This is a genomic window from Janibacter hoylei PVAS-1 (assembly GCF_000297495.1).
Taxonomy (GTDB): domain Bacteria; phylum Actinomycetota; class Actinomycetes; order Actinomycetales; family Dermatophilaceae; genus Janibacter; species Janibacter hoylei.
In genome coordinates, this window is the sequence record NZ_ALWX01000025.1 from 1 (window position 1) to 46,915 (window position 46,915).

Genomic DNA, 46,915 nt, shown 5'->3' on the forward strand with positions numbered 1-46,915 from the left:
CAGCACCGCCCCCCGCTCCTGCCGCCGCACCGGACCCTGCGCTGGTGCCGGCACCAGCGGTGCCAGCGCTGCCGGTGCCGCTGGCGGCGGCCGGTGCCGGGGTGCGCGGCGACGGGCTGCCGCCTGGTCCGCCGCCGGACACCTTTCCGCCTCCCGGGTCGCCGCCCTGGGGGTCATCGAGAACCTTCTTCGGCTCGCCGCCGCCGGGGGTCTTGGAGGGCAGCGGGAGGGGACGGTTGAGGGCGTTCTTGGCTTCCTGCTCGGTGCCCATCTGCTGGTAGAGGTCGAAGCCGATGAACGACACGAACCGGTAGGCCATGTACGGGGCGAAGGCCGCGATTCCCATCAGCACGATCCCGGTGATCGGCTCGGTGACCGCGGTGATGTCCGCCTCGATGGGGGTGGCGATCTGGGTGATCGCCAGCAGGAAGATCACCACGAGCACGAGCTTGGACACGATCAGAGCGATCACGAACGCGGCCCACTTGCCGATCCACCCCTTGGTGGCATCCCACGAGGCGCCGGCGAACGCGATCGGCGCGAGCACGACCCCGACCAGCAGCAGCGCCTTGCGGATCAGCAGCGAGAACCAGACGATGAAGACCGCGGCGATCATCAGCCCGGCCAGGAAGATCGTGACGATCGCGCCGACACCGGGAGCGGCGATGTTGATGCCGGTCAGTCCGGCGGCGAGCAGGATGATCTTGTCGCCCATCGTCTCGGTGGTCTCCCCGGATGCCTGGATGATGCCGATGCAGAGCTGGTCCACGATCTCCAGCGCGAGCGCGGTCAGCGTGACCACGACGAACGCGCCGAGCACCGACTTCGCCGCTCCGAGCGCGGCACGAGACAGTGCGGTCGGGTCGCGCTTGATGAGCCCGGTGATGAGTTGCAGGCAGAAGAAGATCAGCACCAGGAACACGCCGATGCCGAAGATCAGGTTGTAGACGTTGGTGAACCCATCGGTTTGGACGTCGACCAGGGTGGTCGTGTCGAACACCGCCCACATCGCCTCGATCAGCCAGCCGGCCGCGCCGCCCATCGCCTGGGCGAGCCAGTCGAACGGGGCAGCCACGACCGTCGCGGCAGCTTCCCCGGCCACATCGCACACCGACGAGATGACCGGCACATCGCAGACACCCATCGTGAATCTCCTGTCGTGTCGGGGCCGGCCTCAGACGGCCTGGCCGACGTCCCAGAAGAAGTTGACGAGCGTCACTGCGGCGCCGCAGATCACCGCGGCGCCGCAGGAGATCAGCACGCCGAGCTTCCCTCGCCCGGACAGGTGCGGGTTGGAGCTGTTGGCGCCGTAGGCCCACACGATCGCGGACACGATCAGCGCCAGGACGGACAGGATGAGGCCGACCGTCATCACGGCGCCGACGATGGCGCGGAGCTGTTCGATGCCGGGCAGGCCGGAGCTGTTGGGGTCGATGTCGATCACGGCGGTTACTCCCTCGCTGAGCGGATGGCTGGTTCAGCGGCGAGGTGAGCCAGTTGCCCCCTGAGGGCCGCGTCTGCCTGCGCGCGGGGGTCAGAGCTGGCGGCCGAGGACGATCAGCCAGTTCACCCACGCCACCCCAGCACCGGCGAGCACGGCGGCACCGGCCCCGACGAGCACCCCGACCCGGCCCTTGGAGGCCAGCGAGTGGTTGCCGTGCGACGCGCCCAGCGCCCAGCAGATCGCCGAGACGACGATCATCAGCACCGCGACGACGAGCACGATCGTGAGCAGCGCACCGATCACCTGTTCCAGGTCACCGATCCCGGCCAGGCCGTCGAAGTCGGGGAACACGTCCATCACGCACCGGCCTTGACGGTGACGTGGAGGTGGTCGAAGTGTCCGCCGGTCACGTCACCGGGGTCGTGGCTTCCGCCGCCGTCGTAGTCGCGCCAGCCTTCCCCATCGCGGGCGACCGACCAGATGCGGCCCTGCCAGATCAGGTACTCCACGCCCAGGGTCTCGGCGTGGTCTTTCATCCAGTTCGTCACCCGCCATCCGTCCTCGAGTTGCGCGGGTGTGGGATAGGTCCCGATGCGGTTGCCGAAGGTGATGTCGCAGGCGCGTCCCAGCGGGTGCTCGGAGGTGGTGCCGGGCCGGGGCGAGTAGCAGGCCCAGCCGGTGTCGGGGAACCCTGCGCGGGCTTGGGCCACGAGGTGCGCCATCCGGGCGGTGATCTGCCCGTCGCGGGTGGGGTCGTCCACTAGCCGGTCGGGGTCGCCGTCGACCGGGGCGGGTTCGCCCGCGGTGCCGCCGGGGGTGTCGCAGCCGGCGGGGGTGCCGACGGCGGCTTCGGGCAGGTCGGCGGCGTTGTGCGCGTTGAGCCACGCGGCGGCGTCGACGGCCTCGCCGTGGGTGCCGCCGGGGCGGACCTCGAAGTGCAGATGCGGTCCGGTGGAGTTGCCGGAGCTGCCGACATCGCCGATGTGCTGCCCGGCGACCACCCGGTCACCGGCTGAGGCGTGGAGGCCGGATTCCCACATGTGGGCGTAGGCGGTCGCCACCGTCTGGCCGTCGATCTGATGCTCGATGACGATCAGCCCGCCGTAGCCGCCGGAGAACTCCGCGACGGTCACGGTGCCGTCCGCGGCGGCGAGGATCGGGGTGCCGTCGGGGGCGGCGAGGTCGGTGCCGGTGTGGAACGACGACTCTCCGGTGATCGGGTGGACTCGTGGCCCGAACTCGCTGGTGAGCACCCAGGTTCCCTCCGGCAGCGGGAACACCACCCGCGCGGACTGTGCCACCGGACCCGCCGCGACCGCGGACCTCGCCGGACCGGCCGAGCCGGATGCGTCGGTTCCGTCGCTGGCGGCGCCGGTGAGGGCATCAAGGATCGCGTCGGCGACTGGCTGGTAGTTGCGGTAGCGGTCCGGGTAGGCGCTGACTTCGACGGCTTGGGCGGCTTCGCCGGGGTCCATCTGCTGCCAGCCCGGGATGTCCAGCAGCCCCCGCGGGCTCGGGTAGTTCGGGCCGTCCGGTCCGCCGAAGAACGCCCGCGCCTGGTAGTTCGGGTCCATCAGCTCCGCGACGGTGCCCCACCCGGATTGCGGTCGCATCTGGAACAGGCCGAGCGAGTCGTGATCCGAGCCGTTGCCGTCGTTGGGGTAGTTCCCGCTGTCGGGGTAGGCGCCGGTGTTCGCCAACTGCCGCAGCGTGCTCTCGGCCAGCGCGGCCATCAGCGCGATCGTGATGCCGGGCCGGCCGACGCCCTCGATCCCGCCGCCGATCGTGATGATGGTGGCCGCGTGCGTGAGCTGCTGCCGGTTCAGGGTGAACGTCTCACCGTTCGCGGTCGTGACCGTCAGCGACTCCGGGACCGTCCCGACGGTCACCGATCCGCCGGGAGTCGCGCAGTTCGCGGCGGCGGGATTCATCAGCACGCCGATGCCGACCAGCCCCAGCATGGGGCCGAGCAGCAGCAGCGCGAGGATGGCGGCGGTGAGCTTCTTCAACACGGCAGGACCCGGTGGCTATCGGAGCGGGTTGTCGAGCTGGGACAGGCGCAGCAGATGACACAGGCCGGTGCGGAACTGCGGCGCCGGCGGCGGGCAGGCCAGGAACACCGTGAACGACACCGACTGCTCAGCCGTGACCGGTTCGCCGTTCCAGACGCCCGCGCGGTGGCGGGTGCCCTCGATCGTGACCGCGGTGGCACCAGGCGCGAGCTGGCCGGGCTGGGCTTGCTCGACCGCCTGATCCCATGCCTCCGGTACGAACGAGCGGTCGATGACCAGGCGCTGGGTGGTGGCGTACTGGCGCAGCTCGATCCACGTCTCACGGGAGGGCAGGTAGGCGGCGATGTCCGAGCCGAGTCCGGCCTGCTCGGTGCCGGAGGGGTCGCCGACCTCCAAGATTCCGGCGGAGTAGTCCAGCGGCATCAGCCCGGAGCCGGTGTCCCACCCGAACAGCGCTTCCGCGACGTTGCGGGCGAACTGATCCGGGTCGTGCGAGGGCAACACTCGCGGTGGCCCCGGCGCCGCCGGGCCGGTCTCGTCGAGCGCGGTGACGGTCGGCGCCGGTGCGGGTGCGCCGTCACGGGGTGGTCGTGGGCCGGTGAGGAGCCCGTAGACGCCGACACCGACGAGGAGCAGCAGGGCGAGCCCGGCGGCGATCACGGCGATCAGCCGGCCACGGGACCAGGATGCGAGATTCGTCTTCATACCCGCCAGGTGCGCCCGCCCGTGACACACCGGGACCCGGAGTAGTTCAGAGTGCGCGTAGCAGCGGCTGGTCGGGCTGGGTCGCGGTGCGGGCGGTGCGGAGCCGGTCAGCGAAGGCCATCGTGCCTTCGACGGCGGCGAAGAACACCTCGATCTGCTCGTCGGTCAGGTCCGTCGCCAGTTCGTCCACGTCGTAGTGCGTCCACCACGCGTCCAGCCCGCCCCAGGTCAGCACGAACGCGCGCACCGAGAACCGTGCCGGACCCGCGTCCCCGTCAGCGGGTCGCGCCTCGGATACGGCCCGTTTCGGAGCCTTGCCGCGCCGGGTGGTATGGACGCGGGCGAGTGCTTCGTCGGCCAGCTCGTGCAGCCGCCGGTCCCGCTCAGCGCCGGTGTCGGAGTGTGCGTCCCGGAGACGCTGGAGGATCGGGATGACCGGCGCGCCGGCCTCGATCCGCGCCAGCCCGTCGCGGGCCTGGCCGCGCAGCGCCTCAGAGACGGAAGGGTCGTCGGTCAGGCGTTGCAGGAACCCGATCTGCTCCAGCCGCGTGTAGGACAACGAGCCGGTCACCATCCGCGCTGCTTGCGCGCGGGCATCGCCGAGCGGGCCGGGGGCTGGTGGTCCCGCCGAATCGGCGGGACCATGCTTCCCGGGCTCGTGGCCGTCCTGGAACTGGGTGGCCGCCTTCCTGCGGGCGGCGTCCTCGGCGATGAGTTCCTTGATCTCCCGGTACAGCCCGGCCGCCTCGATCGGGGTGAGGGACTTGTGGAGCTGGTTGTCGTCCTGTTCAGCGAGCAGATGACCGAGCCGGTCCGAGATGCCCGAGCGCACCCACACGCTGACGCGGCGGTGCCCGAGCTGCTTGATCGCCGCGAGCCGCCGCGCCCCCGCACACCAGCGTCCCGTCCGGGGTGATCGTCGGCGGCTGCAACAGGTCCTCCCGCTCGATCGACGCCGCCAGAGCGTCGAGGTCGCCCAGGTCGGTGCGGTGCCGGCGACCGACGGTGATGGAGTCCACCGTCCGCTCCAGCTCGATCCGCCCGTCCGGGGTACTCATCTGGCACCTCGCGACGTGTCGGTGCCGCGCGCGTTCGTGCCGGGTGCCGCCAGCGACAGGGTGAGCACGAGGTCGTCGTCGCGCAAAAGCACCGGGAGCGTCTCACCGATCAGCAGCCGCAGCAGGATGCCCCGTCCGGCGCCGGTCGTCGCGAGTTCCGCCGCGGGGCTGCCCAGCAGCGCACGCAGCAGCACCGCCCAGGTCCGGCCCGGCATGTCGAGCAACGCGCGGGCGTGCTTGTCACGCCGCAGCGTCTCGTAGGCGGTGTGCCGGTTCCCGACCCGGGTCAGCGTCCCGCAGACATGCTCCACCGCCGCCCGCGCGGTCCCCGCAGGCCAGCCCAGCAGCACCAGCAGCGTGATCGCATCCTCGACCGCCGCGGTCGCCGACGTCGGTTCCGACCCGTCCCGCCCTGCCTCGTCACCGTGTTCCTCGCCGTGCCCGGTGGTGTCGTGCGGGTCGGTGATCTGGAAGGCGGGGTGGTAGTCGTCCAGCGGGTTCTCCCGGTCGGAGAGCCGTTCGGGGTCGTGGAACACCGAGTAGCGGGGCCGGCGCGCCTGGTGGGTCGAGCACAGCAGCCCTTGGCCGCGTTCCTCGGCGATGCAGGTGATCCGCACCGCGTGAGTGACCACCGCCCACGGGTCATCGGCGGTGCGGGCGGCCTTGCTGCGCATCACGTCGAACGCCGCTGACGCGGCCTCCCACGGGTCGAGCCGGTGCTTGTGCGCCAGGGCCGCGTACTTCTCGGCCGCGAACGCCATCAGCTCACCCGCCACGGGGTCCTGCTCCCACGCGCCACGACCCGCGGCGTGGAGCCGGTGCAGCAGCGCGCGCAGCCCCTCGCTGCTGCGGTAATCCTCCGCCCGTTCGCCGCTGTTCGTCGTGCCGGTGGTCTTGGTGTCGTCGGTCATGGTTGGGGCACCTCCTGGCGGGCAGGTGCGCCCGCAGGTCCCTGCGGGTCTGACCTCCGCCAGCCAGGCGTCCACCACTGATCACCGCTCCCGGCTACCGCATCCCGACCCCGGAGCGGACCTGGGCTCGGTCGGTGCCGCCGCGACGCCCGAACGCCGACACCGGCGGCAGATGCCGGGCACGTTCGCTCGCCCTCTGCGCGCCCTTCTCGATCGGGGCGCGCAGACGGCGGCTCCCCGCGGCGGCGAGGTCGATGCCGCCGCGCGACAGCGCCCCGCCGGCGCGGGCGAACAGGTCGGTCGGGCGCACCCAGTCCACGCCCCGGCCCCGTACCTGCGCCAGCTTCTCCTTCGCGGCCCGGCGGGATGCGGCGTCCCTGATCGCGTCCGGCGTCCTCGTCGCCTCCGCATCCTCGGTCGGCGCGGTCGGTGTTCGTGGGGCGTCGTCCGGCACGCGATGCCGTCGGTACTGCTCGGCCGGGTTCGTCTGGTCCTGGTCACTCATGGCGTGACTCCTTCCCTTATGGGCTCGGACCCGGGCGGGCCGGCCTCATGGCTGTGGTGAGCGTCGGGACGCTCGGGGCGGGGCAGCCACCGGCCGACTGTCGAGGGATGCACCCCCAGGTGTCGGGCGATGGCCTTGTTCGACCACTCCCGCTCCCGTAGCTGCGCCGCCTGCGCCCGACGATCCGAACCAGCGTCCTCACCCGCCTCGAAGGGGCCGGGCGTGGCAGGCGGGGGTGCGGGTCGTTCGGGCTCGATGCCTGCCACGGTGACCGTGGCGGGCGGCACCTCACCCGCTGTCTCTGGCGGTTCGGCGGGACGGGCGGCAGCGCGGGTCAGAACGACGGTCAGATGGGTGATCGCCAGCAGCACCACGGGCGGCACCGCGGCGACTGCAGCCGCGAGCGGGCCTGGCACGTCGGCGTCCGCGGCGACGACCGCATGCAGGGAGTTCGCCGTCACCGACACCGCCGCGCCGCCGATCAGCAGCGTCCACGGATACCAGGCCGCCTTCTCACCGGCGAGCGCGACCACGGCGACCGTGGACACCACGATCACGCCATCGACGATCAGCGGCCACGCCCACGCTTGCCCCGCCCCTATCCCGGAGCGGCGGGCCAGGTCAGCCAGCGCGGTGAAGGACAGCCAGAACGCTCCGGTGGCGATGAACACCGTCCCAGCAACGGAAGTGACCACGGCCCAGCTCCGCCCCCGGCACCCTGTTCATCCCAGGCCCCTCACCGCGCCCGCCCACGACCCGGGGTCGCGTCGAGCGAACCCACCCGCCGGCGTGCTCGCTGAGGCGGAGCGTTCTCGGCGGGCGGCTCCCGCGTTGACGCTGCGGTAGGCGCTGTAGACGGTGCGGGTGATCTCCCGCTCGGCGAAGTCGGGCTGCTCGGCACGCACCAGCGCATCCAGGGCATCGGAGACCGGCACGTTCCCCTCAGCCAGGCGGCACGCGGCCCAGAACAGCTTGTAGTTCCGATCGCCCTTGATCTGCCGGGACAGCCACGCCGCCAGCCGGTCCGCGTTCTCCCGCCCCGACGCCTGCCCGCCTTCCCGCCCCGGGCGACGTGGCGGTGGCGGATCGAGGAAGTCACGTAGCCGCACCGCATCCACCGGCGCGACCGCACCGGCGGCCACTTGCTCGACCCGGTACGAGACCGAAGTAGCCTCCAGTCGCAGCGTCGAGGGGGGCGCGATGACGTAGCCTCCGTCCCCGCGGCAATCCACGCCGGCCTTGCCGACCGCCCACGACCGCTGCACCCGGGCCGGGACGGCCGGGAAGTAGGCATGCCGACCCCCGGTGGGCGTGGTCACCGTCGCCAGCGGCGCCGGGATCAGACCCGCGCGAGCCGCCCGCGCATATGCCGCGTACCCGTCGACGCCGTGCACGTCCACGTCGATCACGACCAGACCCGAGACGGCGCCGGTCGGGATGCCGATGTTCGCGCTCGGCTGCCACCGCCACCACTGCGCGACCTGGTGCGGGTCGGTTGTCGCGCGCCGGAAACCGGACGCGACGATCGGGGTCTTCTCGCCCGGCACGCACGGGAACACGGCCACCCCGGCCCGTGCCAGCTCGCGTGCTGCAACCGGCAACGGCAGACCGTCGAGCCGGTCGAACACGGCGGCGAACGCCGAGGGGGCGACCATCACAGCCCCCGCTCCGGCACCGCCTGCACCGTCCGCGGCTCACGCACCGGCAACGGCTCGGCCCCCGGTCCCGCCTCCGGCGCCCGCGCAGGTCCAGACTGTTCGACTTCGGGTCGGTCGAGTCGCAGTGAGGTCGGGTTGCCGTTGCCGAGCTGGATCGTGTCGAGCTGGCCCAGGACCTCGGTCGCGGTGCGGCGGACCTTCTCGCCGGTGTCGCGGATGACCTGCACCGGGTCCGTGCCGTCGACGTTCGCGGCCCACCCAGCGACGTAGGGGATCGTGTAGTCGCTGGTGTCCATGCCATGCGCTGCGGCGATCATCAGCGCCACCGACTCGGCCTCGACCTCACCGATCCCGCGATGCTGGCGCGCGTCCTGCTGGTTCGGCCCATGCAGACGCACATGGCCCAGTTCGTGCGCGAGGGTCTTCACCTGCGCGGCCGGATCCATGTCGGTCCGCACCAGGACCTGGCGGGTCTCGTAGTCGGTCATGCCGTTCGCGCCGCGGATCGCGTCGGCGTCGGGTATCCGCAGCACCTCGAATCCCAGCGACTCGACCTGCCCGGCCAGCCCCTCCCACAGCCCGGCGGGCGCCTCGCCTCTCAGCAGCTTCGGGCTTGGCAGTTCCGGCAGGTCGGCACCGTGGGTCCGGGACACATCCCACACATGAGCGGGGACGACGCTGACGATCCGCCGTTGCACGACCTCACCCGGGCGCGGCTTCTCGCCCTTCGTCAGGCGTCGCCACGAGGCCGGGTCCTTCGGCGTGGCCGTGGCGAAACGCACTCGGACCGGGGCGCGAATCTCATAGCCGCCGCCGGCCTCGGCCCAGCGGCCCATCTTCTTCCAGTCCTGGAACCCGGCCACCCATGTCGGCGTCGGGGATGGCACCCGGCCCTGCTCGTAGGCTTCCAGGTGCTGAGCCCAGATCAGCAGCGTGTTGTTGAATGAGCGCGATCGGAACCGCGCGGCGAACTCCATCGCCCGCCGCCAGTCCTCACCTGAGACCAGCTCCTCGACCGAGCGCACGATGCGTTCTTCGAGAGCTTCGAGCTTCGCTTCCCGCGTCTCGCTCCTCATCGCCATCGCAGGACCTCCCTCCGCCGTGGCCGCCCCGAGTGGGAGCAGCCGTTGCGACCACGAGGTACGCCGGGCGGATCAGGAAGACAAGGCGGACGACGGAAACGAGACTGGCGACCGCCAGGCTCCGCGATGAACCCGACGAGTCCCTACCGGACTACCGGAACCCCCGAAAGCCGTGGGGCCGCGGCCCGCGATCCTGCGGATATGACCCGGCTCGATGCGCGTTTCACCCGGACGACGGGGTGGCACGCGAGCGGGCGATCGCCCGGTAGCGGCTCGGCGTCACACCGACGCTACGACGGAACTGACGCGCCGCGAAATCAGGATCACTCCACCCCACCTCACGAGCAACCACCGCGATCGGCGTGTCCGTCGTGCGTAGAAGACCCGCCATCCGCTCCGCCCGCAACATCGTCAGATACGCGATCGGCGACTTCCCGTACGCCTCCACGAACACACGACCAAGCTGCGACTTCGACAGATGCACCTCGCGCGCCAGGTCCGTCACCGACCACCGACGCACCGGGTCCGACCGCAGCAGCTCGGCGACCCTCCGCGCCTCGGCCCGCAACGGCGCGAATCCCCGTCGCCTGGGCGGAGCAGGCCACGTCGTCGCGCGCTGCGTGGAGGACTCGCGCACCGGTGTCGTCGTGACGAACGGAGTCAGGACGTGAGCGATCGAGAACCACAACGCCTGCACCCGATGAAAGTTCGCGACCGGGCGATCCTCAACACTCAGCGCGACCAGCTCGTCCAGCCACGGCATCAACATCCCCGCCCGGTCCTCACCAAGTCGGAGAACCTGGGCTGGCTCGGCATAAGTCGTCGCAAAGAAGTCCTGTGCTTCAAGTCGATCTTGCAGAAAGCCGACGTACTGCCAGAACACCTGGTCCACCAGGTAATCGGTGTTCGCGAAGACGGTGGTCGTCGTGACGTGGCCTTCTGGCTCACTCCCGCACAGGACGTTCGCGCCGAGCACGACAACATCGCCAATACAGACGGGTCGCTGTCCGAACTCACTGAACAGCACCGCGGACCCAGAGCGGACGATGACAATCTTGATGCAGTCATATGCCACCGGACCGATCGGACGATGCTCGGTACGGGTCAATGCCGTGATGGGTGAGCGCAGGCCTTGTTCGTCTGCCTCGAATCCCAACATGTTCTTGACCCGGACAGTCGCGTCTCAGCGTTCGTCCAGTGAGCGTTCCATCTCGCTTTCGCGCATCCGTCCCGCCAGCAGAGCGATCAGCGCAAGGGCGGGTGGCGCGATGCCGGCGATGATGAAGATCACGGGGATAGGCACGAGCAGTGAGAGCGGGCCTGCGATGGCGATCGAGACCGGCATGAAGGCGATCGAGACGAAGAAGTCGAGGCTCGCGACTCGGCCGATCATGTCGAGCGGCACCAGACGTTGCAGCAGGGTTCCCCAGATGACGACACCGGCTCCGGTCGCCGCGCCGACGATGAACAGTGCTGAGAGCATCAGAATCAGGTTGTCGGCGACGCCGATGACCGCAAGGGGGAGGGTTCCGCCGCCCCAGCAGGCGATCATGAATGTGAGGTAGCGGCGCGGCAGTTTCAGAGATGACACAACGAGTGAGCCGATCGCCCCGCCGATGCCGAATGCGGCAAGGAGGAAACCGAACGTCGATTCGGCGTCCTCGAACCTGTCGCGGGTGATGAACGGCAGCAGCACTTCGATCGGTCCCTGGATGATGAGGGCGAGAGAGGAGCCGAAGATCAGAGTCCAGAGCAACCAGCGAGTGCGAGCCACATAGTTCACGCCTGCTCGAAGGTCGCCCCACACGCTCGTGCGCTGCTCCGGAGAAGTGACCGTGATCAGTTCGTCGCGCCGACTGAGGAACAGAGTGAGGATGAACGCGATCGCGTACGACGCTGCGACGATCACGGCCCCGATGGCGGGAAAGAACATGCCGACGAAGATTCCGCCGAGGGCGGGACCCAGACCCTGCCCCATTGAGGGTCGGAGAGCGCCTTCGAGCCCGTTCGCGGCGAGGAGCTGCTCAGGCGGAAGCACCTGGGGCAGATACGCGCTGTAGGCGGGGTAGAAGAACGCGCTTCCTGCGCCCATCGCGAAGGAGGCGACGCCGACGTGCCACAGTTCGATCGTCCCGGTGAGGGACAGCACTGCCACCACGGTCATCACGGCCGCGGTGCATCCCTGCACGGTGATGATGATGCGGCGTTTGGAGAACCGATCGGCGACAACGCCACCCAGGATCGAGAAGGCGAACAAGCCCAAGCTCATCCCTGTCGCGACCGCTGAGAGCGCGAGCGGGCTGTCATCGAGCGCGAGGACTTGGAAGACCATCACGATGGTCCACATCCCGGTGCCGAAGACCTCGATGCCGACTGCGGCGAACAGGAGCCGATAGTCCCGCGAAGCCAGTGGCCGCAGGGCACGTATCCGGTTGAGGTTCTTCTCGCTCATACCAGCGCCTCGCCTTCGATCATCGAAGTCAGTTCGAGGCTCGGCCATTCGTAAACGTCACGGAGCAGCTGCCGGTCGTGCGTTGACAGGACGACCGCCGCTGCAGTCGCTCCGAGCGCGTCGGTGAGTTCGTCAACGAGCGCGATTGAAAGGTGGTTGGTGGGTTCGTCCAGGAGGAGCACATGCGGGCGCATCGCGAGCACGAGTGCCAGATCGAGCCGGCGCTGCTGCCCCATCGAGAGCTCGCCCACTCGTTTGCCCGCCTCGCGCGGGCGAAGGAGACCAAGCTGAGAGAGGCCGATCGCATCCGATTCCCGCAAGGTGCCTTCGGACACGAGCGCGCCGACGTGCGTGGCGTACACCTCGCTCGCTCTCCGATCAGGCGGCAGGGTCGTCTCCTGATGGAGAAAGCCGAGGCGCGTGCTCCGAGGCATCCGAACCGCTCCGGTGTCCGGCGATAGCTCACCACCGACCACGCCCAGCAGTGTGGACTTGCCGGCACCGTTCGGGCCGGTCACAACGAGACGGCCGCGGTGGGAGAGTGAGAACGACACTGGCTGGCTCAACCGCCCGGCGACGCTGACGTGATCGACGCTGAGGAGAACCGCGCCAGTTCGTGTGGGGAGTTCGGGGAACCGGAAGAGCTGAGGCGGTTCCGGCACGGTGACGGCGTGGGCTTCGAGTGCTTCCTGGCGTCGGTGAACGTTCTGCACAAGCCCGCCGGCCCGGGTGGCGCGCCCATGCTTGTTGGTGCCCTTCTCTGGTCTCCACCCCGAGACGAGTCGGTTCTGCGCTGCGCTGAGACTGTCCTGTAGCCGAGCATGCTCGGCCTGCTGGCGGTCATAGTCCTGTTCCCAGCGTTCCCGCTCGGCCAGACGTCCCTCCCGGTAGCCGGCATAGCCGTTCCCGTACACGCGCGGCCGATCGTCCGGCGTCGGGTCCAGGTCGACGATGGTCTCCGCGATGTCGGACAGCAGCGCGCGATCGTGGCTGACGACGACAACACCCCCGCTCCGCGCTCGGAGCTGCGCGGTCAGGAACTCGAGCCCGCTTCGGTCGAGGTGGTTGGTGGGCTCATCAAGCAGGAGGAAGTCGTGATCGGCGCCCAGGAGGCACGCCAGCCGTACCCGATAACGCTGTCCCACCGAGAGGTCTGTGAGAAGCCTGGTCGAGTCCGTCTCCGCGTCGAGTGCTTCGAGCGCGATCTGCACGCGCCGTTCGGCATCCCACGCATCGAGCGCTTCGGCATGTTCCAACGCGGCCGCGTACTGCTCCTCCGTCCGGTCCTTGTTGTCCGCGAGAGCGAGAGCGGCCGCGTCGAGCGCCGCCAACGCGGCCAGTGGTTCGGCGATCGCCTCTGCGACCGCCTGCCCAACAGTTCGACTGTCAGCGGCGGTCATCTCTTGCTCGGCCACAGCGATCGTGCCGATGCGCTGGACTGTTCCGCTGTCCGGGACCAGGACGCCAGCGAGAACCTGCAGGAGGGTCGATTTCCCTCGCCCGTTCTCTCCCACGATCGCGACACGCGATGAGGAAGTGAGGGTGAGGTCTACATGATGGAGAACGGGTGTGGCTCCGCGCATCAAAGACACGTCGGAAGTGATGAGTTGCGCGCGATGGCGCGCCGGATGACGGTTCGTCGGGGTAAGCATTGAAGTCCTTCGAGACGACGCACCACCAGCCACAGACAGGCAGATAGGTACGCAAATGACGGCGACCCAGGAAGGGTCAGAAACGAGCGGCCGCCGCAGTCTCGGATTACTCAACGAGCGCGGTGGGCCTACTCAGCCGTCACAGGAAGTACAAATGCATACGACCACCCTACCGCACGAAGCCGACGTGCCCTCCGCCTAGCTACGCGATCGCTAGAAGGGCGCGGAGCGCGTGCGCTGCTTGGGCGGGTACGACTCCGTTGCCGAGTGCGGTGAGCTGTTCTGGCGGGGTGAGTCCGAGGTTGGGATCGGTCACCCATCCGTCCGGTAGGCCCATCAGCCATTCCACGAAGCGCGGCGCGGGCCGGCACTGCCCCTCGTCCGTTACGAGGGCTGGTGAGGGGGCGCCTCGTCCGGTGAGGTGTTCCCATCGTCGGATTGCCAGGGCGTAACGTCCCCAGCGTCGAAGAGCTGCCCGATCAGCGGCCACAGAAGCTCCGGATCCCGATGCGGCCGCGAACCGTCCGGCCCGTTCAGCGCCAGGTCGATGACCTGATGGGACAGGGCGATCGTGCCGCGCCGCGCGCGTACTCGTTCCAGGCTCTCCCCGCCGCGGGCGGCGTCGGAGGCCAGCGGCGTGCGGAACAGCGCGGCGGGCGAGGATGAAGATGCGAAAGCGGGTGTGGGGTGCGCCGATGTCGGAAGCGGGTAGGCCGAGCCAGCGCGCGTCGTACCCGAGGTCGGCCAGATCGCCGAGTACGGCGCCAAGAGCCCGTAGAGGTCGAGCTGGCTGGTCTCCCAGATGCCACGGGTCGGATTCCACACCGCGAACGGCCGCCCCCCTCGATTGCGGTTGCGGGCTCGGGGGTTGCAGAGGCGGGGTTGCGTCCATCAGGGTCCTCTCCTTCCGGTGTCGGGCGCGTCGCGGTAGCCGAAAGCAGCCCGCGCACGTTCTCGGCGACGACCCACTCCGGTTGCAGCACGTCGATCGCCTCGGCCATGCGCGCCCACAACCCCGAGCGGGTGCCAGGGTGCAGGCCGGCCATGCGTCCCACGGTGGACACGTCCTGGCAGGGGAACCCACCGCAGATCACATCGACGGGCTCGACCGCGTTCCAGTCGATCGTCGTGATGTCGCCCAGGTTCGGCACGCCCGGCCAGTGATAGGCGAACACCCGCGCCGGCGCCGGGCTCAACTCTGAGAACCACACCGTCTCGCCGTCGAACACTTCCTCGACGGCAAGGTCGAGTCCGCCGTAGCCAGAGAACAGTGACCCGATCCGTAGACGACGGCCCTGGGTCTCGTCGTTCGGCAGGCGCATGAGGACTCCGGCAGATCGGTGATCCCCGGCCGAGTCCGATCGTGAACTCGATGCCGGGCTGGTTACCCGCCAAGTGCTCGCCGCACCTCCCGTCTCCAACTCGAACGACCTTGCGACGGCCTGCCGCCGCCCTTGGCTCGCCCCGTCTCTGAGCTGCCACACGTCTTTCAGACGAGGCGCGAGGGTCCCGAGTCGCATCTGATGCGACCGGGCTTGCGGGATCACCTGCTCTCCGAGCGGTTAGCGGAAGGGGCAGCCGAGGTGACGGTTTCGATGCGTGTGATGAGCGCGGGCGATGGGTACAAGTACCTACTGAAGTCCATCGCCGCGGGCGATGGCGACCGCTCGCTGTCCACGCCGCTGACTCGGTATTACGCAGAGGCAGGAACGCCGCCCGGCTTCTGGATGGGCTCGGGACTTGGCCGGCTCGGGCACGGCGAGCTGGTCGAGGGAGCCCAGGTCGCAGAAGCCCAGCTCGCGCTGTTGATCGGGATGGGCCATGACCCGATCACGGGCGATCCGCTGGGCCGCGCCTACCAGCAGTTCGCGTCGGTCGCGGAGCGGATCACGCAGCGCGTCGACGCCCTCGACCCCGAACTGGGGCCGGCCGCTCGAGCTCAACAAGTAGCCGCGATCGAAGCGGAGGAGGCTGAGCGCGGAACCCGCCGCGCCGTGGCGGGCTATGACTTCACCGTCTCCGTGCCGAAATCCGTCTCCACGATCTGGGCGGTTGCAGACGCGGGCACCCAAGCCTTGATCGCAGACGCCCACCATGCGGCGGTTGCAGAGCTGGTTGCGTTCCTCGAACGAGAGGTTGCGACAACCCGAGTCGGTGCAACCGGCCCGGACGGCGCGGTTGCGCACGTCGATGTCGCCGGCGTCGTGGCGGCGGCGTTCGATCACTACGACAGCCGCGCGGGCGACCCGCAGTTGCACACGCATGTCGTCATCAGCAACAAGGTTCTGACCGTGCAGGACGGGCGCTGGCGAACCCTCGCTGGCCGGCCGATGCACTCGGTCGTCGTAGCCGTCTCCGAGCTCTACAACGCCGCTCTGGCGGACCAGCTCACCCGCGTCCTCGGCGTGGAGTGGGAGGCGCGAGAGCGGGGCCGGGACCGGAACCCGGCATGGGAAATCGAGGGCGTGCCCGACGAGCTGGTGACTGAGTTCTCCACCCGGTCGCGACACATCAAGGCCGAGAAGGATCGCCTGATCGCTGAGTACGTCGCCAGGCACGGGCGCCAGCCTTCGGCGCGGACGGTGCTGAAACTCCGGGCACAGGCGACGCTCGCTACCCGGCCGGAGAAGCAGGTTCGGTCGCTGGCCGACCTCACCCGCGAGTGGCGGCAGCGCGCCAGCCGAGTGCTCGGGAAGGACGCGAACGGCTGGGCTCGCACCCTCACCGTGACGAACGCGCGGGCGCCGCGGGTGTTGCGTGCCGACGATGTGCCGCTGGACGTGGTGCGTGAGGTCGGGCAGACCGTGATGGAGACGGTCGGTGAGAAGCGTTCGACCTGGACCCGCTGGAACCTGCATGCCGAGGCATCCCGGCAGTTGATGGGGTGGCGGTTCGTCACCATGCAGGATCGGGAGGCGATCACTGGCCTGGTGGTCGACGCGGCCGAGCACGCTTCGCTGCGGTTGACGCCGCCGGAGCTGGCGTCGAGTCCGTTGCAGTTCCGCCGCGTGGACGGCACCTCCCGGTTCCGGCCGCACTCCTCGACGCTGTTCTCATCCGAAGTCCTGCTGGCCGCCGAAGACCGGCTCCTGGCCCGAGCGTCCACCACCACGGGGCCGGTCGTGGCGTTGGAGACGGTCGAGAGGATCGCCCGAAAGCCCGACGCACGCGGGCGGGTGCTCGGCGAGGATCAGGCCGCGGCCCTGGCAGCTATCGCAGTCTCCGGTCGGATCGTGGACGTGCTGGTCGGCCCGGCCGGTGCCGGGAAGACCACGGCCATGAACGGGCTCCGCAGGGCGTGGGAGAAGGAACACGGCAACGGGTCGGTGATCGGACTCGCGCCCTCTGCTGTGGCGGCGCAGGTCCTCGCCGATGACCTCGGCATCGCGACGGAGAACACCGCGAAGTGGTGGCAGAACCATCTCATGCACGGGACCACGTTCGCGGCTGGGCAGCTCATCATCATCGACGAGGCGAGTCTGGCCGGCACCATGTCGCTGGATCGGCTCACCCACGAGGCTGAGCAGGCGGGCGCGAAAGTCCTCCTGGTCGGTGACTGGGGCCAGCTCCAATCACCGGGCGCCGGCGGGAGCTTCGCGATGCTCGTGCACGCCCGTGAGGATGCCCCCGAGCTGACCGATCTGCACCGCTTCACCCACGAGTGGGAGAAGACCACCTCGCTCCAGCTCCGCCACGGCCGCGCCGAGGCGATCGACACCCTGATCGAGCACGGCCGGATCACCGGCGGCGACGAGGAAGCGATGATCGACGCCGCCTATCGCGCGTGGCGGGCTGATGTTGCCGCTGGGCGTGCGTCGATCCTCGTGACCGAGACGCACGCGACCGTCACCGAGCTGAACGCCAGGGCGCGGGCGGATCGGATCATCGACGGCGCCGTGAACCCGACCCGCGAACTCGCCCTGCACGACGGTACCGCGGTCTCGGACGGTGATCTGGTCATCACCCGCGAGAACGACCGGCGGCTCCGCAACGGCCGAACGTGGGTCCGCAACGGCTCCAGATGGATCGTCACCGGGGTCCGTGAGGACGGGTCGGTCAGCATCCGCCCTGCCGGGCGCAGGTTCGGCGGCGGGATCGTGCTGCCGGCCGACTATGTGGCCGAGCACCTGGACCTCGGTTATGCGATCACCGCGCACCGTGCCCAAGGCGTGACCACCGACACCGCGCACGCGGTCGTCACCGCCACCACGACGCGGGAGAACTGCTACGTCTCCATGACCCGCGGCGCCACCAACAACCACGCCTACGTCGCCGTCGACCGTGAGGACGCCGAGCACGCGGTGCCGCGTCCCGGCGACAACCCGAACGTCACCGCCCGCTCGATCCTCTACGGCGTGTTGCAGCACATCGGCGCGGAGCTGTCGGCGCACGAGACGATCGCCGCCGAGCAAGACCGCTGGGGCTCGATCGCGCAGCTCGCAGCCGAGTACGACACGATCGCGCAAGCCGCGCAGCACGACCGCTGGGCCACCTTCCTGCAAGCCTCCGGCCTCACTGTCGAGCAGGTCGAAGACGTGCTCGCCTCCGACGCCTACGGTGCTCTGTCGGCCGAGCTGCGCCACGCCGAGGCCAACCACCACGACCTCGACGTGCTGCTGCCCAAGCTGGTGGCCGCGCGGGGCCTGCGCGATGCCGACGACATCGCCTCCGTCCTTCACGCCCGCGTCGCTCGTGCCACCGTCCGGCCTGCCGGATCGGGACGCACACGCAAGCCCCCGCGGTTGATCGTCGGGCTCATCCCGCACGCCGGCGGGCAGATGGCCGAGGACATGCGCCAAGCCCTGGACGAGCGCCGCGAGCTGATCGAGGCCCGCGCCGACGCCATACTCCGTACCGCGCTCACCGAGAAGGAACCGTGGACGGCCAGCCTCGGCCAGGCACCGAAGGACAAGAAGCAGCAGGCGGCATGGTGGCGCGCCGCCCGCACCATCGCCGCATACCGAGACCGCTACGGCATCACCGACGACCGCACCCCGTTCGGCCCCGACCCGGAGAGCACCAGCCAGAAGATTGACGCGATCCGCGCCCGCGCCGCCCTGAACCGCGCCCGCGCCGCCACGATCGAGGGCACCACGACGGAGCAGATACGGCCTGTGGCTGTCGGGCGGCGGACGCCGAGTCTGTGAATGAGCACCTGTGGCCGCACGTCACCCGACTACCAATCGAGCAGACTTAGCATGTTCGATGCTCCGGTACTGATTTGGCGTGACGCCGATACCGCGGCGAAACTGTCGCGCAGCGAAGTCTGAATCACGCCAGCCGACTTCGCGAGCAATAGCGGAAAGTGGCCGGTCGGTAGTGCGGAGAAGATGAGCCATCCGTTCTGTGCGGAGCATTGTTAGGTAAGCGATGGGCGACTTGCCGTACGCTTCCACAAACACCCGCCCCATCTGCGACTTAGACAAATGGACTTCATCGGCAAGGTCCGACACCGACCAACGGCGCTCAATGTCCGCGCGCAGCAGTTCCGCGGCTCTCCGCGCCTCCATGCGCAGCGGGGTGAACCGGCGATGCCGAGGCAACGTGGGCCACGTTGTCGCTTGCTGCGTTGAGGATGTTCGGATCGGAGAGGTCTTGATGAAGGGGGCGATGACGTGCGTGATCGAGAACCAGAGCGCCTGCATTCGGTAGAAGTTCTCCACTGGCCGGCCTTCGATACTTAGCGCGACCAGTTCGTCCAGCCACGGCGTTAACGACTCCGCCCGATCCTCGCCGAGTCGAAGAATCTGGGCGGGCTCAACATAGGTGGCGGCGTAAAAAACCTGCGCATCGAGACGATCTTGCAGCATCCCGACGTACTGCCAGAACACTTGATCGACCACATAGTCGGTGTCGGCATAGATTGTCGTCATCGTGATACGGCCTTCGGGCTCACCACCGCACAGCGTGTTCGGACCGAGCAGGATCACGTCACCGGCATTGACTAGTTGCTTCCCGAACTCACCGACCAAGACCGCGCCGCCGTCACGGACGATCGTTATGGTCACACAGTCATAGGCCGACGGTACGACGGCAGCACGGAGCACTCTGGTTCGAGCAATGACCGGCTCGAACCAGAGTGCTCCACTGCGACGGGGAGACATCACGCTGTCGAATCCCAGTGATGCGTGTCGTCCGACGACCCACCGTCCTAGTTGACACGCTCCCGATGCGCCCTCGTGCGGTACCACCACAGAAGCAGAGCGAGGCCGACGAATATGGCACTGGTCAGAGCGATGCCGCGTGTTCCGGCGAGGTTGAGGGCGAGACCGCCAGCAATGGGGCCGATGATCGCCCCGATGTTGAGTGCCGCAGTAGAGAACGACCCAGACATCGTTGGGGCTGCTTCCGCCTCGGCCATGATCCGGGCGATCAGCGCGCTGCCGACGGTGAAGGAAAGAGCGCCTTGTGTGAAGGCTAGAACCCACAGCAGAGCGGGGCTCGTCGGTGCCAGGGCGAGAGTCGCCCAGCCGACAAGCAGGAGCGGACTCGCTATCGCGATCAGCGGGCGCCAGTGACGGTCTCCGAGCTGGCCGGCCAAGGTGACACCAGCAAAGGCGCCGATGCCGAACAATGCCAGGAGCGCCGGCACCGCCCGGTCACCGATGCCACCCGGTCCAGCGGCGATCACAGCCAAGTAGGTGAACGTGCAGAACGTCGCTCCGTTGACCAAGATCGCCAGGACCACGACGACTTGTAGCGGGCGCCGACGCAAGACCGAGAGCTCTGCACCCAACGTTGTCGGTGCGGTGGCTACTGCAGTCGGGTCAGGCCGGGTCGGCGTCGCCGTGACCACCGCGATAAGTGCGGGTACGCAGATGATAGCGATGGCCCACAGGGTCGTGCGCCATCCCAATGCCTCACCGACAAGAGCCCCGAGAGGAACACCGGCGATCAGCGCGAGCGTGGTGCCAGCGAGGATCACAGCCAGGGCGCGTGCGCGCCGGTGGGCGGGAACGATCTGGCCGACCGTCGACAAAGCGACGGCAAGGAACCCGGCGTTCGCCAACGCAGCGACAAACCGGGTCAGGATGAGAATGACGAACGACCCAGTGACGGCACCGACGACATGTGCGACCACGAAGACGGCGAGGAACCCGGTCATGGTCCACCGCGGCGATAGCTCCGGCCGCTAGCGGCCATCACCGGCGCGCCGATGACCATTCCGACCGCGAACGCGGAGGTCAGGAGACCGGCCTGACTCAGTGAGACGCCAAGCTCGGTGGCGATAGCCGGTAGCAGGCCAGCCAAGACGAACTCGGAAGTTCCTTGAGCGAAGACGGCGAGGGCAAGTAGATACAGCAAGAAGGGCATGAGAGTGCTTTCCGAAACATGAGACGAATACGGGTGCGAAAGGCACGGCCGGTGTTTCGGATGCACGGGCTCAACGGACGCGACGACTCAGGGCGCGCGTGCGACGAGGCTGGTGGGGAAGAACGTCAGCATCCAGGGCTACCGGCGTGCCGGCAGCCCTGCTCTGTCTGACTCAGGTGACCCCATAGCCCCAAGACTATCTCAGAAGCAGAGCGGAGCACCCGCGCGGCGTTCTCGGCGCGGGCACCTCGAACTCAGAGAGAGCGTCCGGGCGTGCTCCGTGACGGCCGCCGGTGCCCGAACTCGCGTCCGATCTCGGGTCGGGTCATGGCCCGACCTGGGCTCGGGTCGGCGTCGAGAAGGTCGATCACGTCGCTGGGCTGCGTGACGAGCGAGGCGAATCCTTGCTTGATGAGTACGTTCGGTCCGGCGCTCGCGACGCTGGTCAGCGGACCAGGCACGGCGCCGACGCCCCGGCCGAGGTCGCGTGCGTCGATGACCGTGGTCATCGACCCGGATCGAGGCCCGGCCTCGGGGATCACGGTCGCACCCGACAGTGCCGCCAACAGGCGACTACGGGCGAGGAACCTGTGCTTTGTCGGCGCAGAGCCGGGTGGCAGTTCGCTGACCAGCAGCCCGATATCCCCGATCCGGTTCAGCAGCTCGGAATGTCCGGCCAGGTAGGGACGATCCAGCCCACCGGCCAGGACCGCGATCGTCTGACCGCCCGCGGCCAGCGCGCTCTTGTGCGCGGCCCCTTCGATCCCGTAAGCGCCACCGGCGACGATGACCCGTTCCTCATCGGCCAGGCCCATCGCCAGCTCGCCCGTGACGTGCTCGCCGTATTGGGTTGAGGCACGAGAGCCGGTGATCGTGGCTCGATCGCTCAGTGGCGTCATCAGGAACGAGACCGCCCCGCGCATCCACAGCAGGTACGGAGCACGATCGCCCAAGTCGTTCAGGCCGGCGGGCCACTCCTTGTCGGCAGGAATGAGCGTGCCGAACCCGTGCCGCTCCGCCTGCGCCAGTTGATCCAGCAGGCCGGGCGTGATCCGTTCGGTAAGCCGCTCGCGCCACATCAGCGCCTCGGCGCGAGCGAGACAGGGCACGTCGTCGTCGGCCTGGATCAGGCGCAGCGTCTCGACGCCGCCGTGATGGGCGAGGACAATGCCGGTGGCTGGGTCGTTCGGCTCGGCGATCATCGACAGCACGGCTCGCGCCTGCCGCTCGTCCTGTACCTGCTCGGCCATCGTCGCCATGATCGGTGTCCTCTCGCTCCAAGGTCACCGACGAGGTACACGCTCTTGCGCTCAGCGAGGGGTTCCCTCCGTCACACGTCAGTCGTAGACTGTGAGATGAGGCAGGTTCAGCAAACTACGCGGGTCCTTCGGGACGGCCCCTCGCGGGCACTCGGTTCATAGCCGCCTCCACGACGGAACACGTCGCGCTATGACGAGGAAAGAGGCCCGCAATGATTCGCCAATCCATGAACCTGAGCGAACGAGGCTACGGCGTCTTCCAGTACGCGCCCACGAACCTGCTGCTCGGCGCCATCCGCTACCGCCGTCGAGGCTTGAAGTGGGGCATCCCCGCCATGCTGCTCCTGGGCGGCGGTTACTACTACGCCACAGCGATCTGCCACACGATCATCCTGCGGGAAGGCCCCGGTCCTCTCTACCTGCTGGTCCTGCTGTTCGCGTGGAACGCCCTCAAGTTCTTCTGGATCGGGCCGGTCAGCCTCGTCCAGCTCGTGCTCGTCCAAGCACAGGAACGGAGGGTCCGACGAGTCGCCGACGTGGGGGAGGGCGAGGGCAGCCGACAGATGTCGGAGGCACCCGGCATCCTGTGACGTGGGCTTGGGGTTCGCCCGCCTGTCGTCGCGGTGGCAAGGGCAGCGCCCCGGTAGCCTAGAGGCAAGGCCTACCTGTCGGAGGTGAAGCAAGCAGAAGGAGGAGGTGCGATGGTGGCGCGGTCCAAGGATCGACCGACTGCGGAGCAGATCGAGCTTGCCGAAGCGCAGATCGTTGAGCAGTCCAAACGAATCGACTTCTTCCTCACGGAGTATTCCGTCGAGCTGCTGGCCCAGAAGGTCCGCGACGGCGAATATGTCGTGCCCGCGTATCAGCGCGAGTTCACCTGGGAGGAGCGTCGTAAGTCTCGGTTCATTGAGTCATTGATTATGGGTCTTCCGATTCCGTTCATCTTCTTCTGGGAGATGCCGGACGGGCGGCTGGAAATCGTTGACGGCTCGCAGAGACTGCGCACTATCGAAGAGTTCATTTACGGCGGATTCCAGCTTGGCGAACTTGATCCTCTGACACATCTGTCGGGATTCCGTTTCGATGACCTCCCCGAGTCGAGGCAGCGAAAGATCAAGAACCGATCAGTTCGCGGCATCGTTCTGAATGAGCATGCCGATGAGGCGGCGCGGCTCGACATGTTTGAGCGCATCAACACGGGCAGCAAGATCGCCAACAATGCAGAGATTCGTCGTGGCGCTCTCGCTGGGCCGTTCCTGGACGTTGTAACTGAACTTGCTAACGTGCCGCTCCTTGCCCAGCTCGCGCCGATGCCAGCGAAGGCCAAGAGAGAGCGTGGCTACGAGGAACTCGTCACGCGACTCTTCGCTTACGGAGACGGTCTTGACGGCTATCGAGACCGGCCTTCCGACTTCCTCTTCACTTACTCAAAGAAGATGAATCAAGAGTTCGCTTCAAACCCGGACCTGGCGGACGCATATCGCCAGCGGTTCAATGCTGTTCTTGATTTTGTGTCACGCAATTTCCCGTTCGGATTCCGTAAAGCCGAGAAGAGCACGGCCACGCCGCGGACGCGATTCGAGTCGATTGCTATCGGCGTTGACCGGGCACTGGCTGAGATGCCGGAGCTTGCCGACCGCCCGGCCGACCAGATTGATGTCGCCTCCTGGATTGGTCTGCCGGAGTTCCAGAAGATCACGAGTTCGGACGGTGCGAATGCGATCGCTCGCCTTCGCGGACGTATTGATTTCGTGAAGCACAAGCTGGTGGGGCATGGCGACGATTGATCTTGCTCCGTTTTTTGAGGAGAGGTACGAAGAAATAGAGGCGTACCTCTCTTTTCTGCAGAACGTCGAGGATGCCGCCCGCGAGGGCACACCCCGCCTGCGTGGAACCGACGCTCCGATCACCACTGAGCAGAAGAAGATTCTCAACTCAAGTCTCTACCTACAGCTCTACAACCTCGTAGAAGCCACCGTGCTCCGATGCTTGGAAGCGGTTGTCGCCGCCGTCGAGGAAGCGGAACGGCGTCCGAGCGAGCTAAGCATTGGTCTCCGAACTGAGTGGGTGCGTTCGATCGCGCGCACTCATAGCGATCTGGGGCCGGACAAACGTCTGCAAGCGGCACTTGATCTGTGCGAGCAGTTGTTGCAGCAGATGCCTGTCAAAGGGTTCAAGATCGAACCTGGTGGGGGCGGAAACTGGGACGACTCTTCGATTGAGAAGATATGTGAACGAGTTGGCTGTGGCCTGACGCTCTCACCTGATGTCCTCGAAGCGGCAAAGCGTCACATTCGAGATGACATGGGCGCCCTCAAACTAGTTAAGAACCGTCGCAACGGACTTGCTCATGGGTCGCTGTCATTCGTTGACTGCAGCGATGGCGTGACGGTAGCGGAGCTCAAGGTCCTCGCTACTGCGGTCGGAGACTATCTGAGAGAAGCAGTTGGATGTTTCGTGAGCTTTATCCAGGTCGAGATTGCGAAGAGCAAAGAGCAGATGGAGACGGAAGGAGTGGTCGCTTGATGAGTGAGGGCGAGAACGCTCCGACGATTCGTGCCGTCGATCTGTTCTGCGGAGTTGGCGGCCTGACATACGGCCTCGTCCAGGCAGGTATCGAAGTTGTTGCGGGCATCGATATCGACCCGGCGTGCAAGTATCCCTACGAGGCCAATAACAAGGCCAAGTTCATTGAACGTGATGTCAATGAACTTTCGGCGTCTGACGTTGCAGCCATGATTGGCGGTGCCGACATCAGCATGATCGCTGGATGCGCCCCATGCCAGCCGTTTTCAACGTACAGCCGGTCGGGCAGGAGCAAGAAGCGCGGAGACGACTGGCAACTTGTTGAGACGTTCGGCAAGCTCGTGAAGGAAGTCCAGCCCGATCTGGTCACGATGGAGAATGTTCCTCAGTTACTCGACCATCCCGTCTTCGATCAGTTCTTGGAGAACTTGGATGGCTATTCAGTTGAGTGGTCTGTCGTTCAAGCGGTCCGGGTGGGCATCCCGCAGACACGCAAGCGCCTGGTTCTCATCGCCTCCAAGCTGGGCGCTGACGGCCTCACGCTGGCGCAAGACACCGAGCGTGTGAGGACCGTGCGGGAGGCCATCGGTCGCCTCCGTCCGATCGAGGCTGGTGAGTCAGACCCGAAAGACCGTCTGCATGTCGCGTCACGATTGAGTAAAACCAACCTTGAACGGATACGCCACTCGAAGCCGGGCGGTACATGGCGCGACTGGCCCGATGCGCTCCAGGCCGCCTGTCATCGGAAGAGCACGGGCGCCACGTATCCGAGTGTGTATGGCCGGATGTCGTGGGACGACGCGAGTCCGACGATCACTACCCAGTGCTTCGGGTACGGGAACGGGCGGTTCGGTCACCCCGAGCAGGATCGGGCCATCTCCTTGCGGGAAGCTGCGATCTTGCAGACCTTCCCACCCAAGTACAAGTTCGTACCTCCGGGCGAGCCCGTCCGCTTCAGCGTGCTGGGACGCCTCATCGGCAACGCCGTACCAGTGCGCCTCGGCGAGGTTGTTGGCCAGACGATCGTCGCGCACGCTTCGCGGTTCCGGCCGCCGGAGAGCCGAGTTGGGGCTGAGCGAGGGACGCCAGGACAAGAGCCACGCGGCGATCATCTCGCTCGGTCGTAGGGGGACCAGAAGGGGACCAGAAGGGGACCAGAATCATGCAAACCATGCATCCCGTGACGTGTTCTGCATGATCTGACCCCGGAATCACGCGGAATCCGGCTTGGTCGGAGCCGTTTGGACGCCTGGGGGTCAAGGGGTCGCAGGTTCAAATCCTGTCAGCCCGACCGTGTGATGTCTCAGGACATCGTCATAGCCGGACCTACGTTTCGTAGGTCCGGCTCTTACCTTTTCGGCGGGTGTGCGGGTCCCGTCAGCCCGGAGCTGAGTGCCGGTGCCCGGTGGCGTTGCGGTCGCCTGGTCCCCCTTCTCCGGGCAACCAGGTGGCACCAACGCCGCCGGGCGACATGGCCCGATCGCAACCGTGGGCGGCCGAGTGCCAGTCGGCTCAGGGCACGAGGTAGTCGCTGTCGAGTGCGTCGGTGATGGCCATCATCCCGGGCGCGTGCCCGATGGCGAAGGGGGGACGAGACTCCATGATCGCTGCCTGCGGGGTCACCCCGCAGGCCCAGAAGACCGGGACCTCGCCCTCGTGCACCGGCACCGGGTCACCGAAGTCGGGCGCCGCCAGGTCACGGATTCCCAGGGCGGCCGGGTCGCCGATGTGGACCGGGGCACCGTGCACCGCCGGGTAGCGCGAGGTCACCCGCACGGCGGTGGCCACCTGCTCGGCGGGCATCGGTCGCATCGACACCACGAGCGGGCCGCCGATCGATCCGGCCGAGCGGCACGGACGGTTGGTGCGGTACATCGGCACATTGTTGCCGGTCTCGATGTGCCGCACCGGCGCACCGGCCTCGAGCAGGGCCGCCTCGAAGGTGAAGCTGCACCCGATGAGGAAGGCGACGAGGTCCTCGCGCCACAGGTCGCGCACGTCGGTCACCTCGTCGACGAGCTCGCCGTGCTCGTACACGCGGTAGCCCGGCAGGTCGGTGCGCAGGTCGCCGTCGAAGATCTCGCAGGCCACCTCGCCCGGCTCGGTGACGTCGAGGACGGGGCAGGGCTTGGGGTTGCGCTGGGCGAAGAGGAGCACGTCGTAGGCCTGCTCGCGGGGGACCGCGATGAGGTTGGCCTGAGTCCAGCCGGCGCTCCAGCCGGAGGTTGGGACGGACAGCCCTGCGCGAAACCGGGCGCGGGCCTCCTCGGGGATCAGGGTTGCCGGGTCGAGGTCAGCCATGGTGGGTGCTCCCTTCGAGGACGAAGCGCATGTGCTGCCCGGGTTGTGCCTGCGCGGCACGCCCGATGTCGGCGGTGACGACGACCCCGATGACGGGATAGCCGCCCGTCACCGGGTGGTCGGCGAGGAAGAGGGTCGGCTGACCGGTGGGCGGCACCTGCAGGGCGCCGGGCACCATCCCTTCGCTCTTGAGCTCGCCCTCACGGGCCCGCTCCAGCCGCGGTCCGGACAGTCGCATGCCGACGCGGTCGCTCTCGGAGGTGACCTCGTAGGTGCCGCCGAGTAGGGCCTCCACGGCGCCGGGGGCGAACCAGTCGTCGCGGGGTCCGCGCACGATCCGCAGCCGCACCTCGCCGGTGGTCGGTGCCGCGACGGGCGCCACGTCGACGAGCGGCACGCCGGAGGGTGCCCCTCCCACGGGCAGCACGGTGCCGGGCGAGGGCACGGCCGGGCCCAGCCCGGCGAGGGTGTCGGTGGATCGTGAGCGCAGCACCGGCTCCACGTCGATGCCACCGCGCACGGCGACGTAGCTGCGCAGGCCGGCTGTCGCCGCCCCCAGCCGAAGGGAGGCCCCGTCCGGGAGCCAGGTCACGGCTGCGTGTCCGACGGGCCGCCCGTCGATGGTCATGGGCGTCGTGGCACCGGTGACGACGACCCACATGCCCCCGCGCGCCCGCACCTCCAGCCCGCCGAAGGTCACCTCGAGGGCGGCCGTCGCCTCCGGGTTGCCCAGCAACCGGTTGGCGAGGCGCAGCGAGCCCGGGTCCGCGGCCCCGGAGCGGCCCACGCCGAGCCCGGCGAGCCCGACCCGGCCCAGGTCCTGGACTGTCGTCTGCGGCCCGGTCGCGACGACCTCCAGCGCCCGCGGGGCGCTCACGACGTCACCTCGACGTAGCGCACGGTGGTGCCGGGCACGAGCAGCGCGGGCGGCTCGCGCCCGATGTCCCACACCTCGAGTGACGTGCGACCGATGAGCTGCCAGCCCCCCGGGGACTCCCGGGGGTAGACGCTGGCGAACTCGCCGGCGATGGCCACCGAGCCCGCCGGGACCCGGGTGCGCGGGTTGTCGCGGCGGGGGACCCGCAGCCGATCGTCGCCGCCGACCATGTAGCCGAAGCCCGGCGCGAAGCCGCAGAAGGCGACCGTCCACGGCGTTGCAGTGTGCGCCTCGACGACGCCTCGCTCACCCAGCCCGGTCAGGCGACCGACGTCGGCCAGGTCCTCCCCGTCGTAGACGACAGGGATCTCGACCTCACCGGCGGCGGCCCGGCCGTGGGTGCCCACGGTCAGGGTGGACACGGTGCGGGACAGACGCTCGACGGCGGTACGGGCCGGGTCGAGCGTCAGCAGGAGGGTCGCGGCGGCCGGCACCATGTCGACGACCCCGTCGGGCAGGTCCTCGTCGAGCTGGGCGTAGAGCGAGAGGACCTCCTCGAGGTCACCGAGCTCGACGAGCAGCGCGGTGTCGCCGGCGGGCAGCAGCTTCATGCGGCCTCCCCGACGAAGGGGGTGAGCCGCACCCCGGCCTCCTCGAGACCGGCACGCACGCGCCGGGCGATCTCGACGGCACCGGGGCTGTCGCCGTGCACGCACAGCGACCCGGCCGGGGCCGGGACCACCGTCCCGTCGACGGCGACGACCTCTCCCTTCGTCGCGATGCGGACGCACCGCTGCGCGATCTCGTCGGGGTCATGGAGCACGGCGTCGGCCTCGCGTCGCGAGACGAGGGTGCCCTCGGGGGTGTAGGCCCGGTCGGCGAAGGCCTCGCCGACGGTCGTCAGACCGGCCTCGCCGGCGAGCCGCAACCAGGCCGAGCCGGGCAGGCCGAGGACCGGCAGCGTCGGGTCGTACTGCACGACGGCCGCAACGACCGCGGCGGCCTGCTCCTCGTGGTGGACGATGGCGTTGTAGAGCGCGCCGTGGGGCTTGACGTAGCGCACCCGCGTCCCGGCGACCTTGGCGAAGGCCTCGAGCGCGCCGATCTGGTAGAGCACGTCATCGGTCAGCTCGGCCGGCGCGATGTCGATGAAGCGCCGGCCGAAGCCGGCCAGGTCGCGGTAGCCGACCTGGGCCCCGATCGCGACGCCCCGCGCCGCCGCACCCTCGCAGCTGTGCCGCAGGGCCGTGGGGTCGCCCGCGTGGAAGCCGCACGCGACGTTGGCGCTCGTCACGACGTCGAGCATCGCGTCGTCGTCGCCGAGGGTCCAGCTGCCGAAGCTCTCGCCGAGGTCGGCATTGAGGTCGATCTGCATCATCTGCTCCTGTCGTCGTACGTCTCGGCCGGTGTTGCGGCTCACTGCTCCCAGAGGTCGAGGATCCCGCTGAAGGACTCGTAGCCGAGGTAGATCGTCAGCAGCCACACGGCGAGCCCGACGTAGGCCAGGACCTTGGGGTAGCGGTAACCGCCGAGCAGGTCGCGGCGCATGAGCGCCACCCAGATGAGGATGCCGAAGCCGAAGGGGAGGATCAGGCCGTTGAGCGCACCGGCGAGGACGAGCAGCGTCGCCGGGGTCTGCCCGAGGGAGAGGTAGATGGCTGCCGAAAAGACGATGAAGCCGATGACGACCCACTGCGCGTGCCGCTTGATCGTCTCGCTGAAGGTCGTCAGGAAGCTGACCGAGGTGTACGAGGCGCCGATGACGCTCGTGATGCTCGCCGCCCAGAGGATGACGCCGAAGATGTGCAGCCCGACCGTGCCGAGCGCCGACTCGAAGGCCACAGCGGGCGGGTTGTCGACGCCGACGAGGTTGACCCCACCGACGACCACGCCGAGGATCGCGAGGAAGAGCAGCGCCCGCATGACACCGGTGACGAGGATGCCGGTGATCGATCCGCGGCTGATCTCGGCGACGCGCTCGGGGCCGGTGATGCCGGAGTCGACGATGCGGTGCGCGCCGGCGTAGGTGATGTAGCCGCCGACGGTGCCACCGATGAGGGTGGTGATGATGAGGAACTCGACCTTGTCGGGCATGACGGTCTGCTTGAGCGCCTCGCCGTAGGGCGGCTCGGTCGCGACGGCCGCATAGGCGACCATCGCGATCATCAGCACACCGAGGACGACGACGATCCGGTCCATGGCCACCCCGGCGCGCTTGCTGACGAAGATACCGATGGCGACGAGCGCGGAGATCGCACCGCCGATCTTGGCGTCGACGCCGAGCATGGCGTTGGCACCCAGTCCGGTGCCGCCGATGTTGCCGATGTTGAAGACGAGCCCGCCGAAGACGACGAGTCCGGCGAGCACGTAGCCGAAGCCGGGGATGACCTTGTTGGCGAGGTCCTGGGCGCGCAGACCGGAGACGCCGATGACGCGCCAGACGTTCAGCTGCACGGCGATGTCGACGATGATCGAGATGACGATCGCGAAGGCGAAGGCGGCGCCGAGCTGGGCGGTGAAGACGGTGGTCTGGGTGATGAAGCCCGGGCCGATCGCGCTCGTGGCCATGAGGAACATCGCCCCGAGGAGCGCGCCCTTCGTGGCCGTCGCGGCCGTGCCGGGCGGTGGCACGACCGATCCGTCGCCGCGGGTGTCGGGGCTGGGAGCCTGCGTCATCGGGGTTCTCCTCGTCGCTCACGGGACCACCTCGGTGTGCTCCCGATGACCCAAAGTAGCGATTGTTCAACAATCCGGCAATACCCTCGTCGGCTACAGTCGCGGCGTACCGGTGACGAAGGGGTGGACGGGATGACGCAGGACTGGCTCGCAGCACTCGAGGCCGAGCGGGGGTCGATGGGCCGCGCGAGCGCCAGCGAAAAGGTGGCGGATGCGCTGCGCACCCGGATCATCGAGGGCGACCTGCCGCCGGGGACCCGCCTGTCCGAGGAACGCATCGGGGGGCGCGCTCGGCGTCTCCCGCAACACCCTGCGCGAGGCCTTCCACCTGCTCGGGCACGAGCGTCTCGTCGTCCACGAGTTCAACCGCGGCGTCTTCGTCCGCACGCTCGGGGCCGACGACGTGCGCGACCTGTACGCCTTCCGGCGGATCCTCGAGACGGCGGCGGTGCGCCGGCTCGCCGCGACCGGAGGCGACCTGTCCGGCGTCCGGGCGGCCGTCGACGAAGGGAGACGCGCCGCCGCGGCCGAAGACTGGCGTGGCCTCGGCTCGGCCAACATGCACTTCCACCGGGAGCTGACCCTCCTGGCCGGCAGCCGCCGCCTCGACGACGCAATGCGACAGGTGCTCGCGGAGATGCGCCTCGTCTTCAGCACGATGGACGACCCGCGCACCTTCCACGAGCCCTACCTCGCGCACAACACGGTGATCGTCGACCACCTCGAGGCCGGGCGCCACGATGCGGCGGAGCAGGCCCTGGGCGAGTACCTCGACCAGGCCGAGGCCCAGCTGCTCAGCGCGCTGAGGGCCTCGGCCTGATCCAGCTCGTCAGCTGGCGGTGGCCCCCGCTGCGTGCGCGGCGCGACTGCGGACGGCGAGGAAACCACCACCGACGACCGCCGAGACGAGCGAACCCAGCAGCACGCCGATCTTGACGTGCTCGTCGGCGACGCTGGCCGTGCCGTAGGCGAGCTCGCCGACGAGGAGCGAGACGGTGAAGCCCACGCCGGCGACGAAACCCATGCCGATGATGTCCGGCCAGCGCAGGCTCTCGTCGAGCTCGAAGGCCGGCAGGCGACTCAGCGCGAAGGACGTCAGAGTGATGCCGACCGGCTTGCCGATGACGAGGCCCGCGATGATCCCGAGGGTGATCGGGTCCTGCAGGGCCGTGCGGAAGCCCTCGAGCCCGCCGACGGTGACGCCGGCCGAGAAGAAGGCGAAGACCGGCACGGCGACGAGGGTCGTGAAGACCCCCCACTGGTCGGCCAAGTAGGCCGTCAGACCGTCGTAGACCGGGGTCCCGTCCTCGTCGGTCGAGCTCTGCACCCGAGCCCGCTGGGTGGCGACGACGGGTACGGTGAAACCGAGCAGCACGCCGGCGACCGTGGCGTGGATCCCCGATGCGTGCACGAGCGCCCAGGTCAGCACGCCGAGCGGCGCGAGCAGCCACCACGTGATGACGCCGCGCTGCACGAGCACCGCGAAGACCGCGAGGGGCACGAGGGCGAGCAGCAGCCACTGCAGGTGCAGGCCCTGCGTGTAGACCACGGCGATGATCGTGATGGCGATGAGGTCGTCGACGATCGCGAGGGTGAGCAGGAAGACACGTAGCGCCGGGGGCAGGTAGCGCCCGACCACGGCCAGGACCGCGACCGCGAAGGCGATGTCGGTCGCGGTCGGGATGGCCCACCCGCGCATCGCGCCCTCCGAGTCGGACGAGACCGCGATGCCGGCGAAGATCAGGGCCGGCACGGCGACACCGCCGAAGGCAGCGGCGATGGGCAGGGCCGCCTGCCGCGGGTCGCGCAGCTTGCCCGCGACGAACTCCTCCTTGAGCTCCAGCCCGACGACGAAGAAGAAGATCGCGAGCAACCCGTCGGCGGCCCACTCGCCGATCGTCAGGTCGAGGTGCAGGGCGTGGGGGCCGATGGTGAAGTCACGGACCGAGGTGTAGAGGTCGGTGGCGGGGGAGTTGGCCAGGAGCAGGGCCACGACGGTGGCGACGAGCAGGAGGGCGCCGCCGACGGCATCGCTCTGGGCGGTGGCGTGCACGCCGCGCCACAGCTCGTGGGGAGCCAGACGGCTCGTGGATCGGGGGGACTGGGACATGGGTGGGACCTGTCTGGTGGAGGAGAGGTGGGCTGCCTGTCGGCGCCCGTCGTCGCAGGGCGCCTCAGCCGCTCGGCGGAGGGCAGCCAGCGATCTCCCCGTGCGCATTGGTGCCCCACGTGCTGATCCAGCCGTTGGTCCCGGGGTGACGCACCGTGCGCATGTGCGCACGCATCCGGGCCGCCTGGGCCAGCAGGCGGGGGTGCGCAGCGTCGCGTGACTCGGGACCGTTCACGGGGTGAGTCTAGAGAGCGACGAAGGGAGGTGAGCGGCGGACTCGCCGCGGTCACCTCCCTTCGTGCTCGTGCCTCCGGTCAGCGACCGCAGGCGTCCAGCGCCGCGGACTCCTCGGCGATCGCCTCGGAGCCGTAGTCCTCCGGCTCCGACTCCGGGATGTCGCGCCCGTGCAGCGAGGCACCGGCGGTCTCCTTGAAGAAGAGCATCGCGATCATGCCGATGACGCAGGCGCCCATCATGTAGGCCGCCGGGAACTCGAGGAAGCCGGTGCCCTCGACGGCGGCCTCGTTGACCGAGGCCGCCGTGCCACCGAAGGCGGCCGTGAAGACGTTGTAGGTCACGGCGAAGCCGGCGAAGCGCACGTGCGCGGGGAACATCGCGGGGAAGGTCGCCGAGATCGTCGACAGCTGGGGGATGTACAGCAGACCCAGCACCGCGAAGCCGACCATCGCCCCGACGAAGCCGGTGCCCATGAGGAAGTACATCGGCAGCGCGAAGACGAAGAGGCCGATGAGCGAGAACCACCACATGGGGCGGCGTCCGACGATGTCGGAGAAGTGCCCGGCGAGGGGGATGAGCATCATCATCAGCACCTCGCCGACGATGATGACGACGAGCGACTCGGTCTCACCCATGCCGATCTTCGTGCCGAGGTAGGTCGGCATGTACGTCAGCAGGGTGTAGTTGACGACGTTGAGCGGGATGACCAGGCCGGCCATCGTCAGCATCGGCTTCCAGTACTCGACCATGAGGTCGCGCAGACCCTTGGTCGCGGAGTCCTCGCTCTCGCCGGCCTCGTCGAGCTCCTCGTAGACCGGGGTCTCGTCGAGCTTGGAGCGCAGGTAGAGGCCGATGGCACCGAGCGGGCCGGCGACGAAGAAGGGCAGACGCCAGCCCCAGTCCTCCATGGCGGCCTCACCGAGGACGAGCTGGAGGACGAGCACGATGCCGGCACCGAGGGCGAAGCCACCGAGCGTGCCGAACTCGAGGAAGCTGCCGTAGAGGCCGCGTCGCTTGTCCGGGGCGTACTCGGCCATGAAGGTCGCGGCGCCGCCGTACTCACCACCGGTCGAGAAGCCCTGGATCAGGCGCAGGATGATCAGCAGGATCGGCGCGCCGATGCCGATCGTCTCGTAGGTGGGCAGCAGACCGATGCAGAAGGTCGCGGCCGACATCATGATGATCGTCATCGCGAGGACGCCCTTGCGACCGAGCCGGTCGCCGAGCGGGCCCCAGAAGAAGCCGCCGAAGGGACGGGCGATGAAGGAGACGGCCAGCGTGGCGAGGGTCAGCAGCGTCTCGTGCTCGCCGGGGAAGAAGTGGTGCCCGATGTACGTCGCGACGACGGCGTAGGCGCCGTAGTCGTACCACTCGGTGGCATTGCCCATCGCGGAGGCGGCGACGGCCTTGCGGATCGTGGGACGGTCGGGCAGGTCCTCGAAGGCCACGCCCTCCGCGCCTTCGGACGCGGGGTCACCCGCGGTGTTCTGCGTGCTCATGGATCTCCTAGGGTTTGATCTTTTCCGCGCAGGCGCGGCTTGGCACGTTGCTCGACGTTACGGAGATCCACTTCCTGCCGCCATCCGAAACGCCGTGACCAGCGGGTGGAAGCGGTGTCTCAGGTTCCGGATTGCGGGTCCTTGCGACGCCACCTGAAGACCCGGCGGTGGATCGCGATCGGCGCGACGAGCGCGGTCGTCGTGGCGGTCGCGAGGAGGACGAGCACGAGGTAGAGGCCGCGCTGGAAGGAGTCCCGGCACCCGGCGAGTGCAGGATCCTCGAAGAAGGCCCTCCTGCAGGTCGACGGCGCGCACGGCCGTGCGCTCGAGGGGTGCCTGCCACGGAGCGTGGTCGGCGTGCGGTCCGGCTGTAGAGTCGTCCATGCTGCCCATCTACCCCATCGCAGGTGGATCATGCCGCCCGGTGCATGTCACGCGGGGCGGGGGTAGGAGCGTCTGACGTGACCACGAGAGGAGCACACCATGCCCGAGCGGACACCAGGCCCGAGCGTCAAGGACGACGAGCTCTACGAGGAGCTGCGCGACGACGGAGCGAGCAAGGAGAAGGCCGCCAGGATCGCCAACGCCGCGGCCAACAGCTCACGCTCCGAGGTCGGGCGCCGCGGCGGAGAGTCCGGGTCGTACGACGACTGGAGCGTCGACGAGCTGCGCGAGCGCGCCAGAGAGCTCGAGATCGAGGGGCGGTCGTCGATGGACAAGGCCGAACTCATCAACGCTCTGCGTCACCACTGATCCCGTCCTCGTCGGGAGAGCGCGAAGGGGGGGCGGACCGCACCGGGTCCGCCCCCCTTCGCCCGGCCGTTGCCGGGGGGAGTGCTCAGTCCTCGGTGAGGACCGGGTACACGCCGTTTTCGTCGTGGACCTCACGACCGGTGACCGGCGGGTTGAAGACGCACGCGCAGTGGATGTCCTCCTCGACGGTCACGGTGTGCTTGTCCGCGTCGTCGAGCATGTACATGACACCCGGCTCGAGGATGTACTCCTCGCCGGTGTCGCGGTCGAGGAGCGTGCCCTTGCCCTGGTAGACGTAGACCGCCTCGACGTGGTTGGCGTACCAGAACTCCGAGGACGTCCCGGCCTTGAGGATCGTGATGTGGAAGCTGAAGCCGACCTTGTCCTTGGCCAGCACCATCCGGCGGCTCTGCCAGTTGCCGTGAGTGACGTCGTACTCGGTCCCGTCCAGATCGTTGACGTTGAGGACCTTCATGCGGATCTCCTTGTCTCGTGGTGCAGTTCGGTGGGGCGAAGGGGGGTCAGGCGCCGGTGCGAGCCGGCGCGCCGAGGACCTCGCGGGCCGCGTCCTCGAGCTGGTCGAGACCCGCAGCCATCTCCTCCTCGGTGATGGTCAGCGGTGGCATGACCTTGACGACCTCGCTGGACGGACCGGAGGTCTCGACGAGCAGCTTGTGGGCGAAGGCCGCCTTGGCGATCTTCTCGGCGACCTCCTTGTCGGCGAAGGCGACACCGGAGAGGAGGCCGCGACCACGCAGCTCGCTGCCCTCGGCAAGGCCCGCGAGGACCTCGAGGCGCTCGCGCAGCTGGGCCGTGCGCTCGGCGACGTTGCGCTGCAGCGTGTCGTCGGTCCAGTAGGTGCGCAGCGCCGTGGTCGCGGTGACGAAGGCCGGGTTGTGGCCGCGGAAGGTGCCGTTGTGCTCGCCGGGCTCCCAGTCGTCGACCTCGGGCTTCATGAGCGTGAGCGCCATCGGCAGGCCGTAGCCGGAGATCGACTTGCTCAGCGTGATGATGTCGGGGTCGAGGCCGAAGGGCTCGAAGGAGAAGAAGGTGCCGGTACGGCCGCAGCCGGCCTGGACGTCGTCGATGATGAGCAGGACGCCGTGCTCCTTGCACAGGCCCTCGAGCTCCTTGAGCCACTCGCCCCGGGCCGCGTTGAGGCCGCCCTCGCCCTGGACGGTCTCGACGATGACCGCGGCGGGCAGGTTGTGACCAGAGCCGCTGTCGGCCCAGATGCGCTTGAGCCAGGCGAAGTCGGAGGTCTCGCCGACGATGTAGTCGTCGTAGGGGGCCGAGGTCGCGTGGTAGAGCGGCGTGCCGGCACCGGCCCGCTTGAAGGCATTGCCCGTCACGGCGAGCGAACCGAGCGTCATGCCGTGGAAGGCATTGGTGAAGGAGACGATCTCCTCGCGCCCGGTCACCTTGCGCGCGGTCTTCAGCGCCGTCTCGACGGCATTGGTGCCGGTCGGGCCGGGGAACTGGATCTTGTGGGTCATGCCGCGCGGCTCGAGGATGACCTCGGTGAAGGTCTCGAGGAAGTCGCGCTTGGCCTTGGTGTGCATGTCCATCGAGTGCGTCACGCCGTCACGGGTGACGTAGTCGAGGAGAGCCTGCTTGAGCACATCGTTGTTGTGCCCGTAGTTGAGTGCGCCTGCACCAGAGAAGAAGTCGGTGTAGACCTCGCCGTCCTCGGTGGTCTGGTGCACGCCCTTGGCCGTGTCGAAGACGACCGGCCAGTTGCGGCAGTAGGAGCGCACCTCGGACTCGCGCTGGGTGAAGATCTCGGTGGCGGGGTTGGTCATGTCAGGGATCCTTCCTCGAAGGGAGTGTGTGGGGAGCTGTCGTGGCGGCCGGGTCAGAACGGTCCGATGCGGTGCAGCACCTCCGGGTCGTGCCCTTCGTCGGGGAAGTGGGCCTTCACGAAGAGGTCGGTCTCCTCGTGCTGTGCGTCACGAATGCGGGCGAAGCGGGCGAAGAGAGCCCGGGAGGCCGCGTTGTCGTCCGTGATGGTCGTCTCGAGCATCGTCACGTCGGGGACCTGCTCGGCCAGGTGGTCGAGCATGCGGCCGGCCAGCCCGTGGCCTCGCTGGTCGGCGTCGACGGCGACCTGCCAGACCATGAGCGTCTCGGGGGAGTCGGGCCGGACGTAGCCGCTGACGAAGCCGACGACGGCACCGTCGCGCTCGGCGACGACGCTGGTCGCGGCGAAGTCGCGGGCCCACAGCAGGTAGGCGTACGACGAATTGAGGTCGAGCGTCTGCGAGTCACGGGCGACGCGCCACATGGCACCACCGTCCTCGACGGTCGGCCGTCGCAGGACGAAGGGGGAGTCGGTCGAGTGCGGGTCTGGGTCAGCGGTCACCTGTTGCAACCTAACGTGACCAGCCCACAGATCAAGTCAGCATGCCCCAAGGTGGGCGAATTCGCTTGTGCCACAAGAGGGTTCGTCGATTCGTGATCCCGACCACCCGGGACGAAGGGGGGAGTGGCCCCCGTCACCCGGTGGCCGCGGCGACCCGATCGACGGCCTCGGTGAGCAGCTCGGGAGAGGTCGCGAAGTTCAGCCGGGCGTGGCCCTCGCCGGCTCCGAAGGGGAGGCCCGACATGAGGGCGACCTTCGCCGTCGTCGCCAGGTGACGCGCCGGGTCCGGCCCGAGGTCGAGGGCCCGCAGGTCGAGCCAGGCGAGGTAGGTCGCCTCGACGGGTCGCCAAGTGGCTGCCGGCAGGCGCTCGGCGAGGAGGCGGGCGAGCAGGGCCCGGTTGGCATCGAGGTCGGCGATGAGGTCCGCGAGCCAGTCGCGGTCCTGCTCGAGGGCGACGGTGTGCAGGCGCACGGCCAGGTGGCTCGTGCCGTAGGGCAGCCCGTCCGGCAGGGCGGCGACGACGTCCCCGGCGGCGGACCCACTGACGATGCCGGCCGCCTTGACCCCGGGGAGATTCCACCCCTTCGCCGCGGAGAAGACGGCGAGCCACGACTGGGTCTCGGGCAGGGCCAGCGCAGGAGTCCAGGTCGCCCCCGGCAGGACGAGCGGAGCGTGCACCTCGTCGCACACGACTCCCACGCCGTGCCGGTCGGCGACCTGGGCCACCGCGCGGAGCTCATCCGGCGTCGGGACCGTGCCGGTGGGGTTGTGGGGGTTGGCGAGGAGGAGCGCGCCCCGCCCTTCGCGCCCCATCGCCTCGTCGAGCGCTGCAGGGTCGAGCCGGCCCGTCGGGCCGAGGGGCACGGTCACGAGGCGACGCTGCGACTCGAGCACGGTCGAGTGGAAGGGCGGGTATACGGGGACGGTGATGTACACGGGGTCGCCCGGTCTCGTCAGCGCGCACATGGCCGCCCGCATGCCTGTCATGACGTCGGCGACCGGGCGGGTCAGCGCCGGGTCGACCGCGGCCCCGTGCTCGGCGTAGAAGGCGGCGACCGCCTCCATGTACGCGGCGTTGACGGGGTAACCGGTGTCACCGTCACGGGCGATCCGGCTCAGCTCCTCGACGACCGCGGGGGAGGGCATGACATCCATCTCGGCGATCCACAGCGGCAGCACGTCGGGGGGCGTACTGCCGCCACTTGATACTCGTGCGCCGGCGCAGGGTGGTCTCGTCGAGGGTGAGCAGGCGTGGTCCCATGCCTCCACTCTGGCACCCGGTGCACCGCCTACGCTGGACCGGAGGCCCGTGGCCGTCGACATGATCGGAAGGAGTGACACGTGCGCCCAGACCTACCCGACGAGGCACCGGAGACGCGGGTGGACTCCGACGACCTCGGCGAGGGCGAGGACGAGTACGCCGACGCATCCGGTGTCGCTCACCCGCCGCCACGCCGAGACGCCTCCATGACCCTGCTCACGTCGATGCTCGAGCGTCCACTCGACCCCGGGTACCAGGCCGCCGCCGACCGACGGGTCGCACGTGGGCTGCCGGCGAGCGCCGGGAGCAGGCGGTGGGTGCTCTTCAGCTGGCTCCTCGTCATCGGTCTGGTCGTCGGCATCAGCACGGCCGAGCTGCGCGGGCGCGACGGGGCACGCGCTGCTGCACGGGCGGACCTGATCCGCCAGATCGAGGACCGTCAGGCCAGCGTCGAGACCCGCGACACCCGTGCGCGAGCCCTCCAGCAGGAGGTCGACACGGCGACGGCCCAGCTCGACCCGGACCTCGTCGGGACCCAGCGCGAGGAGCTCGACGCCCTGCGGGTGGAGAGCGGCCTGGCCGCGGTGCAGGGGCCCGGTCTGCGGATCACCCTCGACGACGCCCCCGGCGCCCAGCGCAGCGCTGACGGCGACCCGCGGACGGGTACCGATGCCGAAGGGAGGGTCCAGTCCCGCGACATGCAGATCATCACCAACGGTCTCTGGGCCTCGGGGGCGGAGGCGATCACCGTCAACGGGCAGCGACTGACCTCCAGGACGGCCATCCGGTTCGCCGGCGAGGCGATCCTCGTCAACTTCCGACCGCTGACGCGGCCGTACACCATCGAGGCGATCGGCGACCCCACGCAGATGCAGACCCGCTTCGCCGAGGGCAGCGCCGGCTCGTACCTCACCGGCCTGCGCAACAACTACGGCATCCAGACCTCGCTGACCGCGCAGCAGGAGCTGGACCTGCCGAGCGCCGTCAACGTCAGCACCCGGCTGGCCGACGTCATCCCGCGCGGTGGCACGGTGCCCGAGGAGACCCCACTGAAGAAGGAGACCAAGTGATCCCCGCCCTAGGACTCGTGGCCGGGATCATCCTCGGTCTCGTCCTGCAGCCCGACGTGCCGATCTGGATGCAGCCCTATCTCCCGATCGCCGTCATCGCTGCGCTCGATGCCGTCTTCGGTGCCGTCCGGGCCACGCTCGACGGGATCTTCGACGACAAGGTCTTCGTCATCAGCTTCCTGTCCAATGTCGTCGTGGCCGCCTTCATCGTCTTCCTCGGTGACCAGCTGGGCGTCGGGTCGCAGCTGTCGACCGGCGTGGTCGTCGTCCTCGGTGTCCGGATCTTCTCCAACGTCGCCTCCATCCGGCGACACCTCTTCAAGGCATGACGGGCTCGCGGGACGAGGCCGACGAGTCGGCCCCGGAGCAGCTGTCGGTGAGCGCGTGGCGGCGGGTCTACCTCATGGCGCGGCCCCGAGCGACCCGGGCCAATGCCTTCGCCCTCCTGCTCGCCTGCCTGCTGGGATTCGCCATCGCCACGCAGGTCCGCCAGACGCAGGCCCAGGGGTTGGAGGACCTGCGCCAGGACGAGCTCGTGCGCATCCTCGACGACGTGACCCAGAACGGCGCACGGCTCGACGACGAGATCGCCGAGCTCGAGGCGACCCGTGACGGCTTGGCCGACAGCGACGCCACCTCGCCGGAGGCGATCGCCGCGGCACAGGAGCGTGCCGACACGCTCGGGATCCTTGCGGGCACCGAGCGCGCCACGGGTCCGGGGATCCGTCTGCACATCGAGGACGGCGACGGGCAGGTCGACGCGGCGGTCCTGCTCGACACCATCCAGGAGCTACGCGATGCCGGCGCCGAGGCCATGCAGATCGGTGGCGTGCGCATCGTCGCCAGCACCTGGTTCAGGGACGCCGACGGTGGCGTCGAGGTCGACGGCACCACCGTGACCGGCCCCTTCGACATCATCGTCATCGGGGACCCGCAGACGATGAGCTCGGCGATGGAGATCCCGGGCGGCGTCTCGGAGTCGGTCCGCAGCAAGGGCGGCGACGTGACGATCACCGAGTACCAGTCGATCAACGTCGAGGCGTTGCACACCGATTCGTCACCTCGTTACGCTCAGCCCGTCCCGGAGCCGACCGACGGCTCGAACTGATCCGGGCTCGATGAGGAGAGAGATGAGCGACGCGACCTACCCCGAGGACCTGAGGTACACGAGCGACCACGAGTGGGTGCGCGACGCGGGGGAGGGCACGGTCCGGGTAGGCATCACCCACTACGCCCAGGAGGCACTGGGTGACGTCGTCTACGTGAGCCTCCCGGCGGTCGGCGACACGATCGAGCCCGGCGACTCCTGCGGTGAGGTCGAGTCGACGAAGTCGGTGAGCGACCTGTACGCACCGCTCGGCGGCACGGTGACGGCCGTCAACGAGGCGCTCGACGCGACGCCCGAGCTGGTCAACTCCGACCCCTACGAGCAGGGGTGGATGTACGAGCTCAAGCTCGCCGAGGGTGCGGACACCTCCGGTCTGCTCGACGCGGCCGGCTACCGGGCCGAGATCGGCTGACGTCTTTTGCACGACCGTGACCGGCCCGATGTCGGGCCGGTCACGTACGCTTGATCACGCACACGACAGGAGGAGCGCTGGATGAGCGGCAACGAGGCCAACAGGCCCGCACGGCAGGACCCGGCGACGCAGCAGTTCACGGGCGTCGACAGCGGACTGCCGGCGGAAATCCCCGACTCCGACTACCACCTCACGCGTGAGGAGCAGGCGACCGTCGACGCCCTGCACCCGGGCACCGCGCTCCTGATCGTCCTGCGCGGCCCCAACACCGGCGCGCGCTTCCTCCTCGACGACACCGAGGTGACGACCGGTCGCGGCCCGGAGAGCGACATCTTCCTCGACGACGTCACCGTCTCGCGCAAGCACGCGGTCTTCTCCCGCGAGGACCAGGGCTTCGGCGTGCGTGATGTGGGCTCGCTCAACGGCACCTACGTCAACAAGGAGCGCATCGACCAGACGAGTCTGCGCACCGGTGACGAGGTCCAGATCGGCAAGTTCCGCCTCGTGTACTACGCCAGCGCCGCCAGTTGACCGTTGACCGACGAGCGGCTCGGGATCGGTGCGCTCATCGCCCGGCTCCAGGGCGAGTTCCCCGACGTCACGATCAGCAAGGTGCGCTACCTCGAGAGCGAGGGCCTGCTCTCGCCGGAGCGGACCCCCTCGGGCTATCGCAAGTACACGGTGGCCGACGTCGAACGTCTCCGCTTCGTGCTGTCCGCACAGCGCGACCGCTTCTGGCCGCTGAAGGTCATCCGCGAGCGTTTGGACGCTCTCGACCGCGGTCTGGAGGTCGGGGACGACGGTGACGTCGCCCCGCCGCCACGTCCTCAGGCCGAGCGCCCCGACCGGCTGGCGGCACGCGCTGGGCAGCGGCCCCTGCGGTTGACCGCGATCGAGCTGCAGCACGCCGCGGACATCGACACCGGGACCTTCCGCGAGCTCGTCTCGTACGGCCTGCTCCCCAAGGGACGCGACCACTTCGACGCCGACGACCTCGGAGTGGCTCGGGCCTGCGGGTCCCTGGTCGCCGCAGGCGTCGACGTCCGACACCTGCGGCCCTTCAAGAGCGCCGCCGAGCGCGAGGTCAGCCTCGCCGACCACGTCCTCGGCCAGCAGGCCCTGCGCGACCGGGGTGCGGGGGGCGGCGGGTCTCGACGACGCGACGGTCCGCCGGCAGGTCCTCGAGGACTGCCTGGAGCTGCACGTCGCCCTGGTGCGTCGAGGCCTTGACTCCACTCCGTGACCGGAGGGATACGGTAGGAGGGTGAAGCCGCTCGACGTCCTCGGTGTCCGGGTGGAGATGCCCACCTCCCAGCCGATCGTGCTCCTGCGGGAGCGCGACGGAGGTCGACACGTGCCGATCTGGATCGGCGCGGCGGAGGCCACCGCGATCGCCTACGCGCAGGAGGGCGTCGAGCCGCCACGACCCCTGACCCACGACCTGCTCGTCGACGTCATCGCCGCGGTCGGTCGCGAGCTGACGACGGTGCGGATCGACGCGGTGCTGGAGGGCGTCTTCCACGCGACCCTCGTGCTCGACGACGGGACCGAGATCTCCTCCCGTACCTCCGACGGCGTGGCCCTGGCCCTGCGGACCGGCGCGCAGATCGTCGCCACGGACGCCGTCCTCGACGAGGTGGGCATCGAGTCCTCCGACGAGGAGGAGGACGAGGTCGCGAAGTTCAAGGAGTTCCTCGACGAGGTCTCACCCGAGGACTTCGAGGCACCCGACGAGGACCCTCCGGCGACCTGAGCGGACCGGTCCGCGACGAGATCGTTACCGACACGCGGGCGCCCCGCACGGCGCGGATGTTTGACGCCTCACGCCCCCCCCGCCGTAGCGTCGAAGACACACCGGTACGACACCGGTGTCATTCCCAACCGTCATCGGCTGGGACCGACGGCTAGGTGGGAGGGCGCAGTGGACGCCACGAGTGACGAGAGCAGGACCCCGGTCCGCGCCCAGGGCGTGCTCTTCGACGACGACCTGCCCGAGCTGTCCGAGGACATCGGCTACCGCGGGCCGGCTGCGTGCAGCGCCGCGGGCATCACGTACCGCCAGCTCGACTACTGGGCCCGGACCGGCCTCGTCGAGCCCTCCGTGCGAGGTGCGGCAGGCTCGGGGAGCCAGCGGCTCTACGGCTTCCGCGACATCCTCGTCCTCAAGGTCGTCAAGCGACTGCTCGACACGGGCGTCTCCCTCCAGCAGATCCGGGTGGCCATCAAGCACCTGCGCGAGCGCGGGGTCGAGGACCTCGCCCAGATCACCCTGATGAGCGACGGCGCGAGCGTCTACGAGTGCACCTCCGCTGACGAGGTCATCGACCTCGTCCAGGGAGGGCAGGGCGTCTTCGGCATCGCCGTCGGTCGCGTGTGGCGTGAGGTCGAGGGATCCCTGCTCGAGATCCCGAGCGAGCGCATGGGCGGCGACGACGCCGCCGACTCCGGCCCCACGGAGATCCCCGGCGACGAGCTGTCCGCCCGTCGCCGCGCCAAGCTCGCCTAGAGCGCGACGACCGGCGGCACGCTGATAGCCTGAGCGCGCTGCTCACCCCACGGGGGAGAGTCCTCGCGGATCACCGCGGGGCGCCGAAGGGGCAAACTCCCCGGAACCTCTCAGGCGCCAGGACCTCGTGGATCAGGCACCTCTGGAGCGTGCGCGACAGATGGGGAGGCTGACCATTGCACACCTGCGTCCAAGGGAGCCTCATGAGCGCCTCGTCCCCCCCTGTCCGAGTTCGTCGGCCGCCATGTCGGCCCGCGTGATGCCGATGTCACGCAGATGCTCGGACTGCTCGGCCAGCCCAGCCTCGACGCCCTCTGCGACGCGGCCGTGCCCGGGGCCATCCGCCAGACCCGCTCGCTGGACATCGAGGCCTCGCCGAGCGAACTCGCCGTCCTCGAGGAGCTGCGAGACCTCGCGGCGAAGAACTCGGTGCTCACGTCGATGATCGGTCTCGGCTACTACGGCACGATCACCCCGTCGGTGATCCAGCGCAATGTGCTCGAGAACCCCGCCTGGTACACCGCCTACACGCCGTACCAGCCGGAGATCAGCCAGGGCCGTCTCGAGGCCCTCCTCAACTTCCAGACGATGGTCGCCGACCTGACCGGTCTGCAGACGTCGGGGTCCTCCCTCCTCGACGAGGCCACCGCGGCTGCCGAGGCGATGACCGTCATGCGTCGCTCGAGCAAGGTCGCCAAGGACGCCGTGCTCGTCGTGGACGCCAACACCTTCCCCCAGACGCAGGCCGTCATCACCACCCGCGCCCAGCCCCTTGGTCTGGATGTCGTGATCGCCGACCTCACGGCGGTGACCAGCGCCGACGCGCTGCGCGCTGCGGCCGGTGACCGCGAGGTCTTCGGAGTCCTCGTGCAGTACCCCGGCGCCGACGGTCGGATCACCGACTGGCGTGCTCTTGCGGACGCCGCACACGAGGTGGGTGCACTCGTCACCGCCGCGGCCGACCTGCTTGCGCTCACCCTGCTCACCCCGCCGGGGGAGTGGGGCGCCGACGTCGCAGTCGGCACGACCCAGCGCTTCGGCGTCCCGATGGCCTTCGGCGGTCCGCACGCCGGCTACATGTCCGTGCGCGCTGGCCTCGAGCGGACGCTCCCCGGTCGACTCGTCGGCGTCTCCGTCGACGCCGCCGGCCGTCCCGCCTACCGCTTGGCGCTGCAGACGCGCGAGCAGCACATCCGGCGAGACAAGGCGACGAGCAACATCTGCACCGCGCAGGTGCTGCTCGCGGTCATGGCGTCGATGTACGCCGTCTACCACGGTCCTGACGGACTGCGGGCCATCGCCGAGCGGGTCCACGGGACGGCCGTGGGCCTCGCCGACCGGCTGCGGTCCGCCGGTGCCGATGTCGCCGAAGGTCCGTGGTTCGACACGCTGCGCGTGTCGGTGCCCGGCCGCGCCGACCACGTGGTGGCGGCCGCCCTTCGTGCCGGGGTCAACGTGTGGAGGGCAGACGCCGACACCGTGCTCGTCTCCGTCGACGAGACGACCGACCCCAGCGAGGTCGCTGCCGTGGCCTCGGCCTTCGGCGCGCAGGCCGGGGAGGTCGACCTGCACGAGGTCGACGCCTCGCACGCACCCCGAGTCTCGCCGGCCTGGCCGGAGCAGCTCGTGCGCACGAGCGAGTACCTGACGCACCCGGTCTTCCACGAGCACCGCAGCGAGACCGCGATGCTGCGCTATCTGCGCCGCCTGTCCGACCGCGACTTCGCGCTGGACCGGGGCATGATCCCGCTCGGCTCGTGCACGATGAAGCTCAACGCCACCACCGAGATGGCAGCCATCACCTGGCCCGAGTTCGCGTCGCTGCACCCCTTCGCCCCCGATGACCAGACGGTGGGGATCCGCCAGCTCGTGGGGCAGCTGAGCACCTGGCTCAGCGAGGTCACCGGGTACCACTCGGTCTCGCTCCAGCCCAATGCCGGCTCGCAGGGTGAGCTCGCCGGCCTGCTGGCCATCCGCGCGTACCACGCGGCCAACGGCCAGTCGGAGCGCCGCATCTGCCTCATCCCGGCCAGCGCCCACGGCACCAACGCCGCGTCGGCCGTCATGGCCGGCATGCAGGTCGTCGTCGTCAAGACCGCCGAGGGCGGCGACGTCGACATGGACGACCTGCGCGCCAAGGTCGACAAGCACCGTGACGATCTCGCGGCGATCATGGTGACGTACCCCAGCACCCATGGCGTCTTCGAGGACACGATCAGCGAGCTGTGCGCGCTCGTCCACGAGGCCGGCGGTCAGGTCTACGTCGACGGAGCCAACCTCAATGCCCTCGTCGGGCTCGCCCAGCCCGGCGACTTCGGTGCCGACGTCAGCCACCTCAACCTGCACAAGACCTTCTGCATCCCGCACGGCGGCGGCGGCCCCGGCGTGGGGCCGGTCGCGGTCCGCGAGCACCTGACTCCCTACCTGCCCAACCACCCGCTGGCACCTGCTGCCGGTCCGGAGACGGGCGTCGGTCCGATCAGCGCCGCGCCCTACGGCTCGGCCGGCATCCTGCCGATCTCCTGGGCCTATGTCCGCCTCATGGGTGGCGACGGCCTCGCGCGGGCGACCCAGATCGCAGTCCTCAACGCCAACTACGTGGCGGCTCGGCTCGGTGAGCACTACCCGGTGCTCTACACCGGCCCCGGCGGCATCGTCGCCCACGAGTGCATCCTCGACCTGCGCGGCCTGACCAAGGAGACCGGCGTGACGGTCGACGACGTGGCCAAGCGCCTCATCGACTACGGCTTCCACGCCCCGACGATGAGCTTCCCGGTGGCCGGCACCCTCATGGTCGAGCCGACCGAGTCGGAGGACAAGGGCGAGATCGACCGTTTCTGCGACGCGATGATCGCCATCCGCGAGGAGATCGACGCGGTCGCCGCCAGCGGCGACGTCGAGTCCTCGGTGCTGCGCAATGCGCCGCACACCGCCGCGGAGCTGGCAGGGGAGTGGCCCCACTCCTATGACCGCTCCACGGCGGTCTTCCCCGTGGGCGTCGACGCGGCAGACAAGTACTGGCCGCCGGTCTCGCGCATCGACGGCGCCTACGGCGACCGCAACCTCGTCTGCTCCTGCCCCTCGCCCGAGGCCTTCGAGGACTGACCCCTCCACCCGAGCCCCCCTTGCCGCATCTCCCTGGCAGATGCGCAAGGGGGTTCGCA

47 protein-coding genes, 2 pseudogenes and 1 riboswitch are annotated in these 46,915 nt (G+C 69.0%); of the genes and pseudogenes, 16 read left to right on the forward strand and 33 right to left on the reverse strand.

The features are described 5' to 3' along the window. The 17 genes and pseudogenes from B277_RS06785 to B277_RS19825 all read right to left on the reverse strand — a co-directional run. On the reverse strand, nucleotides 1-1,144 hold a 1,144-nt coding region (locus B277_RS06785; RefSeq protein ID WP_007926520.1), incomplete at its 3' end, for a hypothetical protein. Nucleotides 1,145-1,174: 30 nt separating this feature from the next. Next, nucleotides 1,175-1,444 carry a DUF6112 family protein gene (locus B277_RS06790; protein WP_007926521.1) on the reverse strand — a complete coding sequence of 90 codons (270 nt, stop codon included), beginning with the start codon at nucleotides 1,442-1,444 and terminating at the stop codon, nucleotides 1,175-1,177. Nucleotides 1,445-1,534: 90 nt separating this feature from the next. Further along, nucleotides 1,535-1,801 (reverse strand): DUF6112 family protein, encoded by a 267-nt coding sequence (locus B277_RS06795; protein WP_007926523.1) that lies wholly within the window; start codon nucleotides 1,799-1,801, stop codon nucleotides 1,535-1,537. Next, nucleotides 1,801-3,456: a M23 family metallopeptidase gene (locus B277_RS06800; protein WP_040881049.1), complete on the reverse strand. Its 1,656-nt coding sequence runs from the start codon at nucleotides 3,454-3,456 to the stop codon at nucleotides 1,801-1,803. The genes B277_RS06795 and B277_RS06800 overlap by 1 nt, the downstream gene beginning before the upstream one ends. Before the next feature lie 15 nt (nucleotides 3,457-3,471). Next, nucleotides 3,472-4,161, reverse strand: a complete 690-nt coding sequence (locus B277_RS06805; protein ID WP_007926532.1) for a hypothetical protein — start codon at nucleotides 4,159-4,161, stop codon at nucleotides 3,472-3,474. Between the two features lie 46 nt (nucleotides 4,162-4,207). After that, on the reverse strand, nucleotides 4,208-4,993 hold the full coding sequence (locus B277_RS06810) for a chromosome partitioning protein ParB (protein ID WP_338009740.1): 786 nt from the start codon (nucleotides 4,991-4,993) through the stop codon (nucleotides 4,208-4,210). Beyond that, complete coding sequence (locus B277_RS19820) at nucleotides 4,950-5,219, reverse strand: ParB N-terminal domain-containing protein (RefSeq protein ID WP_338009741.1); 270 nt, start codon at nucleotides 5,217-5,219, stop codon at nucleotides 4,950-4,952. The genes B277_RS06810 and B277_RS19820 overlap by 44 nt, the downstream gene beginning before the upstream one ends. Beyond that, nucleotides 5,216-6,130 carry a hypothetical protein gene (locus B277_RS06815; protein ID WP_007926536.1) on the reverse strand — a complete coding sequence of 305 codons (915 nt, stop codon included), beginning with the start codon at nucleotides 6,128-6,130 and terminating at the stop codon, nucleotides 5,216-5,218. The genes B277_RS19820 and B277_RS06815 overlap by 4 nt, the downstream gene beginning before the upstream one ends. Before the next feature lie 94 nt (nucleotides 6,131-6,224). After that, nucleotides 6,225-6,635 carry a hypothetical protein gene (locus tag B277_RS06820; protein ID WP_007926537.1) on the reverse strand — a complete coding sequence of 137 codons (411 nt, stop codon included), beginning with the start codon at nucleotides 6,633-6,635 and terminating at the stop codon, nucleotides 6,225-6,227. Then, complete coding sequence (locus B277_RS06825) at nucleotides 6,632-7,330, reverse strand: helix-turn-helix domain-containing protein (protein WP_007926539.1); 699 nt, start codon at nucleotides 7,328-7,330, stop codon at nucleotides 6,632-6,634. The genes B277_RS06820 and B277_RS06825 overlap by 4 nt, the downstream gene beginning before the upstream one ends. A 27-nt stretch (nucleotides 7,331-7,357) precedes the next feature. Beyond that, nucleotides 7,358-8,290 (reverse strand): bifunctional DNA primase/polymerase, encoded by a 933-nt coding sequence (locus B277_RS06830; protein WP_007926541.1) that lies wholly within the window; start codon nucleotides 8,288-8,290, stop codon nucleotides 7,358-7,360. After that, complete coding sequence (locus B277_RS06835; protein ID WP_007926543.1) at nucleotides 8,290-9,375, reverse strand: ImmA/IrrE family metallo-endopeptidase; 1,086 nt, start codon at nucleotides 9,373-9,375, stop codon at nucleotides 8,290-8,292. Before B277_RS06835 ends, B277_RS06830 begins: the two co-directional genes overlap by 1 nt. Before the next feature lie 223 nt (nucleotides 9,376-9,598). After that, nucleotides 9,599-10,534, reverse strand: a complete 936-nt coding sequence (locus B277_RS06840) for a helix-turn-helix transcriptional regulator (protein WP_128277087.1) — start codon at nucleotides 10,532-10,534, stop codon at nucleotides 9,599-9,601. Between the two features lie 24 nt (nucleotides 10,535-10,558). Beyond that, complete coding sequence (locus tag B277_RS06845; RefSeq protein WP_007926545.1) at nucleotides 10,559-11,827, reverse strand: MFS transporter; 1,269 nt, start codon at nucleotides 11,825-11,827, stop codon at nucleotides 10,559-10,561. Next, entirely contained in the window at nucleotides 11,824-13,479 is a 1,656-nt protein-coding gene (locus B277_RS06850; RefSeq protein ID WP_007926546.1) for an ABC-F family ATP-binding cassette domain-containing protein, read from the reverse strand. Before B277_RS06850 ends, B277_RS06845 begins: the two co-directional genes overlap by 4 nt. Nucleotides 13,480-13,863: 384 nt before the next feature. Then, nucleotides 13,864-14,304, reverse strand: coding sequence for a hypothetical protein (locus tag B277_RS18985; protein ID WP_051987924.1), 441 nt, complete (start codon nucleotides 14,302-14,304; stop codon nucleotides 13,864-13,866). A 161-nt stretch (nucleotides 14,305-14,465) separates the two neighbouring features. Beyond that, nucleotides 14,466-14,999 (reverse strand): annotated as a pseudogene (locus B277_RS19825) (DNA cytosine methyltransferase); the annotation flags it as partial. Between the two features lie 75 nt (nucleotides 15,000-15,074). On the opposite strand from B277_RS19825, the gene mobF reads away from it, so the two are divergent. Continuing rightward, nucleotides 15,075-18,626 carry a MobF family relaxase gene (gene mobF, locus B277_RS06865; protein WP_040881054.1) on the forward strand — a complete coding sequence of 1,184 codons (3,552 nt, stop codon included), beginning with the start codon at nucleotides 15,075-15,077 and terminating at the stop codon, nucleotides 18,624-18,626. Nucleotides 18,627-18,647: 21 nt separating this feature from the next. Here the strand turns inward: mobF and B277_RS06870 are convergent, their stop codons facing one another. From B277_RS06870 to B277_RS06880, 3 genes and pseudogenes are all read right to left on the reverse strand, one after another. Further along, entirely contained in the window at nucleotides 18,648-19,487 is an 840-nt protein-coding gene (locus tag B277_RS06870) for a helix-turn-helix domain-containing protein (RefSeq protein WP_007926549.1), read from the reverse strand. 143 nt (nucleotides 19,488-19,630) lie between these two features. Continuing rightward, nucleotides 19,631-20,793, reverse strand: a pseudogene (locus B277_RS06875) (Cmx/CmrA family chloramphenicol efflux MFS transporter). Nucleotides 20,794-21,047: 254 nt separating this feature from the next. Continuing rightward, the gene (locus B277_RS06880) at nucleotides 21,048-22,043 is read right to left on the reverse strand and encodes a DNA-processing protein DprA (protein WP_238148118.1); all 996 of its coding nucleotides are present in this window, start codon (nucleotides 22,041-22,043) and stop codon (nucleotides 21,048-21,050) included. Nucleotides 22,044-22,264: 221 nt separating this feature from the next. Between B277_RS06880 and B277_RS06885 the strand changes: the two genes are divergently transcribed. The 4 genes from B277_RS06885 to B277_RS06895 all read left to right on the forward strand — a co-directional run bounded on the left by B277_RS06885 (nucleotide 22,265) and on the right by B277_RS06895 (nucleotide 25,705). Beyond that, nucleotides 22,265-22,642, forward strand: coding sequence for a hypothetical protein (locus B277_RS06885; protein WP_051987926.1), 378 nt, complete (start codon nucleotides 22,265-22,267; stop codon nucleotides 22,640-22,642). An 84-nt stretch (nucleotides 22,643-22,726) separates the two neighbouring features. Next, nucleotides 22,727-23,839: a DUF262 domain-containing protein gene (locus B277_RS06890; RefSeq protein WP_202865230.1), complete on the forward strand. Its 1,113-nt coding sequence runs from the start codon at nucleotides 22,727-22,729 to the stop codon at nucleotides 23,837-23,839. After that, entirely contained in the window at nucleotides 23,826-24,578 is a 753-nt protein-coding gene (locus B277_RS16700; RefSeq protein ID WP_083853677.1) for an MAE_28990/MAE_18760 family HEPN-like nuclease, read from the forward strand. Before B277_RS06890 ends, B277_RS16700 begins: the two co-directional genes overlap by 14 nt. After that, the gene (locus B277_RS06895) at nucleotides 24,578-25,705 is read left to right on the forward strand and encodes a DNA cytosine methyltransferase (protein ID WP_007926561.1); all 1,128 of its coding nucleotides are present in this window, start codon (nucleotides 24,578-24,580) and stop codon (nucleotides 25,703-25,705) included. Before B277_RS16700 ends, B277_RS06895 begins: the two co-directional genes overlap by 1 nt. A 385-nt stretch (nucleotides 25,706-26,090) precedes the next feature. On the opposite strand, the gene B277_RS06900 is transcribed toward B277_RS06895, so the two are convergent. The 5 genes from B277_RS06900 to B277_RS06920 are packed head-to-tail and all read right to left on the reverse strand — an operon-like array spanning nucleotide 26,091 to nucleotide 30,432. After that, nucleotides 26,091-26,879: a putative hydro-lyase gene (locus B277_RS06900; RefSeq protein WP_007926563.1), complete on the reverse strand. Its 789-nt coding sequence runs from the start codon at nucleotides 26,877-26,879 to the stop codon at nucleotides 26,091-26,093. Then, nucleotides 26,872-27,756, reverse strand: coding sequence for a 5-oxoprolinase subunit C family protein (locus tag B277_RS06905; protein ID WP_007926566.1), 885 nt, complete (start codon nucleotides 27,754-27,756; stop codon nucleotides 26,872-26,874). The genes B277_RS06900 and B277_RS06905 overlap by 8 nt, the downstream gene beginning before the upstream one ends. Continuing rightward, nucleotides 27,753-28,367 carry a 5-oxoprolinase subunit B family protein gene (locus B277_RS06910; protein WP_007926569.1) on the reverse strand — a complete coding sequence of 205 codons (615 nt, stop codon included), beginning with the start codon at nucleotides 28,365-28,367 and terminating at the stop codon, nucleotides 27,753-27,755. Before B277_RS06910 ends, B277_RS06905 begins: the two co-directional genes overlap by 4 nt. After that, complete coding sequence (locus B277_RS06915) at nucleotides 28,364-29,134, reverse strand: LamB/YcsF family protein (RefSeq protein WP_007926571.1); 771 nt, start codon at nucleotides 29,132-29,134, stop codon at nucleotides 28,364-28,366. The genes B277_RS06910 and B277_RS06915 overlap by 4 nt, the downstream gene beginning before the upstream one ends. Before the next feature lie 38 nt (nucleotides 29,135-29,172). Continuing rightward, nucleotides 29,173-30,432 carry an NRAMP family divalent metal transporter gene (locus B277_RS06920; protein ID WP_007926573.1) on the reverse strand — a complete coding sequence of 420 codons (1,260 nt, stop codon included), beginning with the start codon at nucleotides 30,430-30,432 and terminating at the stop codon, nucleotides 29,173-29,175. A gap of 211 nt (nucleotides 30,433-30,643) precedes the next feature. On the opposite strand from B277_RS06920, the gene B277_RS06925 reads away from it, so the two are divergent. Beyond that, entirely contained in the window at nucleotides 30,644-31,252 is a 609-nt protein-coding gene (locus tag B277_RS06925) for a GntR family transcriptional regulator (RefSeq protein ID WP_202948418.1), read from the forward strand. 9 nt (nucleotides 31,253-31,261) lie between these two features. Here the strand turns inward: B277_RS06925 and nhaA are convergent, their stop codons facing one another. The 4 genes from nhaA to B277_RS19515 all read right to left on the reverse strand — a co-directional run bounded on the left by nhaA (nucleotide 31,262) and on the right by B277_RS19515 (nucleotide 34,694). Beyond that, entirely contained in the window at nucleotides 31,262-32,542 is a 1,281-nt protein-coding gene (gene nhaA / locus B277_RS06930; RefSeq protein WP_040881051.1) for a Na+/H+ antiporter NhaA, read from the reverse strand. Nucleotides 32,543-32,606: 64 nt separating this feature from the next. After that, nucleotides 32,607-32,777 carry a hypothetical protein gene (locus B277_RS17410; protein ID WP_007926578.1) on the reverse strand — a complete coding sequence of 57 codons (171 nt, stop codon included), beginning with the start codon at nucleotides 32,775-32,777 and terminating at the stop codon, nucleotides 32,607-32,609. Between the two features lie 79 nt (nucleotides 32,778-32,856). Further along, entirely contained in the window at nucleotides 32,857-34,278 is a 1,422-nt protein-coding gene (locus B277_RS06935) for an MFS transporter (RefSeq protein ID WP_007926579.1), read from the reverse strand. A gap of 119 nt (nucleotides 34,279-34,397) precedes the next feature. Further along, on the reverse strand, nucleotides 34,398-34,694 hold the full coding sequence (locus tag B277_RS19515) for a DUF6328 family protein (RefSeq protein ID WP_272948433.1): 297 nt from the start codon (nucleotides 34,692-34,694) through the stop codon (nucleotides 34,398-34,400). A gap of 67 nt (nucleotides 34,695-34,761) precedes the next feature. Here B277_RS19515 and B277_RS06940 point away from each other — a divergent pair, with 67 nt between their 5' ends. Further along, nucleotides 34,762-35,031 carry a DUF7218 family protein gene (locus B277_RS06940; RefSeq protein ID WP_007926580.1) on the forward strand — a complete coding sequence of 90 codons (270 nt, stop codon included), beginning with the start codon at nucleotides 34,762-34,764 and terminating at the stop codon, nucleotides 35,029-35,031. A gap of 85 nt (nucleotides 35,032-35,116) precedes the next feature. Here the strand turns inward: B277_RS06940 and B277_RS06945 are convergent, their stop codons facing one another. From B277_RS06945 to B277_RS06960, 4 genes are all read right to left on the reverse strand, one after another. Beyond that, nucleotides 35,117-35,506 carry an ectoine synthase gene (locus tag B277_RS06945; protein ID WP_007926581.1) on the reverse strand — a complete coding sequence of 130 codons (390 nt, stop codon included), beginning with the start codon at nucleotides 35,504-35,506 and terminating at the stop codon, nucleotides 35,117-35,119. A gap of 46 nt (nucleotides 35,507-35,552) precedes the next feature. Beyond that, a complete protein-coding gene (ectB, locus tag B277_RS06950) occupies nucleotides 35,553-36,833 on the reverse strand; it encodes a diaminobutyrate--2-oxoglutarate transaminase (RefSeq protein WP_007926583.1) in 1,281 nt (426 codons plus the stop codon). A 53-nt stretch (nucleotides 36,834-36,886) separates the two neighbouring features. Further along, nucleotides 36,887-37,393 carry a diaminobutyrate acetyltransferase gene (gene ectA / locus B277_RS06955; protein ID WP_007926585.1) on the reverse strand — a complete coding sequence of 169 codons (507 nt, stop codon included), beginning with the start codon at nucleotides 37,391-37,393 and terminating at the stop codon, nucleotides 36,887-36,889. Nucleotides 37,394-37,526: 133 nt separating this feature from the next. Continuing rightward, complete coding sequence (locus B277_RS06960) at nucleotides 37,527-38,573, reverse strand: MalY/PatB family protein (RefSeq protein WP_007926587.1); 1,047 nt, start codon at nucleotides 38,571-38,573, stop codon at nucleotides 37,527-37,529. A gap of 162 nt (nucleotides 38,574-38,735) precedes the next feature. Between B277_RS06960 and B277_RS06965 the strand changes: the two genes are divergently transcribed. The 9 genes from B277_RS06965 (at nucleotide 38,736) to gcvP (ending at nucleotide 46,856) form a co-directional block, all read left to right on the forward strand. After that, nucleotides 38,736-39,725, forward strand: a complete 990-nt coding sequence (locus B277_RS06965; protein WP_128277091.1) for a DUF881 domain-containing protein — start codon at nucleotides 38,736-38,738, stop codon at nucleotides 39,723-39,725. Further along, nucleotides 39,722-40,054: a small basic family protein gene (locus tag B277_RS06970; RefSeq protein WP_007926593.1), complete on the forward strand. Its 333-nt coding sequence runs from the start codon at nucleotides 39,722-39,724 to the stop codon at nucleotides 40,052-40,054. Before B277_RS06965 ends, B277_RS06970 begins: the two co-directional genes overlap by 4 nt. Further along, a complete protein-coding gene (locus B277_RS06975; protein ID WP_007926596.1) occupies nucleotides 40,051-40,833 on the forward strand; it encodes a DUF881 domain-containing protein in 783 nt (260 codons plus the stop codon). Before B277_RS06970 ends, B277_RS06975 begins: the two co-directional genes overlap by 4 nt. 22 nt (nucleotides 40,834-40,855) lie before the next feature. Continuing rightward, nucleotides 40,856-41,245: a glycine cleavage system protein GcvH gene (gcvH, locus tag B277_RS06980; RefSeq protein ID WP_007926598.1), complete on the forward strand. Its 390-nt coding sequence runs from the start codon at nucleotides 40,856-40,858 to the stop codon at nucleotides 41,243-41,245. Between the two features lie 81 nt (nucleotides 41,246-41,326). Continuing rightward, the gene (locus B277_RS06985) at nucleotides 41,327-41,776 is read left to right on the forward strand and encodes an FHA domain-containing protein (protein WP_007926600.1); all 450 of its coding nucleotides are present in this window, start codon (nucleotides 41,327-41,329) and stop codon (nucleotides 41,774-41,776) included. A gap of 3 nt (nucleotides 41,777-41,779) precedes the next feature. Beyond that, a complete protein-coding gene (ftsR, locus tag B277_RS06990) occupies nucleotides 41,780-42,475 on the forward strand; it encodes a transcriptional regulator FtsR (RefSeq protein ID WP_007926608.1) in 696 nt (231 codons plus the stop codon). Nucleotides 42,476-42,509: 34 nt separating this feature from the next. Then, entirely contained in the window at nucleotides 42,510-42,998 is a 489-nt protein-coding gene (locus tag B277_RS06995) for a bifunctional nuclease family protein (RefSeq protein WP_007926615.1), read from the forward strand. 168 nt (nucleotides 42,999-43,166) lie between these two features. Next, complete coding sequence (locus B277_RS07000) at nucleotides 43,167-43,751, forward strand: MerR family transcriptional regulator (protein WP_007926617.1); 585 nt, start codon at nucleotides 43,167-43,169, stop codon at nucleotides 43,749-43,751. Between the two features lie 42 nt (nucleotides 43,752-43,793). After that, a riboswitch (glycine riboswitch) is annotated at nucleotides 43,794-43,887 on the forward strand. An 86-nt stretch (nucleotides 43,888-43,973) separates the two neighbouring features. Beyond that, on the forward strand, nucleotides 43,974-46,856 hold the full coding sequence (gene gcvP / locus B277_RS07005) for an aminomethyl-transferring glycine dehydrogenase (RefSeq protein WP_051987928.1): 2,883 nt from the start codon (nucleotides 43,974-43,976) through the stop codon (nucleotides 46,854-46,856). Nucleotides 46,857-46,915 lie beyond the last annotated feature (59 nt).

Coding starts and splice junctions, on each gene's coding strand:
- B277_RS06985 (WP_007926600.1), top strand. CDS start 41,327: ATGAGCGGCAACGAGGCCAACAGGCCCGCACGGCAGGACCCGGCGACG.
- B277_RS06850 (WP_007926546.1), bottom strand. CDS start 13,479: ATGCTTACCCCGACGAACCGTCATCCGGCGCGCCATCGCGCGCAACTC.
- B277_RS06885 (WP_051987926.1), top strand. CDS start 22,265: ATGATTCGCCAATCCATGAACCTGAGCGAACGAGGCTACGGCGTCTTC.
- B277_RS06910 (WP_007926569.1), bottom strand. CDS start 28,367: ATGAAGCTGCTGCCCGCCGGCGACACCGCGCTGCTCGTCGAGCTCGGT.
- B277_RS06815 (WP_007926536.1), bottom strand. CDS start 6,130: ATGACCGACGACACCAAGACCACCGGCACGACGAACAGCGGCGAACGG.
- ectB (WP_007926583.1), bottom strand. CDS start 36,833: ATGACCAACCCCGCCACCGAGATCTTCACCCAGCGCGAGTCCGAGGTG.
- B277_RS06915 (WP_007926571.1), bottom strand. CDS start 29,134: ATGATGCAGATCGACCTCAATGCCGACCTCGGCGAGAGCTTCGGCAGC.
- B277_RS16700 (WP_083853677.1), top strand. CDS start 23,826: ATGGCGACGATTGATCTTGCTCCGTTTTTTGAGGAGAGGTACGAAGAA.
- B277_RS06975 (WP_007926596.1), top strand. CDS start 40,051: ATGACGGGCTCGCGGGACGAGGCCGACGAGTCGGCCCCGGAGCAGCTG.
- mobF (WP_040881054.1), top strand. CDS start 15,075: ATGCGTGTGATGAGCGCGGGCGATGGGTACAAGTACCTACTGAAGTCC.
- B277_RS06845 (WP_007926545.1), bottom strand. CDS start 11,827: ATGAGCGAGAAGAACCTCAACCGGATACGTGCCCTGCGGCCACTGGCT.
- B277_RS06795 (WP_007926523.1), bottom strand. CDS start 1,801: ATGGACGTGTTCCCCGACTTCGACGGCCTGGCCGGGATCGGTGACCTG.
- B277_RS06840 (WP_128277087.1), bottom strand. CDS start 10,534: ATGTTGGGATTCGAGGCAGACGAACAAGGCCTGCGCTCACCCATCACG.
- B277_RS06830 (WP_007926541.1), bottom strand. CDS start 8,290: ATGGTCGCCCCCTCGGCGTTCGCCGCCGTGTTCGACCGGCTCGACGGT.
- B277_RS06940 (WP_007926580.1), top strand. CDS start 34,762: ATGCCCGAGCGGACACCAGGCCCGAGCGTCAAGGACGACGAGCTCTAC.
- B277_RS06880 (WP_238148118.1), bottom strand. CDS start 22,043: ATGGCCGAGCAGGTACAGGACGAGCGGCAGGCGCGAGCCGTGCTGTCG.
- B277_RS06805 (WP_007926532.1), bottom strand. CDS start 4,161: ATGAAGACGAATCTCGCATCCTGGTCCCGTGGCCGGCTGATCGCCGTG.
- B277_RS06920 (WP_007926573.1), bottom strand. CDS start 30,432: ATGACGCAGGCTCCCAGCCCCGACACCCGCGGCGACGGATCGGTCGTG.
- B277_RS19820 (WP_338009741.1), bottom strand. CDS start 5,219: ATGAGTACCCCGGACGGGCGGATCGAGCTGGAGCGGACGGTGGACTCC.
- B277_RS06900 (WP_007926563.1), bottom strand. CDS start 26,879: ATGGCTGACCTCGACCCGGCAACCCTGATCCCCGAGGAGGCCCGCGCC.
- nhaA (WP_040881051.1), bottom strand. CDS start 32,542: ATGTCCCAGTCCCCCCGATCCACGAGCCGTCTGGCTCCCCACGAGCTG.
- B277_RS06820 (WP_007926537.1), bottom strand. CDS start 6,635: ATGAGTGACCAGGACCAGACGAACCCGGCCGAGCAGTACCGACGGCAT.
- B277_RS06925 (WP_202948418.1), top strand. CDS start 30,644: ATGCGCTGCGCACCCGGATCATCGAGGGCGACCTGCCGCCGGGGACCC.
- B277_RS19515 (WP_272948433.1), bottom strand. CDS start 34,694: ATGATCCACCTGCGATGGGGTAGATGGGCAGCATGGACGACTCTACAG.
- B277_RS06895 (WP_007926561.1), top strand. CDS start 24,578: ATGAGTGAGGGCGAGAACGCTCCGACGATTCGTGCCGTCGATCTGTTC.
- gcvH (WP_007926598.1), top strand. CDS start 40,856: ATGAGCGACGCGACCTACCCCGAGGACCTGAGGTACACGAGCGACCAC.
- B277_RS06935 (WP_007926579.1), bottom strand. CDS start 34,278: ATGAGCACGCAGAACACCGCGGGTGACCCCGCGTCCGAAGGCGCGGAG.
- B277_RS06945 (WP_007926581.1), bottom strand. CDS start 35,506: ATGAAGGTCCTCAACGTCAACGATCTGGACGGGACCGAGTACGACGTC.
- B277_RS06835 (WP_007926543.1), bottom strand. CDS start 9,375: ATGGCGATGAGGAGCGAGACGCGGGAAGCGAAGCTCGAAGCTCTCGAA.